The 55,441-nt window shown below is 70.6% G+C and carries 55 protein-coding genes and 1 tRNA gene (1 of these 56 cut by a window edge); 24 read left to right on the top strand and 32 right to left on the bottom strand.

All coding sequences use genetic code 11. The annotated features are described in order from the left end of the window. Positions 1 to 724: the 3' portion of a DUF4097 family beta strand repeat-containing protein gene (locus tag WMR31_RS17575; RefSeq protein ID WP_340540181.1), read on the top strand. 101 nt of this gene lie to the left of the window's left edge; only the last 724 of its 825 coding nucleotides appear in the window; its start codon lies beyond the left edge, outside the window; it ends in the stop codon at positions 722 to 724. A 38-nt stretch (positions 725 to 762) separates the two neighbouring features. Beyond that, complete coding sequence (locus WMR31_RS17570; RefSeq protein ID WP_340540180.1) at positions 763 to 939, top strand: hypothetical protein; 177 nt, start codon at positions 763 to 765, stop codon at positions 937 to 939. 213 nt (positions 940 to 1,152) lie between these two features. Here WMR31_RS17570 and dcd read toward each other — a convergent pair whose 3' ends face one another. From dcd to WMR31_RS17555, 3 genes are read right to left on the bottom strand one after another with little or no spacing between them, the layout of a single operon-like run. Then, positions 1,153 to 1,728, bottom strand: coding sequence for a dCTP deaminase (dcd, locus tag WMR31_RS17565; protein ID WP_340540179.1), 576 nt, complete (start codon positions 1,726 to 1,728; stop codon positions 1,153 to 1,155). Positions 1,729 to 1,737: 9 nt separating this feature from the next. Beyond that, positions 1,738 to 2,193 carry a MarR family winged helix-turn-helix transcriptional regulator gene (locus WMR31_RS17560; protein ID WP_340540178.1) on the bottom strand — a complete coding sequence of 152 codons (456 nt, stop codon included), beginning with the start codon at positions 2,191 to 2,193 and terminating at the stop codon, positions 1,738 to 1,740. Continuing rightward, entirely contained in the window at positions 2,190 to 2,816 is a 627-nt protein-coding gene (locus WMR31_RS17555; protein ID WP_340540177.1) for a DJ-1/PfpI family protein, read from the bottom strand. The genes WMR31_RS17560 and WMR31_RS17555 overlap by 4 nt, the downstream gene beginning before the upstream one ends. Positions 2,817 to 2,867: 51 nt before the next feature. On the opposite strand from WMR31_RS17555, the gene WMR31_RS17550 reads away from it, so the two are divergent. Both WMR31_RS17550 and WMR31_RS17545 read left to right on the top strand, forming a co-directional pair. Further along, a complete protein-coding gene (locus tag WMR31_RS17550) occupies positions 2,868 to 3,647 on the top strand; it encodes an SGNH/GDSL hydrolase family protein (protein WP_340540176.1) in 780 nt (259 codons plus the stop codon). Between the two features lie 13 nt (positions 3,648 to 3,660). Continuing rightward, a tRNA-Gly gene (locus tag WMR31_RS17545) sits at positions 3,661 to 3,736 on the top strand. A 12-nt stretch (positions 3,737 to 3,748) separates the two neighbouring features. On the opposite strand, the gene WMR31_RS17540 is transcribed toward WMR31_RS17545, so the two are convergent. The 6 genes from WMR31_RS17540 to WMR31_RS17515 form a co-directional block, all read right to left on the bottom strand. Further along, the gene (locus WMR31_RS17540; protein WP_340540175.1) at positions 3,749 to 4,777 is read right to left on the bottom strand and encodes a siderophore-interacting protein; all 1,029 of its coding nucleotides are present in this window, start codon (positions 4,775 to 4,777) and stop codon (positions 3,749 to 3,751) included. Next, positions 4,774 to 5,634 carry an ABC transporter ATP-binding protein gene (locus tag WMR31_RS17535; RefSeq protein WP_340540174.1) on the bottom strand — a complete coding sequence of 287 codons (861 nt, stop codon included), beginning with the start codon at positions 5,632 to 5,634 and terminating at the stop codon, positions 4,774 to 4,776. Before WMR31_RS17535 ends, WMR31_RS17540 begins: the two co-directional genes overlap by 4 nt. Next, a complete protein-coding gene (locus tag WMR31_RS17530) occupies positions 5,631 to 6,683 on the bottom strand; it encodes a FecCD family ABC transporter permease (protein WP_340540173.1) in 1,053 nt (350 codons plus the stop codon). Before WMR31_RS17530 ends, WMR31_RS17535 begins: the two co-directional genes overlap by 4 nt. After that, positions 6,680 to 7,657 (bottom strand): FecCD family ABC transporter permease, encoded by a 978-nt coding sequence (locus WMR31_RS17525; RefSeq protein ID WP_340540172.1) that lies wholly within the window; start codon positions 7,655 to 7,657, stop codon positions 6,680 to 6,682. Before WMR31_RS17525 ends, WMR31_RS17530 begins: the two co-directional genes overlap by 4 nt. A 43-nt stretch (positions 7,658 to 7,700) precedes the next feature. Next, positions 7,701 to 8,759, bottom strand: a complete 1,059-nt coding sequence (locus tag WMR31_RS17520; protein ID WP_340540171.1) for an ABC transporter substrate-binding protein — start codon at positions 8,757 to 8,759, stop codon at positions 7,701 to 7,703. A 76-nt stretch (positions 8,760 to 8,835) separates the two neighbouring features. Then, positions 8,836 to 9,210 carry a VOC family protein gene (locus WMR31_RS17515; protein ID WP_340540170.1) on the bottom strand — a complete coding sequence of 125 codons (375 nt, stop codon included), beginning with the start codon at positions 9,208 to 9,210 and terminating at the stop codon, positions 8,836 to 8,838. A 383-nt stretch (positions 9,211 to 9,593) separates the two neighbouring features. Between WMR31_RS17515 and WMR31_RS17510 the strand changes: the two genes are divergently transcribed. The 3 genes from WMR31_RS17510 (at position 9,594) to WMR31_RS17500 (ending at position 11,147) form a co-directional block, all read left to right on the top strand. Next, positions 9,594 to 9,938, top strand: a complete 345-nt coding sequence (locus WMR31_RS17510; protein WP_340540169.1) for a hypothetical protein — start codon at positions 9,594 to 9,596, stop codon at positions 9,936 to 9,938. Next, on the top strand, positions 9,919 to 10,401 hold the full coding sequence (locus WMR31_RS17505) for a GNAT family N-acetyltransferase (RefSeq protein ID WP_340540168.1): 483 nt from the start codon (positions 9,919 to 9,921) through the stop codon (positions 10,399 to 10,401). Before WMR31_RS17510 ends, WMR31_RS17505 begins: the two co-directional genes overlap by 20 nt. 83 nt (positions 10,402 to 10,484) lie before the next feature. Further along, a complete protein-coding gene (locus WMR31_RS17500) occupies positions 10,485 to 11,147 on the top strand; it encodes a DUF2461 domain-containing protein (RefSeq protein WP_340540167.1) in 663 nt (220 codons plus the stop codon). Positions 11,148 to 11,191: 44 nt separating this feature from the next. Here the strand turns inward: WMR31_RS17500 and WMR31_RS17495 are convergent, their stop codons facing one another. Beyond that, positions 11,192 to 12,625 carry a hypothetical protein gene (locus WMR31_RS17495; RefSeq protein ID WP_340540166.1) on the bottom strand — a complete coding sequence of 478 codons (1,434 nt, stop codon included), beginning with the start codon at positions 12,623 to 12,625 and terminating at the stop codon, positions 11,192 to 11,194. A 344-nt stretch (positions 12,626 to 12,969) separates the two neighbouring features. On the opposite strand from WMR31_RS17495, the gene WMR31_RS17490 reads away from it, so the two are divergent. Beyond that, entirely contained in the window at positions 12,970 to 13,386 is a 417-nt protein-coding gene (locus WMR31_RS17490) for a hypothetical protein (protein WP_340540165.1), read from the top strand. 11 nt (positions 13,387 to 13,397) lie between these two features. Here WMR31_RS17490 and WMR31_RS17485 read toward each other — a convergent pair whose 3' ends face one another. The 3 genes from WMR31_RS17485 to WMR31_RS17475 form a co-directional block, all read right to left on the bottom strand. Further along, on the bottom strand, positions 13,398 to 14,201 hold the full coding sequence (locus tag WMR31_RS17485; protein ID WP_340540164.1) for a hypothetical protein: 804 nt from the start codon (positions 14,199 to 14,201) through the stop codon (positions 13,398 to 13,400). Beyond that, the gene (locus WMR31_RS17480; protein WP_340540163.1) at positions 14,198 to 14,740 is read right to left on the bottom strand and encodes a SigE family RNA polymerase sigma factor; all 543 of its coding nucleotides are present in this window, start codon (positions 14,738 to 14,740) and stop codon (positions 14,198 to 14,200) included. The genes WMR31_RS17485 and WMR31_RS17480 overlap by 4 nt, the downstream gene beginning before the upstream one ends. Before the next feature lie 88 nt (positions 14,741 to 14,828). Further along, the gene (locus WMR31_RS17475; protein WP_340540162.1) at positions 14,829 to 15,287 is read right to left on the bottom strand and encodes an RrF2 family transcriptional regulator; all 459 of its coding nucleotides are present in this window, start codon (positions 15,285 to 15,287) and stop codon (positions 14,829 to 14,831) included. 257 nt (positions 15,288 to 15,544) lie between these two features. Here WMR31_RS17475 and WMR31_RS17470 point away from each other — a divergent pair, with 257 nt between their 5' ends. Then, positions 15,545 to 17,419, top strand: coding sequence for an acyl-CoA dehydrogenase (locus WMR31_RS17470; protein WP_340540259.1), 1,875 nt, complete (start codon positions 15,545 to 15,547; stop codon positions 17,417 to 17,419). 82 nt (positions 17,420 to 17,501) lie between these two features. Here the strand turns inward: WMR31_RS17470 and WMR31_RS17465 are convergent, their stop codons facing one another. Together WMR31_RS17465 and WMR31_RS17460 are read right to left on the bottom strand one after the other, a co-directional pair. Then, positions 17,502 to 18,914 carry a hypothetical protein gene (locus WMR31_RS17465; RefSeq protein ID WP_340540161.1) on the bottom strand — a complete coding sequence of 471 codons (1,413 nt, stop codon included), beginning with the start codon at positions 18,912 to 18,914 and terminating at the stop codon, positions 17,502 to 17,504. A gap of 106 nt (positions 18,915 to 19,020) precedes the next feature. Beyond that, a complete protein-coding gene (locus tag WMR31_RS17460; protein ID WP_340540160.1) occupies positions 19,021 to 19,902 on the bottom strand; it encodes a LysR family transcriptional regulator ArgP in 882 nt (293 codons plus the stop codon). A 70-nt stretch (positions 19,903 to 19,972) separates the two neighbouring features. Here WMR31_RS17460 and WMR31_RS17455 point away from each other — a divergent pair, with 70 nt between their 5' ends. The 4 genes from WMR31_RS17455 (at position 19,973) to WMR31_RS17440 (ending at position 25,115) form a co-directional block, all read left to right on the top strand. After that, positions 19,973 to 20,572, top strand: coding sequence for a LysE/ArgO family amino acid transporter (locus WMR31_RS17455; RefSeq protein ID WP_340540159.1), 600 nt, complete (start codon positions 19,973 to 19,975; stop codon positions 20,570 to 20,572). Positions 20,573 to 20,619: 47 nt separating this feature from the next. Beyond that, positions 20,620 to 21,201, top strand: a complete 582-nt coding sequence (locus tag WMR31_RS17450) for a hypothetical protein (RefSeq protein WP_340540158.1) — start codon at positions 20,620 to 20,622, stop codon at positions 21,199 to 21,201. A gap of 166 nt (positions 21,202 to 21,367) precedes the next feature. Beyond that, positions 21,368 to 23,986, top strand: a complete 2,619-nt coding sequence (locus tag WMR31_RS17445; protein WP_340540157.1) for a 5'-nucleotidase C-terminal domain-containing protein — start codon at positions 21,368 to 21,370, stop codon at positions 23,984 to 23,986. A 109-nt stretch (positions 23,987 to 24,095) separates the two neighbouring features. Then, positions 24,096 to 25,115, top strand: a complete 1,020-nt coding sequence (locus tag WMR31_RS17440) for an LLM class flavin-dependent oxidoreductase (protein ID WP_340540156.1) — start codon at positions 24,096 to 24,098, stop codon at positions 25,113 to 25,115. A gap of 128 nt (positions 25,116 to 25,243) precedes the next feature. On the opposite strand, the gene WMR31_RS17435 is transcribed toward WMR31_RS17440, so the two are convergent. Beyond that, complete coding sequence (locus WMR31_RS17435; RefSeq protein ID WP_340540155.1) at positions 25,244 to 25,639, bottom strand: hypothetical protein; 396 nt, start codon at positions 25,637 to 25,639, stop codon at positions 25,244 to 25,246. A 52-nt stretch (positions 25,640 to 25,691) separates the two neighbouring features. On the opposite strand from WMR31_RS17435, the gene pgm reads away from it, so the two are divergent. Next, positions 25,692 to 27,338 (top strand): phosphoglucomutase (alpha-D-glucose-1,6-bisphosphate-dependent), encoded by a 1,647-nt coding sequence (gene pgm / locus WMR31_RS17430; protein ID WP_340540154.1) that lies wholly within the window; start codon positions 25,692 to 25,694, stop codon positions 27,336 to 27,338. Positions 27,339 to 27,481: 143 nt separating this feature from the next. Here the strand turns inward: pgm and WMR31_RS17425 are convergent, their stop codons facing one another. From WMR31_RS17425 to WMR31_RS17400, 6 genes are read right to left on the bottom strand one after another with little or no spacing between them, the layout of a single operon-like run. Then, positions 27,482 to 28,126 (bottom strand): RraA family protein, encoded by a 645-nt coding sequence (locus WMR31_RS17425; RefSeq protein ID WP_340540258.1) that lies wholly within the window; start codon positions 28,124 to 28,126, stop codon positions 27,482 to 27,484. A gap of 38 nt (positions 28,127 to 28,164) precedes the next feature. Beyond that, positions 28,165 to 29,637: a TRAP transporter large permease gene (locus WMR31_RS17420; protein ID WP_340540153.1), complete on the bottom strand. Its 1,473-nt coding sequence runs from the start codon at positions 29,635 to 29,637 to the stop codon at positions 28,165 to 28,167. Then, positions 29,634 to 30,206 (bottom strand): TRAP transporter small permease subunit, encoded by a 573-nt coding sequence (locus WMR31_RS17415; RefSeq protein ID WP_340540152.1) that lies wholly within the window; start codon positions 30,204 to 30,206, stop codon positions 29,634 to 29,636. The genes WMR31_RS17420 and WMR31_RS17415 overlap by 4 nt, the downstream gene beginning before the upstream one ends. Beyond that, positions 30,203 to 31,312 (bottom strand): C4-dicarboxylate TRAP transporter substrate-binding protein, encoded by a 1,110-nt coding sequence (locus WMR31_RS17410; RefSeq protein ID WP_340540151.1) that lies wholly within the window; start codon positions 31,310 to 31,312, stop codon positions 30,203 to 30,205. The genes WMR31_RS17415 and WMR31_RS17410 overlap by 4 nt, the downstream gene beginning before the upstream one ends. Before the next feature lie 2 nt (positions 31,313 to 31,314). After that, on the bottom strand, positions 31,315 to 32,115 hold the full coding sequence (locus WMR31_RS17405) for a carbon-nitrogen hydrolase family protein (RefSeq protein ID WP_340540150.1): 801 nt from the start codon (positions 32,113 to 32,115) through the stop codon (positions 31,315 to 31,317). Further along, complete coding sequence (locus WMR31_RS17400) at positions 32,112 to 32,891, bottom strand: HpcH/HpaI aldolase family protein (protein WP_340540149.1); 780 nt, start codon at positions 32,889 to 32,891, stop codon at positions 32,112 to 32,114. Before WMR31_RS17400 ends, WMR31_RS17405 begins: the two co-directional genes overlap by 4 nt. 95 nt (positions 32,892 to 32,986) lie before the next feature. On the opposite strand from WMR31_RS17400, the gene WMR31_RS17395 reads away from it, so the two are divergent. Both WMR31_RS17395 and WMR31_RS17390 read left to right on the top strand, forming a co-directional pair. After that, positions 32,987 to 33,673, top strand: coding sequence for a GntR family transcriptional regulator (locus WMR31_RS17395; RefSeq protein WP_340540148.1), 687 nt, complete (start codon positions 32,987 to 32,989; stop codon positions 33,671 to 33,673). A 326-nt stretch (positions 33,674 to 33,999) separates the two neighbouring features. After that, on the top strand, positions 34,000 to 34,269 hold the full coding sequence (locus WMR31_RS17390) for a hypothetical protein (RefSeq protein ID WP_340540147.1): 270 nt from the start codon (positions 34,000 to 34,002) through the stop codon (positions 34,267 to 34,269). Between the two features lie 136 nt (positions 34,270 to 34,405). Here WMR31_RS17390 and WMR31_RS17385 read toward each other — a convergent pair whose 3' ends face one another. Together WMR31_RS17385 and WMR31_RS17380 are read right to left on the bottom strand one after the other, a co-directional pair. Next, positions 34,406 to 35,653 (bottom strand): fatty acid desaturase family protein, encoded by a 1,248-nt coding sequence (locus WMR31_RS17385; protein WP_340540146.1) that lies wholly within the window; start codon positions 35,651 to 35,653, stop codon positions 34,406 to 34,408. A 20-nt stretch (positions 35,654 to 35,673) separates the two neighbouring features. Continuing rightward, entirely contained in the window at positions 35,674 to 36,837 is a 1,164-nt protein-coding gene (locus tag WMR31_RS17380; protein ID WP_340540145.1) for a ferredoxin reductase, read from the bottom strand. 86 nt (positions 36,838 to 36,923) lie between these two features. On the opposite strand from WMR31_RS17380, the gene WMR31_RS17375 reads away from it, so the two are divergent. After that, positions 36,924 to 38,111 (top strand): PucR-like N-terminal domain-containing protein, encoded by a 1,188-nt coding sequence (locus tag WMR31_RS17375; protein WP_340540144.1) that lies wholly within the window; start codon positions 36,924 to 36,926, stop codon positions 38,109 to 38,111. 9 nt (positions 38,112 to 38,120) lie between these two features. After that, complete coding sequence (locus WMR31_RS17370; protein WP_340540143.1) at positions 38,121 to 39,011, top strand: SGNH/GDSL hydrolase family protein; 891 nt, start codon at positions 38,121 to 38,123, stop codon at positions 39,009 to 39,011. A gap of 185 nt (positions 39,012 to 39,196) precedes the next feature. On the opposite strand, the gene WMR31_RS17365 is transcribed toward WMR31_RS17370, so the two are convergent. Continuing rightward, complete coding sequence (locus WMR31_RS17365; protein WP_340540142.1) at positions 39,197 to 40,747, bottom strand: amidohydrolase; 1,551 nt, start codon at positions 40,745 to 40,747, stop codon at positions 39,197 to 39,199. A 56-nt stretch (positions 40,748 to 40,803) separates the two neighbouring features. On the opposite strand from WMR31_RS17365, the gene WMR31_RS17360 reads away from it, so the two are divergent. Continuing rightward, a complete protein-coding gene (locus tag WMR31_RS17360; RefSeq protein WP_340540141.1) occupies positions 40,804 to 41,505 on the top strand; it encodes a hypothetical protein in 702 nt (233 codons plus the stop codon). 15 nt (positions 41,506 to 41,520) lie between these two features. On the opposite strand, the gene WMR31_RS17355 is transcribed toward WMR31_RS17360, so the two are convergent. Continuing rightward, the gene (locus tag WMR31_RS17355; protein WP_340540140.1) at positions 41,521 to 43,152 is read right to left on the bottom strand and encodes a serine/threonine-protein kinase; all 1,632 of its coding nucleotides are present in this window, start codon (positions 43,150 to 43,152) and stop codon (positions 41,521 to 41,523) included. Between the two features lie 41 nt (positions 43,153 to 43,193). Here WMR31_RS17355 and WMR31_RS17350 point away from each other — a divergent pair, with 41 nt between their 5' ends. Together WMR31_RS17350 and WMR31_RS17345 are read left to right on the top strand one after the other, a co-directional pair. Then, positions 43,194 to 43,772 (top strand): RNA polymerase sigma factor, encoded by a 579-nt coding sequence (locus tag WMR31_RS17350; protein ID WP_340540139.1) that lies wholly within the window; start codon positions 43,194 to 43,196, stop codon positions 43,770 to 43,772. After that, positions 43,769 to 45,292 carry a M1 family metallopeptidase gene (locus tag WMR31_RS17345; protein ID WP_340540138.1) on the top strand — a complete coding sequence of 508 codons (1,524 nt, stop codon included), beginning with the start codon at positions 43,769 to 43,771 and terminating at the stop codon, positions 45,290 to 45,292. Before WMR31_RS17350 ends, WMR31_RS17345 begins: the two co-directional genes overlap by 4 nt. A gap of 82 nt (positions 45,293 to 45,374) precedes the next feature. Here the strand turns inward: WMR31_RS17345 and WMR31_RS17340 are convergent, their stop codons facing one another. Continuing rightward, positions 45,375 to 45,761, bottom strand: coding sequence for a hypothetical protein (locus WMR31_RS17340; protein WP_340540137.1), 387 nt, complete (start codon positions 45,759 to 45,761; stop codon positions 45,375 to 45,377). A gap of 9 nt (positions 45,762 to 45,770) precedes the next feature. After that, positions 45,771 to 46,760, bottom strand: a complete 990-nt coding sequence (locus WMR31_RS17335) for an NAD-dependent epimerase/dehydratase family protein (protein WP_340540136.1) — start codon at positions 46,758 to 46,760, stop codon at positions 45,771 to 45,773. Positions 46,761 to 46,872: 112 nt separating this feature from the next. On the opposite strand from WMR31_RS17335, the gene WMR31_RS17330 reads away from it, so the two are divergent. Both WMR31_RS17330 and WMR31_RS17325 read left to right on the top strand, forming a co-directional pair. After that, complete coding sequence (locus WMR31_RS17330; RefSeq protein ID WP_340540135.1) at positions 46,873 to 47,172, top strand: ArsR/SmtB family transcription factor; 300 nt, start codon at positions 46,873 to 46,875, stop codon at positions 47,170 to 47,172. 105 nt (positions 47,173 to 47,277) lie between these two features. Further along, positions 47,278 to 47,889: an NAD(P)H oxidoreductase gene (locus WMR31_RS17325; protein ID WP_340540134.1), complete on the top strand. Its 612-nt coding sequence runs from the start codon at positions 47,278 to 47,280 to the stop codon at positions 47,887 to 47,889. A 7-nt stretch (positions 47,890 to 47,896) separates the two neighbouring features. Here the strand turns inward: WMR31_RS17325 and WMR31_RS17320 are convergent, their stop codons facing one another. From WMR31_RS17320 to pdhA, 4 genes are all read right to left on the bottom strand, one after another. After that, complete coding sequence (locus WMR31_RS17320; RefSeq protein WP_340540133.1) at positions 47,897 to 49,444, bottom strand: serine/threonine-protein kinase; 1,548 nt, start codon at positions 49,442 to 49,444, stop codon at positions 47,897 to 47,899. A 130-nt stretch (positions 49,445 to 49,574) separates the two neighbouring features. Further along, complete coding sequence (locus tag WMR31_RS17315) at positions 49,575 to 51,062, bottom strand: dihydrolipoamide acetyltransferase family protein (RefSeq protein WP_340540132.1); 1,488 nt, start codon at positions 51,060 to 51,062, stop codon at positions 49,575 to 49,577. 3 nt (positions 51,063 to 51,065) lie between these two features. Then, the gene (locus WMR31_RS17310; protein ID WP_340540131.1) at positions 51,066 to 52,055 is read right to left on the bottom strand and encodes an alpha-ketoacid dehydrogenase subunit beta; all 990 of its coding nucleotides are present in this window, start codon (positions 52,053 to 52,055) and stop codon (positions 51,066 to 51,068) included. After that, positions 52,055 to 53,230: a pyruvate dehydrogenase (acetyl-transferring) E1 component subunit alpha gene (gene pdhA / locus WMR31_RS17305; protein ID WP_340540130.1), complete on the bottom strand. Its 1,176-nt coding sequence runs from the start codon at positions 53,228 to 53,230 to the stop codon at positions 52,055 to 52,057. The genes WMR31_RS17310 and pdhA overlap by 1 nt, the downstream gene beginning before the upstream one ends. 322 nt (positions 53,231 to 53,552) lie before the next feature. Between pdhA and WMR31_RS17300 the strand changes: the two genes are divergently transcribed. After that, positions 53,553 to 55,202, top strand: a complete 1,650-nt coding sequence (locus WMR31_RS17300) for a vWA domain-containing protein (protein WP_340540129.1) — start codon at positions 53,553 to 53,555, stop codon at positions 55,200 to 55,202. Positions 55,203 to 55,441: the final 239 nt, after the last annotated feature.

The raw sequence follows: 55,441 nt of genomic DNA, 5'->3' as shown, positions 1-55,441 counted from the left end.
GGTCGCGATCGTGGGTCCCGACGCCGACGACGTCCTCGTCGAGCTCGACGGCGACCAGCTCCGGATCATCGCCCCGCGTCAGCGCGGGGGACTCTTCGGCGGCGACCGGCGGCTCGACGTCACCGTCACCCTCCCCAGCCACAGCAACGTCGCCACCAAGCTCGGCAGCGCCGACCTGCGCAGCACCGGCACGATCGGCGCCTGCGACGTCCGCACCGGCTCCGGCGATCTCGTTCTCGATGAGATCGCCGGGGAGTCCCTCATCGAGAGCGGCTCCGGCGACGTCACCATCGACCGCGCCGACGAGCGGCTGCGGATCAAGAGCGGCTCCGGCGACATCCGGCTCGGCCACGCCGCGCAGGACGTCGTGATCTCCACCGGCTCGGGCGACGTCCAGATCCGCGAGGCCGACGGCCCCACCGCGGTGAAGACCGGCTCCGGCGACCTGAGCATCGGTCGTGCACTGACCGACGTCGGCCTCACCACCGGCTCGGGCGACCTGGAGATCAAGGCGATCGCCGCTGGACGGGTGCAGGTCAAGGGCGCCTCGGGCGACGTCCGGGTCGGCGTCCCGGCCGGCATCCCGGTGTGGACCGACGTCTCCACGGTCTCCGGTCGCATCCACTCCACCCTCGAAGGCGCCGGCGAGCCCGAGGAGGGCGCCGACTACGTCGAGCTGCGCGCCAAGACCGTCAGCGGCGACATCCTCCTCACCCAGGTCTGACCCCTCATCGAGTCCCACGTACCTCCAGGAGCCCCACCATGAACGACACCTCCCAGCTGCTCGACTACGAGCTGCGCCGCAACCACCACTCCCAGGCCACCCCGCTCGACGACCAGGACCGCGCCCGCGCCGACCTGCTCACCGCCCGCCGCCAGAGCCGGCGGCACCGCATGGCCGGCCGGATGCGCGCCCTCGCCGACCGCATCGACTCCTGACCGCCACGTCGCCGGAGGTTGAGCAAGCCTCCGCCAGCCAGCCGGAGGTTGAGCCGACGAAACCCCGGCAACCCTCCCTGCCAACTCTCCCGAGGTCGGTTGGGAGGGCTGGTCGCGGCCGGAGGTTGAGCAAGCGAGCGCCAGCGAGCGCCGACGAAACCCCGGCAACCTTCTCGCCTCAGGTTCCCAAGGCGAGTGCAAGGTTCGGTCGGCTCAGATCGGCGTGCGGTGGAAGTTCTGGAAGGAGCGTGACGGCGTCGGCCCGCGCTGGCCCTGGTAGCGCGAGCCGTAGCGCTGCGAGCCGTAGGGGTGCTCGGAGGGCGAGGTGAGCCGGAAGAAGCAGAACTGGCCGATCTTCATCCCGGGGTACAGCTTGATCGGCAGCGTGGCGACGTTGGCCAGCTCGAGCGTGACGTGCCCGGAGAAGCCCGGGTCGACGAAGCCGGCCGTTGCGTGGGTGAGCAGACCGAGCCGCCCCAGGGACGACTTCCCCTCCACCCGCGCGGCGAGGTCGTCGGGCAGCGAGACGACCTCGTAGGTCGAGCCGAGCACGAACTCGCCGGGGTGCAGGATGAACGGCTCGTCGCCGTCGGGCTCGACCATGCGGGTCAGGTCGGACTGGTCGGCAGCCGGGTCGATGTGGGGGTAGCGGTGGTTCTCGAAGACCCGGAAGTAGCGGTCCAGGCGCACGTCGATCGACGAGGGCTGCACCATCCCGGGATCCCAGGGGTCGAGCCCGATCCGCCCGGCATCGATCTCGGCGAGGATGTCGCGGTCTGACAGCAGCACGTCGGCAGCCTATCGAGCGGGTGCGGTGTCTCCGACTCGGTCCATCGCCTCGGCGAGATCGGTGAGCGCCTCGACGATCTCGCTCGCCCGGTCGCGACCCAGGTCCGCGACCAGCCGCTCGGCCGCCACGCGATGGGCCGGATCGATCCGGCGAACAGCATCCAGCCCGGCCGGAGTGACCTGCACCAGCTTCGCGCGAGCGTGGGCCGGGTTGTCGCGATACTCCGCCAGCCCGCGATCGACCAGGACGTCGGCGATGCGCTGCACGCTCTGGCGGGTCAGCCCCATCTCCCGGGCGATCGCCGACACCGAGCGCGACTCGCGCAGCACCGCGCCGAGCACCTGCCACCACGCGGCCGTCAGGCCGACCGGCCGGGCGAGCTCCTCGGCCAGGGCGAGGAACTGGCCGTTGAGCCGGAACGACGTCAGCGCGGCAGTGCTCAGCAGGTCCTGCTCCGGGTTCACGCCGACATCAGCTCGAAGTAGCCGGCCGGGTCGCCGTCGGCGTACAGCTTGGTCCACGAGTCGAGGACGCCGGGGTCGTGCGAGCCGAGGCGCTCGAAGACCGCCCGCGCGAACGCCACGGGCGCGATCCCGCTCGCGGTGACGAGGTCCCCGTCGACGACGGCCGGGACGCCGGCGTACCGGTCCGCGCCGGCATACCCGCTCGAGGCCAGGAACGAGGCGTCGTTGCTCGTGTGCGTGCGCTCGTCGAGAAGTCCCGCGACCGCGAGCGCGTACGTGGCGCCGCAGATCGCCGCCACCGGCGTCCCGGAGTCGAGGAAGCGCCGTGCCGCCTCGACGAATCCGGCGAGGGCGGGCGAGTCCCATGTCTCCCCGCCCGGCAGCACCAACATCGCGCTCTCGGCGGGATCCAGGTCGGCGAGGGTGAGGTCGGGCACGACGCGGAGCCCGCCCATGGTGGTGACCGGTTGATCGGTCGCGCCCACGTAGGCGATCTCCCACGTAGCGGACCGGTTCTGGAAGTGCCCGTTGCGCAGGTGTGCGGCGAGGTAGCCGATCTCCCAGTCGGCGAGGGTGTCGAAGACGGCGACATGAACGGTGCGGGCAGGAGGACTCTGGGTCATGACAGCAGACTGTCATTCTTGACAGCATCCTGTCAAGCGGAGAATGTGGGCATGCCCGACCGGTACCTGCGCTACGTCGCCCTCGGCGACTCCTTCACCGAGGGCGTCGGCGACCCCGACGCCAGTCGGCCCCACGGCGTCCGCGGCTGGGCCGACCGGGTCGCCGACGAGCTGGCGCGGGCGGAGCCCGACCTCGGCTACGCCAACCTCGCGATCCGCGGGCGCAAGCTGCGCCAGATCCTCGCCGAGCAGATCGAGCCGGCGATCGCCCTGGCTCCCGATCTGGTGACCATCTACGCCGGTGCCAACGACATCCTCCGCCCGCAGGTCGACCTCGACGCCCTGGTCGCCGAGTACGACGCCGCGCTCGGCCGGCTCGCCGCCACCGGCGCCCGCCTCCTGGTCTGGACTGCGTTCGACCCCGGCGGCTCGGCGACCTTCCGGCTCCTGCGCGGCCGGTTCGCGCTCTACAACGAGCTGGTCCGGGAGAGCGCCGACCGTCACGGCGCGACCATCGTCGACTTCTGGCGGATGCGCGAGTATCGGGACTGGGGACTGTGGGACGACGACCGGCTGCACATGGGACCCGCCGGTCACCAGCGCATGGCGATCGCCGTGCTCGACACCCTCGGCGTCGACCACGACCTCGAGCCCAGCCCGCCCGTCGTCCGCGCCCTCGCCGGGCGCCGTCAGGCCCTGCGCGAGAACGCCACCTGGGTGCGCACCTCTGCCGCACCGTGGGTCCACCGACGGCTCACCGGCCGCTCCTCCGGCGACGGACTCAGCCCTCGCCGGCCGACCCTGGCAAGGGTGCGATCCACGGTGGGATAAAGTCATCCGCACTGCGGATGTAGCTCAGTTGGTAGAGCGCGACCTTCCCAAGGTCGATGTCGCGAGTTCGAGTCTCGTCATCCGCTCCACTTTCTCCTCGCTCATGAGCGCATGGCCACGCCCTCGCGCCAGTAGCCCATGAACGCGACCTGGCTCCGGTCCAGGCCGAGATCCCTGACCAGGGCACGGCGGAGACCGGTGACGACCTTCGACTCACCGGCGATCCAGGCGTACAGGCCGGCATGGGCGCCGACGCCGACCGGCGCGGCCGCCGCCGAGGCCACCTCCTCGCCCGAGGACGAGTAGACCGGCGTCTCCCACAGGTCGGGATCGATCTCGTCCTCGGCGATCTCCGCGGGCCCGCCCGCGGTCGAGCCCCCACCGGCGAGGTGCGCCAGGACCGCCGCATGCAGATCCACCCCGCGGCCGCGACCATTGCGGGGTAGCCAGGTCACCTCAACACCGGGCGGGGCGGCCACGTCGTCGAGCACATCGGCGGCGTCCGGGACCTCCAGGTACACCGCCCCGATGGCGTCGTCGGGGAGCCCGCGCAGCACGCCCCGTACCGCCGGCACGGCGGTCTCGTCACCGACGAGCAGCAGCCGGCTCGCGGCGCCGGGCGCCCACTCGATGCCGCCGAACTCGTGCCCGCGGCGCGGCGCGATCACGACGAGCCGCTGACCGGGCTCGGCCGCCAGCGCCCACCGGTTGCCCACCCCGGCCATCGCGCCGCCCGCGCCGCCGTCCGCGGCGTCCGTGTCGTCCGTGTCGTCCTCATGCACGACGATGTCGACCACGAGCCGGGTGGACGCGCCGGAGCCGGTGACGTCGCCGATCGTGTAGGTACGCATCGCCCCCCGCTCCTCCTCCGGGATCGCCATCCACGTGCTCCACCAGTCCTCGGTCGCGTTCGCGAACGACGGCAACCGCCCGGCCGCGTTGGGGAAGATGATCTTGAACCGCTGGTCCAGCAACGGCCCGTCGACGCCGAGCTCGGCCAGCGCCTCGCCGGCGAGCTCGACTCGCACGAAGGCCGGGCTCAGCCTCTCCACGTGAGCGACCTCGAGCTCGGTCAGCAGCAGCGGCAGGCTGTCCACGTAGTCGTTGACGGTGTGGCTATCGGTGCTCATCGGGTCTCTTCCAGACTGTCGGTGGGAGTGGTCGAGGTCGTGGAGGCACCACGAGCCGCGCGCCGGCCGATGGGGACGACCAACGGGCTTCCGGTCACCGGATCGGCGATGATCCGGCTGTCCAGGCCGAAGACCGCTTCGACGATCTCGCTGGTCACGACCTCCTCCGGGGTGCCGGTCGCCACGATGCAGCCGTCCTTCATCGCGACCAGATGGTCCGCGTAGCGCGCCGCGAGGTTCAGTTCGTGCAGCACCATCACGATCGTGGTGCCCGAGGCCTCGTTGAGGTCGGCCAGCAGGTCGAGCATCTCGACCTGGTGGGCCAGATCCAGGTACGTCGTCGGCTCGTCGAGCAGCAGCAGATCGGTGCCCTGGGCCAGCGCCATCGCCAGCCAGACCCGCTGGCGCTGCCCGCCGGAGAGGTGGTCGACCGGGCGGTGGGCCAGGTCCAGGGTGTCGGTGACCGCGAGCGCCTCGGCCACGGCCTGCTCGTCGGCGGCGGTGAACCGCCCGAACACGCCCTGGTGCGGCTGGCGGCCGCGACTCACCAGGTCGGCCACGGTGACCCCTTCCGGTGTGACCGGCTGCTGCGGCAGCAGGCCGAGGGTTCGGGCCACCTCCTTGGTCGGTCGTCGATGGATCTCGTCGCCGTCGAGCAGGATCGCGCCGCCCCGGGGACGCAGCAGCCGGGCCATCCCCCGAAGCAGCGTCGACTTGCCACAGGCGTTGGCGCCGACCAGCACGGTGACCCGCCCGTCGGGGACGGCCAGGTCGAGAGACTCGATCACCGTGCGGTCGTCGTAGCCCAGGCTGACCTCGGCAGCGACGAGGCGCGAGGATGGTGAGGTCCGCGTCATGCGGTGCCCTTTCCGACCGCCCCGCGCGAGAGCAGCCACAATAGGAACGGGGCGCCGGTGGCGCCGGTGATGAGCCCGACCGGGACGTTGACGTCTCCGATCAGGTACTGGCCGATGTAGTCGGCGAGCAGCATCAGCACCGCTCCGACCAGTGCGGCGCCGAGGATCGTGTGTCGCCCGGCATTCAGTGCGCGTGCGATCGGCCCGGACATGAACGCCAGGAACGCGATGGGACCGGCGACTCCGACCGCGACCGCGATCAGCACCACGGCGACCGCGAGCAGCAGGTCCGGCACGTGCCGCCCGACGCCGAGGCCGGTGGCCAGCTCGTCCCCCAGCTGGGTGGCTCGCAGCGACGGCAGCAAGGCGACCAGGATCGGGATCGTGATCACCAGGCACGCGGCGAGCAGCCGGACGCGGCCCCAGTCCGCCGCCTGGAGACTGCCCGCCAGCCACTGCAAGGCCACCTGGACGTCGTACAGGGAGGCACGGCTCATCAGGTAGTGGACCACCGAGGCCAGGGCTCCGGTCAGGGTCACACCGACCAGGACGATCCGCTGGCCACCGGCACGCCCGCCGGCCAGTCGGATCACCGCGGCGGTGGCCAGCGCGCCCACGATCGCGAGCCCGGAGACCGAGGACCCCTTGAGGCCGAGGATCAGCACCCCCCACACCGCGGCGACGCTCGCCCCCATGGTGACCCCGAGCAGGTCCGGGCTGGCCAGCGGATTGCGCAAGGTGATCTGGAAGATCGCTCCGCTGGCGCCGAAGCAGAGCCCGACCAGGATCGCGAGCAGCGCCCGCGGGAGTTTGGACTCCATCAGCAGGTACGACGCCACCGGGATGTCGGCTCCGAAGAGGATCCGGAAGAAGTCGACGATCGTGTAGGTGTAGTCGCCCAGCAGCACGTTCGCGGCGAACGCCGCGACCAGGAGCACCGAGAGTGTCGCGAGCACGAGGCGCAGCCGGCGTCGCGGTCCGCGTCGCGCCCGACGGAGGACGACGCGCGGATCCTGGTCGAGCGAGGCCTGCTGGCTCGTGGCGCTCACAGCTTCGCCACCCGCCCGCTACGGACCAGCACGAGGATCGCGACGACGCCGATCACCGACGACGTCAGCCCGACCGGGACCTCGGTCGGCGGCAGCAGCACCCGCCCGAGGGTGTCGGCCACGACGACCAGCACCGCGCCGTAGCCCGCGCTGAACGCGACCACCCGCCGATAGTCCGCCCCGACCATCCGGCGGACGACGTGCGGGACGACCAGGCCGATGAACGCGATCGGGCCGGCCACGGCGGTACCGGTGCCCGCAAGGAGGACGACCGCGACGCCGACCAACACCCGGTCCCGCGCGGTCCGCCGGCCCAGGCCGCGAGCCAGGTCGTCGCCCAGCGCGAACGAGTTGAGGGCGCCCGCCATCACGACGGCGAGCAACGCCCCGACGGCGAAGGCAGGGAGGGCCGCCAGCAGGACGTCGGGGTCGCGGCCGGCCACCGAGCCCACCTGCCACCGCCGGATTTGTTCGACCGCACCTCGGTCGACGAGCAGCAGGCCGGTGGTCCAGCTGGTCAACCCGGCGGCCAGCGCGGCACCGGCGATCGTCAGCTTCACCGGCGTCGCCCCGCCGTACCCGATGGTGGCGACCAGGTGGACGACGACGGCGGCGAGCGCGGCGCCGAGGAACCCGAACCACAGATAGCCGGCCAGGCTGCTCACTCCGAGGAACGAGATCGCGGTCACCATGGCGAACGCGGCGCCCGCATTCACGCCGAGCAGTCCCGGGTCCGCGAGCGGATTGCGGGTCAGCCCCTGCATCAGCGCCCCCGCGATCGCGAACGCCGCGCCGATCACCAGACCCGCCCAGGTGCGGTCCCACCGCTTGGCGAAGACGGCGTGGTCGGGGTCGGCGGCGTCGAGGATCGCCACCGGGGAGACCAGTCGCGAGCCGATCAGCACCGAACAGATCACCGCGAGCAGTAGAGCCACGGCCAGCAGCGCGACCTGCCGGCTCAGTGCACGGCGCACACCGGCGGGGGCCGGCGAGCCGGCAAGCGAGGCGGGCGAGGGGCTAGGCGCCGGCACCGTCGATCGCCGCTGCGACCTTGGGCACGAAGTGCTCCATGGCGTAGGGGATCGACAGCGGCGACGGCGCCGACATCGGCAGCGCGATCGTGTGGTCGACCTCCGCGTAGAGATGACCGCCGGCGATCGCCGGGATCTGGGAGTAGAGCGGATCTGCGGTGATGGTCTCGATCTCCGCCTCGCTCTCCACGTCGGTCAGCAGCGCATCGGCGTCGATGTCGGCGGCTCGCTCGGAGGAGATGGTCTGGTAGAAGACGTCCTCGGGCACGACCTCACTCACGATGGCGGGGGTCTCGATGCCCAGCTCGGCCAGCAGCTTCGGCCGGTTCTCCTCGGCGTTGTAGAAGCCGATCGTGGAGGTGTCGGCCGGGTTGAGGTAGGCGTAGGCGACGCTGGCGCCCTCCAGCTGAGGGTGTTCGGTGCGGGCGTCCTCGATGGCGCCCTCGGTCTCGGCGATGACCTCAGTCGCCCGGGTGCTGCGTCCCAGCGACTGACCGACCAGCTCCACGGTGTCGCGCCACAAGGTGAACCAGGGCGCGCCTGGGTAGCCGACGACCGGGATGCCGGCGTTGGTGAGCTTCTTGAAGTCGGCCGGGGTCAGCGCGCCGCCGGTGCCCACCACCAGGTCGGGCGCCATGGTGATGATCTCGTCGACGGGGACGCCGTCGGTCATGTCGAGGGTCGCGGGCGCCTCGGCGCCGTCGATCTCGGCGAGCGCCTCGTCGAACCAGACGGTCGAGCCGGCCTCGGTGCCTCCCCAGACCACCTTCTGCATCGCGATCGGCACCACTCCGAGGGAGAGCACGGCGTCGGCGTCGACGTAGTCGATCGTGACGACGCGCTCGGGCTCCTCGGCGATCTCTGCGACGCCGAGGCTGGACTCGACGGTCACCGGGAAGGCGTCGGCGTCGACCTCGGTGGTCGGCTTGGCGGCGTCCTGCTTCTCGGAGGTGGAGCCCGTGCTGCACGCAGCCAGGGCGGGTAGTGCGACGGCGGCGGCAGCAGCCACCACGGCGAGCCGGCGCAGGAGCGGGCGGTGTGTCACGGGCGATCCTTACGAGAGACAGCGGGGCGCGAACAACCTAAGGGTAGCCTTACCTCATTCGCGCACCGGGTGCTGCTCACACATACGGCCGGGTGAGCAGCTCGACCAGGTGCCCGCCCGGATCGAGGACGTAGATCGCCCGTCCGCCGTCCTCGTGCCGGACCTCGTTGAGCTGCGTGCGCTGCGGATCTCCCCAGTAGTCGCTGCCGGTCTCGTCCAGCCAGGCGAGCGACCGGTCGAGGTGGTCGTCGTCGACGAGGAAGGCGAAGTGCAGCGCGTCGAAGACGGTTGGCGGCTTGGCGAACTGCAGGAGCACGCCGTCACTCATGATCAGATTGGCGAACGGCCCCCACGACGCAGCGTCGTCGATCTCCAGGAGGTTCCGGTAGTACGCCGCCGAGGCGGCGGCGTCGTGAGCAGGGATGATGATGTGGTTGAAGGTGGCGGTCATCGGCTTCCATTCGTCGGGCTTCGTCCGGCGTCGGCGGGCTTCGTCGGCTTGGCAGGGCTGCGGGCTGCTCATGCCGACGGCGGAGCGCGCGGGCTCGCCGGGTCAGCCGGCGTGGCGCCGCGCGGAGCGCCCAAGAGCTTTCGCCACGCGTCACCAGACATGCGGGATCGATGGGTGCGGCGAGGTCATCGTCGTCTCCCGGGGCCCGACGCCTCCATGCCTGACAGGGACTGCCACCGGCACGCGACGTTGCCGTCACGCTACCGCAGTTGTCCGCCCCCGGCCTGCCCCAACGGATCCGCGGACCCGCAGGGATCGGCCCGACTACGTCGGTAGCCGCCGCTAGAGTCGCCGCAGAACATGCCTGAGGGGAGGGAGCCCAGATGGTGACACGAGTCGCCGCGTCTCCCGACCTCCTGACGTGGGCCGCGGGAAGCGCCGGGTGGGACGATGAGACCGCCCACCGCCGCGCACCAAACTTGGCCGCCTGGCTGAGTGGCAGCAAGCCCACCGTCAAGCAACTGGAGAAGTTCGCTCACGACACTCACGCGCCGTTCGGGCTCCTCTTCCTCGATCAGCCGCCCGAGGAGCGCAGCCCGATCCCCGACATGCGCATGCTTCGCAACGAGAGCATCCGTCAACCGTCTACGGACCTCCTCGGCACGATCTATCTGTGCTATCTGTGCGTTCCGCTGCGAAACTGCCGACGTGGATCTTCACTTGCGTGAGGCGACCCCCGCGGACGCCGAAGGGGTCGCCCGGGTGTACGTCGAGTCGTGGAACGACGGCTTCACGGACCTGATGCCGCCGCGCGTGCTTGACGCTGCGCAGATTGCTCGCTGGTCGCGAGACCTAGACGCCGAGCTCGTGCGTTGGCAGCTGGTCGAAAGTGGCGGGTCCGTCGTCGGCTTTGTGGGTACGGGACCGAGTCGCTATCCGATTGACCCTGACCTCGGAGAGCTCGACACCATCGCTGTCGCGCCCTCCGCCTGGCGTCGCGGGGTGGGGCGTCGGCTCATGGATGCCGCCCTCGATGACCTGCGTGGCGGAGGCTACGGCCAAGCCATCCTCTGGACGCTCGCCGACTACGAACGAGGGCGCACTTTCTACGAGGCCACTGGTTGGCACTCCTCCGGTGAGGTTCGCGACTCTGGGCGGGAGGTCGCCTTCCGTCATGTTCTCCTCGGTTGACCGCTCACCGGCACGCCTGTAGACGCTGCAGCGTGAGCGGGCGCCAATGGGACCACACCCAGTTAGACCCATACGCTCCTCGCATGTCCTCGTTTACCGGGTTCCCCGTAGCGGCCCTCGACTTCTACGACGACCTCGAGATGGACAACACCAAGTCGTTCTGGGAGGCGCACAAGGCGGTGTACGACGAGTCGGTGCGGCAGCCGTTCATCGCACTCACCGCGGCCCTCGAACCCGAGTTCGGCAAGGCCAAGATCTTCCGGCCCTACCGCGACGTCCGGTTCGCCAAGGACAAGACGCCCTACAAGACCCACCAGGGCGCCTTCGTGGCCGCCGGTCCGGCGATGGGGTGGTACGTCGAGCTGTCCCCGCGCGGCGTCCGGGTCGGCGGCGGCTTCTACGAAGCGAGCGGTGCTCGCTTGGCGGCCATCCGGGACGCGATCGCCGACGACCGGACCGGTCGCACACTACGCCGAACCCTCACCACCTTGGAGAAGGCCGGCTACGAGCTCGGCGGCGACCGGCTCAAGACGACGCCGCGCGGCTACGACGCGGACCACCCGCGCATCGAGCTGCTGCGCCACAAGCAGGTGATCCTCGGCCGCTCCTACGGCTTCGAGAAGGTCATCCACACCCCGGCGATGCTCACGATCATCCGCGACGACTGGCGCGCCCTGCGGCCGCTGGTCACCTGGCTTCAACGCGCCGTCGCCGGCGTGCCCGAGGATGCGCGCGATCGCAGATGACCCAGGGCGCTAGTGTCATGTCAGGTTGTTGCACTGACAGGACACTAGCTGGACGCGGACCACTCGTACTTGCCTCGATCCAGCTCGTCCTTGTGATCGGAGATGGCCGAGTGCGACGAGATGTCGGAGTCCTCGACCCAGCCGGCGGCGATGGCCAGTCGGCGCCCAGCCTCCACCAGTTCTCGAGCCGACCCTGTGGCCATCGCGTCGAGGTCGGACATCCGGGCGTTCCAGGGTGTGTGGGGTCCAATCGACCCGTAGCCGATGTTCTGCTCCCGGCTCCAGATCCCGCTGCCCGTCTGGCCGGAGGCGAGGTCGGCGGCGTCGAGGAATGCGCCGGCGATGGTGGGGACGTCGCGCGTGCCGATGGTGCGGACCATGTCGACGTTGATCCGGATCTCCGCAGCCTTGGCGAAGGTCTCGTCGACGCCGGCGCCGGGGTGGATGTGGAAGTCCTCGGCATTGCGGCTGCCGATGATCTCCCCCAGCTTCCGCATCTTCTTCGCGATCTCCTGCTCCTCGTTGAAGATGGCCGACTCCAGGTCACTGACCGCCTTCTCGATGTTGGCGAGCACCTCCATCGCGCTGCCACCGGAGATCGTGGACTCCTTCTTCTCGGTGGTCTGCTCCGGGATCACCTCCTGGAGGAAGCCGATTCCGGCGGAGAGGCCGTCCATCAAGATGCCCAGACTGGCCGGCGTGAAGACTTTCACCAGGTCGACGAACGCCTTGACGACCCCGAGGTCGATGGTGCCGCCTCCGCCACCGTCCCAGCGCAATGCCTCGGCACCGTCGACAGCGATGGCCATCAGGTCGGCCCGCGCCTTGGTCCATACCTGCTCCTCGCCCGCTACCGCGAGGCCGAGCCCGGCGGCTACCTGGGCCTGGTTGGTCATCACGCCGGTGATCCGGCCGACCCCGTAGGCGGAGTCGAAGGCGAATAGGAGGTCGGACGATGCCTGCTGACCCTGCGGGCTCACCCACTTGTTCATCAGCTCGATCGCGCTCTGCACCTTCACGTCGACGAACGAGTAGCTCCCGTCCTGCTGCTCATCCGGAGTCAGTTCGTCGACGACGTCGGCGAGCACACCCTTCACCGCCGCGAAGTCTGCCGGGTCCGGCAGGGTCCGCCAGCCGAGGAATGCCTTGTTGACGCGGTCGATGATCGGCTCGTAGATGTCGACGTACGGGTCGAGCTCGTAGACCTGGTACAAGAGGTAGCCCTCCTGCTCGTCCTTGACGTACCGCGCGCCGGGCGGGATCCGAGCGGTCCGCGTCTGGGACATCATGTTGAACCGCAGTTGGATGGTGCCCGCATGCGCCGCACTCACCCGCGGTAGGCGCGTGTCCCAACCGCTGCCTTCGAATCCGTCCGTGGGCGTGCCGATCCACTCGTGCTCGAAGAGATAGGTCTGGATCGCGTTGTCCAGCATCTTCTTCATCTGCTCACCGACCGCATCGAAGCTGTAATCGGTCACTGAGTTCTCCTCCTGCGATGGATGGCATACATCAAGCGGCTATCTACCCGCGTCTCAGAGCGACAAACCCCTGCCCCCCTGCCGGACACCCAGAGAACGGCACCTGGGCACGCCCTGTTCACCCCGTGCTCACCCGACGCCCACACGGTGGCGTCATGGTGCGTAGGCGTTCGGCAGTCCTCCACATCGGCCTGAACGACGGATCGGGCGACGTCATCGCCGCAGCGCTCGAGCAGCATGGCCATGCCCTGCAGGAACTGGGGGTGCGCAAGGCCACCTGGCCGTGTTCCGCAGGGCTCTCGGCGTCAGTCGATCGCACACACCCCGGACGAGACACCCTCGTGATGAGCCGACCGCTCCTCGCCACGTCGGGTCGCGACTACGCGCGCAGGTTGGTGTCCGCGTGGGACGGACTCGACGTCCACATCGTGCTCACCTGCGCCCGCGCGTCGGGCTCGGAGCCGGTCGACCGCCTGGCCGCGGCGCTCGAGATCTGGTCGCCCCTGGCGAGCGGGCCCGACCGGGTGCACCTGATCCTCGCCGACGACGACGCGGCCACCTGGCGCTCGTTCGGGCGGATCGCCGGATTCGGCACCGCCTCCCTCGAGGTGCCGCCGCCATCGCGACTCCAGGTCGCGACCACAGCCGACCGTCGCCCCGAGATCGAACGGCTGCGCCGCGCGTCGGCGGCAGCGGAGCGACGTGCGGTACCCCACCCGCGGCGGGGGAGGCGGCCTCGCCGGCTCTCCCCCACCGGGTGATCATCGGTTGATCAGTCGAACCAGACGTCGCTGCGCACGATCCGCTCGGCGTCCGGCAGCGAGATCGCGGGCGCGGCGAGGGTCGGCGCGACGTCCTTGCCGTCGGGGGCGTTGTAGGAAAGCACGGTGACCACGTAGCCGCGGGTCCAGAAGGTTGCTCCTTGTGCGATCACCCCATCTGCATGGTCGGGACCGCTGCGCAACAGCACACCTGCGTCGACCTGCACGCACTCGCCCCGCGCGGGCGCGGCTGCGCCGGGCGGCCGGTACGAGGGGTCGAGCGCCTTCTCGCACGAATCGAGCGGGTCGGCGTCGCCGGCAGAGCGCTCGATGCCGAAGGTGGTGAGGGTGCCGTCCCACAGGAAGTGGACGATCTTCCGCTCGGGCTCGTCGACGAACTGGAACGTGCCGCCCGTCTGGACGGCGCCGAGGTCACCCTCGCCGATCAGCTCGGCGATCCGGGCCGGGGCGTCTCCCGCGCTCACGGCGAGGTCGTAGGACGACTGGGTCGGCGCGGGTGCCCCGGCGGACTCCAATCCGTCTGCCGGCGCGGAGCCGCGGTCGGCGACGGCGACCGGGGTCGGCGCGTCATCGTCCAGGATGCCCGGCCCAACGCTCGCCACGGCGCCGATGACGCCGACCGCGGCGACCGTGGCGAGCGAGGTTCCGATGCGGCGCCGCCGGCGAAGGGTCCGGCCTCGTGCGGCGCCGCCGCGCACCAGGCGCTCGACGTCGGGCATGAGGTCGTCGGTCGCCGCGCGCACACCGTGTCGTACGGCGGGGTCGAGGGTCGTGTCGAGATCGTGGTCGGTCATGGCTTGCTTACCTTCTCGGGATCGGATGGCGTGATGGCGAGTGAGCGCTCCACGACCGGGCGCAGGCGCGCGGCGGCTCGGCTGCTGCGAGTCCGTACGGCTCCCGCGCTGGTGCCCATCTGCTCCGCGGTCTCGGCGACGCTGAGATCCTCGAGGTAGCGCAGCACCAGCACCGTGCGATCGGCCGGCTCGAGGTCGGCGAGGGCAGCGAGCAGGACCGCCCGGTCCTCGCGATCGAATCCGTCCGCGACCGGCGGCTCGGGGAGGACGTCGGTCGGTCGTTCGGTGCTGCTGCGCCGACGTCGCGCGCTCAAGAACGTGCGGGTCAGCGTGGTCTGGGCATAGGCCGCCGGATTGTCGAGCCGGCGGCCCCAACGCGATCCCCACCGCGCGTAGACCTTGGCCAGAGTCTCCTGGACGAGGTCCTCGGCGAGGTGGTGATCGCCGCACAAGAGCCAGGCAGAGCGGTAGAGCCCGGGCGTTCGCGCTCGGGCGAACTCCTCGAACTCCGCGTCGCGCTCACTGGCCCGGTCGGTCATGCTCACTCCTGGTGAATCGGCGTCACCCTCTCGACGCCGTGAGCACCCGATCCGTTACACCGCCTGCCAGAACGGTTGGGCCGATGAGTCAGTGCGGCTGCCAGGCGTCGTCGTCGGCGGTGCGGGAGGTGACCGCCTTCGGGAGCTTGCCGTCGGCGAGCTGCTGGATCGAGACCTGCTCGAAGACGTCCCGGAGCGAGCGCCGGGCCGCGATCCACACGTGCTGGAGGACGTCGGCGGAGTCGTTGTAGGTCACCGACTCCGGCCGCAGACCGTAGACCGACACCAGCGGGCCGTCGACGGCGCGGATCACGTCGGCGACCGAGACGTCGTCGGCCGAGCGGCCCATCCGCCACCCGCCGGACTGGCCACGCTGGGACATCACGATGCCCGCACGGCGCAGGTCGGCGAGGATCGCCTGGAGGAATCCGTGCGGGATCTCCTGGAGTCGGCCGAGCTCCTCGGCACTGACCGCCTTGCCGTCGGCGCGACCCGCCATCTCGATGAGGGCGCGCAACGCGTAGTCGGACTTGGCGGAAACTCGCATGAGGCCAGTGTGTCAGATATGTCGGGTCGAACACTCGACATGGTGGGCATCGTGGCACGTCGGCGGCACGTCATGGACTCCGATCCACAGGGCCGAGATCCAGGTCACCAATCCCGGGGTCTTCTTGCCTGGCTCCGACAGGCCTTCTATCATCAAGTTACTGATCGGTATCCTTACCAGTAACCCAAGCGGTTGAGGCACATCCGGACGCACCGGCCGTCGACGCGGCGGCCATGAGCAGCAAGGGACGGTGGGCAGTGAGCCACTACAAGAGCAACCTTCGCGACATCGAGTTCAACCTCTTCGAGGTGCTCGGACGCGACGAGATCCTGGGCACCGGACCATTCGCGGAGATCGACAGCGACACCGCTCGCTCCATCCTCGGCGAGATCGAGCGCCTCTCCCGCGAGGACCTCGCGGCGTCCTACGAGGACAGCGACCGCAACCCCCCCGTCTTCGATCCCGCCACCCACACCGCGCCCGTCCCGGAGTCGTTCAAGAAGAGCTACGACGCCTGGATGGACTCCGAGTACTGGCGCCTGCAGATCTCCGAGGAGCTCGGCGGCACGCCGGCGCCGTCCTCGCTCGTGTGGGGCTTCGGCGAGATGGTGCTCGGAGCGAACGCGCCCGTGTGGATGTATGCCGCAGGCCCGGCGTTCGCGGGTGTCGTGCACCGCAACGGCAACGAGCGCGACAAGCAGATCGCCCAGATCATGGTCGACCGGCAGTGGGGCACCACCATGGTGCTCACCGAGCCCGACGCGGGCTCCGACGTCGGCGCCGGGCGCACCAAGGCCACGCTCAACGACGACGGCTCGTGGAACATCGAGGGCGTCAAGCGATTCATCACCTCCGCCGAGCACGACATGAGCGAGAACATCATGCATCTCGTGCTCGCTCGTCCGGTCGGCGTCGAGGGTGCGGGCGGCCCCGGGACCAAGGGGCTGAGCCTGTTCCTCGTGCCGAAGTACCACTTCGACCACGAGACCGGCGAGCTCACCGGCGAGCGCAACGGCGCCTACGTCACCAATGTCGAGCACAAGATGGGGATCAAGGTCTCCAACACCTGCGAGGTCACCTTCGGTGACGCCTCGATCGGCGGCGGCGAGCCGGCCCGCGGCTGGCTCCTGGGCGAGGTGCACAACGGCATCGCGCAGATGTTCCAGGTCATCGAGAACGCCCGGATGATGGTCGGCACGAAGGCCATCGCCACCCTCTCCACCGGCTACCTCAACGCGCTCGAGTTCGCCAAGGAGCGCCAGCAGGGCGCGGACCTCACCCAGTCCGGCGACAAGACCGCGCCGCGGGTCACGATCACCCACCACCCCGACGTCCGGCGCTCGCTGATGGTGCAGAAGTCGTTCGCCGAGGCGATGCGCGCCCTCGTGCTCTACACGGCGTCCTGGCAGGACCGGATCCAGATCGCCGAGCACGCCGGCGACGCCGACTCCGACGACGTCCGCCTGGCGCACGCGGTCAACGACCTGCTGCTCCCGATCGTCAAGGGCTACGGCTCGGAGCGCTCGTGGGTGCTGCTCGGCACCGAGTCGCTCCAGACGTTCGGCGGCTCGGGCTTCCTGCAGGAGTACCCGATCGAGCAGTACGTGCGCGACGCGAAGATCGACACGCTCTACGAGGGCACCACCGCGATCCAGGGCCAGGACTTCTTCTTCCGCAAGATCGTCAAGGACCAGGGCCGTGCGCTCGGAGCGGTCGCTGCCGAGATCCAGGCCTTCCTCGCCGCCGAGGGCGGCAACGGCCGCCTCAAGAACGAGCGAGCACTGCTCGCCACCGCGCTCGAGGACGCCAACGCGATGGTCTCCCACCTCATCAACGAGCTCATGTCGTCGCAGGACGACGTCCGCAACATCTACAAGGTCGGCCTCAACACCAGCCGAATCCTGATGGTGCTCGGCGACGTCGTGTGCGCCTGGCTCATGCTGCGCGGCGCCGACGTCGCACTCGGCAAGCTCGCCGGCGAGGTCTCGGAGAAGGACAAGGCGTTCTACGAGGGCAAGGTCGCCGCGGCCCAGTTCTTCGCGCAGTACAACCTGCCGAAGATCTCCGCCGAGCGCGCCATCGCCGAGGCCACCGACCTCTCGCTGATGGACCTCGACGAGGCGGCTTTCTGAGCACGGCGGATCGGTCGCCGGCCCGGCCCGTCGTGACCGACGGGCCGGGTCAACGTCTCATGACGAGCTCGGATAGCTCTGATCAAGGACGTCCGTAGGGCGGGACGGGGTCGACCGGCGCACCGGGAGGGGGCACGTAGTCAAGCTCGGCTCGAACCTCGTCGCGCACCTTGCGCGCGGCAGCCTCAGACTCTTCGTCGGCTGCTTCGACCTCGCCGATAGCGGCCTGTAAAGCCGTAGCGCTCTGCAAGAGCTCGTAAGCGGTGTCCGAGCACAGGTACTCGGCATTGGCGACCAGCTCGGCCCAGCTCGGGTAGAAGCCCTGATGCGTGAGACCGATAAGGCCCTCGCGCTGCCATGCGTGCGGAGTCTTGGCCGGATCGAGCGCGGCCGCGGCGGTCAGGTTGCCGGCGATCCGGGGGAGGGTCTTCTTGGCGATGTGCTTGACGTCATCGGGTTCGACGTCAATGAGGTCCGTCCTCAGTTCGCCCGACGGGACGGTCGGCAAGTCGGGGGCCTTCAGGTCGAACGCGTGTGGGAAGTCTGCGTAGTACTTCAATGCCTCATTGATCGCCTCGTAAAGCTTGGCCTCCTGGTCGATGATCGCCAGGTTCAACTGGCGCAGCCCCTCGACCACCTGTTCCCAACAGGCTGCGGGATCTTGGGCTCCGAACTTGATCGGCTCCGGCTTCGGCGGCTCCGTCGTCCCGATCAGGGTTGCGAGTCCACTTAGGATCGTCCCCGCCCCGGCGAGAATAGGCTTTGCAGGCGTCGGGAACACCGCAGCGATGCCAGCGATCGTTCCCAGCGTCTTGAGCAGCGAGGACCAACTCCCACCGCCGCCGGCGTACCGCGCATTGATCATCGCCTTAAGTGCATTGTCGGCGAGCTCACAGACATCGCTACGAGCGTTCACCCACGCCAGGCGCTCACCAACAACCGAGATACTTGCCAAGGCCAGCATCTCGTACTGGCCGTGGACAACCGAAGGAAGCGGGAACGCGTACTTCTCCATGAAGTCGTTCCAGAACTCGCTCGACATCGTCGAGCCCTTCTCCCTCAGGTAACTCAAGCTCTCCATGGCGGGATTGCCGATCTTGGTGACGGCGTTGTCCCCATCGGTCGTCACCGAGATCTCCCAGGCATTGTCGGCCAAGGTTCGGGTGGCGGCGTCGAAGGCTTCTGGATCTGGCAACGACAGCCATGGCTCGAATACCGTCCGGATCGTCGTCTCCCAGTGACCGTAGATGTCGCGTCCGACATTGGTTCCGTCGTTGAACTCGACCGGCTTCCCATCACCGTCGGTGACCTGTCCCCCCGCAGAGCGCGGGTTTCCCGGAGGGGCAATATGCCAATAGCCGTCGCCGGTTCCGCCGCGCCAGTTCTTGAACCCCTGCGTGACGTCGCCCTCCCACTGAGCATTCGACATGTGCGATTCGATCGCCGCATCGATGATCTTCTCGACCGTTCCTGGGAGAGTGTCGTAGGTGGTCATGTCTACTCCTGAGCCCCGAGATGGAAATGATGGAAGGCTCATTGCCATGGACCGCGGCGCGTAAACCGGATGACCAGGGTCCGATCGGGAGACGCGCTGTCGAACCTCAGGCCGAGGGCGACCGCAGAGTTCCGGCGGCTGCCGCCCGCACCGCCTCGCCGAGTCGGCGGAGCATCGGCGAGTCCAGGCGCCACCGCTGCCAGTACAAGGCAACGTCGACGTGGTCGCGGGCGGAGAGGGACACGAGGTCGCCGGCAGCGAGGTCGGGTGCGAGCTGCGGCGTGGGGAGCAGGCCCCAGCCGAGGCCGAGGCGGATCGCCTCGTGGAAGTCAGCCGACGTAGGCACGCGGTGCACCACCGGCGGCACCGCCACGCCACGCGCGGCCAGGAGCTCGTGCTGGAGAGCGTCCTTCTCGTTGAACACCACCACCGGCATGGCCGCCCAGTCGTACCCACGTCCGTGCCGCCAGCGCTCGGCGAACTCCGGCGACGCGGCCGGGCGGTAGCGGAGCGCACCGAGAGTCTCGACGACACACCCCTGGACCGCCACCGGGTCGGACGTCACCGCGCCGAGGACGTCGCCACGGCGCAGCAGGTCGGCGGAGTAGGCCTGATCCTCGACATGGATCCGCAGGGCGACGTCGTCCCAGGAAGCGACCTCGCGCAGCGCGACACGGAACCAGGTGGCGAGCGAGTCGGCGTTCACCGCGATCGGCAGATCGACCCTAGACCTGCTTCCCGCGGTCAGCTCGGCGCGTGCCTCGGCGTTCAGGAGTGCCGTCTGGCGGGCGAGCCGGACCAGCACCTCACCCGCCGGAGTCGGCACGCACGGCGTCGCCCGGCGTACGACGACCTGCCCCACGGCCGCCTCCAGCCCACGGATGCGCTGACTGACGGCGCTGGTCGTGACGTGGAGACTGCGTGCCGCGGCCTCGAAGGTGCCCTGGTCGACGATCGCGGCGAGGGCTGCGAGCTGGTCTGGCGCCATGTAGTAACTCTAAAGAGTCTTCAGATTCTTTCGCTTCTCTGAACACGCTCCCGTCCCTACGGTTGGCCGCGTGCTCGCCTCTGCTTTTGCCGGTCTCGCCACCGGACTCAGCCTGATCATCGCGATCGGTGCGCAGAACGCCTTCGTCCTGCGCCAGGGGCTCGCCCGCCGGCATGTCGGCCCGGTCGTCGCCGTGTGCGCACTCTCCGACCTGGTGCTGATCGTGGCGGGCGTGGCCGGGATCGGGACGATCATCGAACAGGCCGGGTGGGTCATCGACGTCGTCCGTTGGGCCGGAGTCGCGTTCTTGACCTGGTACGGCATCGGGGCACTGCGCCGCGCCCGGCGCAAGGAGTCACTGAACGCCGCGACCGGCCAGGGCGCGACTCTCGGCAAGGCCTTGCGCACGGCGTTCGCGCTCACGTGGCTCAACCCGCACGTCTACCTCGACACCGTCCTACTGCTCGGGTCGATCGCGAACACCCATCAGGCGCGATGGTGGTTCGCCGGCGGCGCCTGCGTGGGCAGCCTGGTGTGGTTCGCCGCACTGGGCTACGGCGCGCGCATGGCCCACCGCGCGCTGGCGACCCCGCGGGCGTGGCAGATCCTCGACGTCCTCATCGGTCTGACCATGCTCGGCATCGCCCTGATGCTCGCGTTGGGCGGCTGAGGTGGGTCGGCAGGATTGGTCGCCCGCGGACGGGACACAATGCCCTCATGTCGCAGACGCCGCCCGGCCCCTACGGACAGCAGCCGTACCCGTACCAGCCAGGGGCCTACCCCAACCCGTATCAGCAGGGCCCGCAGCGGCCCAACAACACCACGCGCAACGTGCTGATCTGGGTGAGCGTCGGCGTCGTCCTGTTCTGCGGGGGCGCGTTCGCCCTCGGCTGGCTGGCTGTGACCGGTGTCTTCAAGGCGGCCGAGACCTCGGTCCAGGGCGAGAACTACCCCGGCTCGCGCCGCGATCCGATGACGATCACCGAGGGGCAGGCCTTCGAGATCCGCGACTACCACTACGCCGAGGGCTGGTCCTTCGTCAACGACCCGGCCGCCGACAGCGGCATCGCCGATCTGGTCGTGACCAACAAGCGCTCCTCTGATCAGAGCAGCACCTACGACCCGAGCCTGGTCTTCAAGTTCTACAAGGACGACCTCACCCTGCTCGAGATCGACTGCCGCGCCACCGCCGCACCCGACACCGGTAAGAAGGCCGTGATGGACTGTGACAGCTTCACCGACGGCGTCCCAGCCGACTACGACTCGGTAGAGGTGTTCGACCGCGCCTACCGGGAGTGAGGGCATTCCCCATCGAACGGCAGCGCTGAACCGGGGACACGTAGGCGAACTAAACCGGAGGATCGTCCAGATTTCGGAATCAAATTCGACATAGTGAACTGAACGGGTCTACGGTCGACGCTGGTCCCTGTGGCGCGGGTCACAGGCATGTCAGCGAGGAGCATCCGTGTCCCGTCTGTCCCCCCTCCGCCGCCGCACCCGCAGCTGGCTGCTCGGCCTCACCTGCGCCGCACTCGGAGTAGTCGGTGCCGCGGCCGTCCCTGCCCAAGCCGCCTCCGACGAGCCCGGCGCCGTCGGCGACACGATGATCGGCTGGGCCGAGATCGAGGACGGCGTCATCGCCGGCAACCCGGGCTGGAACCAGGGTGACCACGGCAACTTCTCCGGACGGGGGTCCTACACCTTCCGGGAGACCGGCATGAGCTCGACCATGTCGATCAACGCCCCCGAGGCCGGCACGTATCCGCTCTACATCCGCTACGCCGCCGGTGACCTCAGCGCCGCGGAGAACGTCCCGCGGTCCATGGGCCTGACCGTCAACGGCGCTCGCCAGCAGATCACCTACCCCTTGACCGGTGACGAGTACGGCCACTGGGAGACCTGGGGGGTCTACGAGACGACGGTGCCTCTCAACCAGGGCGCCAACTCGATCTCGATCAACTGCGACCGCAGCGTCGACTTCTGCCGTCTCAACTTCGATGCGATCCAGGTCGGCGGCACCGAGTTCGATCCGTGCGCCCCGACCTCGCCCAAGCCCGGCTACACCGCGCTGTTCGACGGAACGTTCGCCTCCTTCGACGGATGGCGCAAGCACGGCTCCGGTGGCTTCGGCCGCCAGACCGACTGCACGATCCGCGGCTTCCGCGGACTCGGCGGACTGTGGACCAGGACTCAGCAGAACGGTCCACACACCCTCGAGGTGCAGTGGCGCCGCGGCTCGGACAGTGACAACTCCGCCGTCTTCCTGGCCGCCAGCCGCGGTCCGTTGCCGCTGGGCGGGATCAACCCCGCCACCGACGCGATCCGGATCCCGATCGGCACCGACGCCAACGGGGCTACCACCGGGGCGATCGTGGTCGGCGGGGTCGCCACGGCACCCGACGCCGACGCCGTCGCCGCGGCGGTGAAGCCGGCCGGGGAGTGGAACACCTACCGGATCTCGGTCGCGCCGAGCCAGGTGCAGGTCTTCCTCAACGACACCCTGGTCGCGACCCGCCCCGGCGACACGCGCTACACCGGCTACATCGGACTCGAGAACCGCGCGAGCGGCGACGACGTCAAGTTCCGCGGCATCCAAGTCCTCGACGACTACTCCCTCGCATCGCTGGGCGCACCCGCGACGCGGGCGACCCTCCTCGACGGCTCCGAGAACCTGGGCGGCGAGTCGACCCTCGCCAATCTCGCGGCCGAGGCCCAGCGCGCCACGACTACCGCAAACGTCGGCACCGCACCCGCCCAACTGTCGTTCGTCGACCCCGGAGTGCTCAAGGGCGATCTGGCTGCCGGGGCCCTCACGTTCAAGCAGGTCGCCGGCGTCCAGCCCTCCGCGACCACCAGCATGCGCAAGGTGCTGATGACCGGCGCCCAGATCGAGAACGTGCTGGAGCAGCAGTGGCGCTCCGAGGGCCTGCTGCGGCTCGGCACGTCGAAGGGCTTCCGGTACACCTACGATCCGGCGCAGGCCGACGGCTCGCGGATCACCGGAATGTGGCTCGACGGCACCGCCCTCGTGCCCACGAAGTCGTACTCGGTCACGGTCAGCTCGGCGCTCAAGAGTGCCGCGTCCGGCTTCACATTCCCCTCGACCGGTGACAAGTCCGCCAACAAGACCGAGCAGGCCGCGCTGGTGGAATACCTGAGCGACGACGTCACGCCGGACACCACGCAGCACGCGGTCGGCGTCTCGTTCCCCGCGGGCTCCTCGGTTCTGGCCGGGGAGACGCTCGACCTCGACCTGAGCTCGCTGGCCTTCTCCGGAGCGGCCGACCCTAAGGACGCCGAGGTCGAGGTCTCACTCGGCGGCGCCTCGCTCGGCACGTTCCCCGTCGACAACACCCTCGGCGACGTCGCCTCCGACGAGTACGGCACCGCCCACGTGAGCGTCGACGTCCCGGCCGGCACGCCCGTCGGCCCAGCGTCGCTCACGGTCACCGGCGCGGCCACCGGCACCGAGGTGTCGATCCCGTTCACCGTCGCCGCCCCGCCGGCCGTGGCCTCGACCACGGTCGTGACCGTCTCGCCCGGCTCGGTGCCGGTCAAGCAGGGCAAGGCAACGGTGACGGTGACGGTCGCCTCCAGCGCCGGTGCTCCCACCGGACAGGCCGAGCTCTACGTCGACGGCGTCCGAACCGCGACCCTCCCGGTGACCGGCGGCAAGGCGTCCGGCTCGGTCGGGCCGTTCGCCACGGTGGGCAATCACTCGGTCTCTGCCCGCTTCCTCGGCAGCGACGCCGTCGAGCCGAGCGCGAGCGCCGCCGTCACCGTGGTGGCCACCAAGGCGGCCGCGACCGTACGCACCACGGTGCAGCCCAAGCGGGTGATCGCGAAGAAGACCAGGGCGAAGGTGAAGGTGCAGGTCAGCACTGCAGGCTTCACTCCCACCGGCGTCGTGGCGATCAAGATCGGCAAGCGGACCTACACCGCGAAGGTCGTGAGCGGCGTGGCGACGGTCAAGCTGGCCAAGTTCGCCAAGGCCGGCAAGTACCAGGCGAAGGTGACCTACCGCGGCGACGCGCTCACCTCGGCCCGGACGTCCACGGTCAGGATCAAGGTCGTTCGGCGCTAGGCCGTTCCACCTCCTCCCCCTCCCCCAAGAGCAGGCCCGACGGACGGCGTCCGCCGGGCCTGCTCGTGTCCGTGGGAAGATTGACGATTCAACTTTTGTTGAGCCGGTCATGAAGAAGATCGGATTCCTCAACTTCGGGCACTGGACTCCCTCGCCCCAGTCGGCGGTCAAGACCGGGGCGGACGCGCTGCTCCAGTCGATCGACCTTGCGGTCGCGGCGGAAGAGGTCGGCGTCGACGGCGCCTACTTCCGGGTGCACCACTTCGCCCGGCAGCTCGCCTCGCCGTTCCCGCTGCTGGCCGCGATCGGCGCGCGCACCAGCCGGATCGAGATCGGCACCGGCGTCATCGACATGCGCTACGAGAACCCGCTCTACATGGCCGAGGACGCCGGTGCGGCGGACCTGATCTCCGGCGGCCGGCTCCAGCTCGGCATCAGCCGGGGCTCACCGGAGCAGGTCATCGACGGCTACCGCTACTTCGGCTACGACCCCGGGCCGGAGAACGACCACGCGGCGATGGCCCGCGAGCACACCCGACGCTTCCTCGAGGTGATCGAGGGCGAGGGCTTCGCCGAACCGAACCCGCGGCCGATGTTCCCCAACCCGCCCGGGCTGCTGCGCGTCGAGCCGTACTCGGCCGGGCTGCGCGAGCGGATCTGGTGGGGCGCCGGCAGCCGTGCGACCGCCGAGTGGGCGGCCGAGCAGGGCATGAACCTGATGAGCTCGACCCTGCTCACCGAGGACACCGGCGTGCCCTTCCACCAGCTCCAGGCCGAGCAGATCCAGCGCTTCCGCGACGCCTGGAAGAGCGCCGGCCACGACTGGGAGCCCCGGGTCTCGGTGAGCCGCAGCATCTTCCCGATCGTCAGCGACCTCGACCGCGCCTACTTCGGCAGCGAGTCCCGCAGCCAGGACCAGGTCGGTTTCCTCGACGGCGGCGCCGCCCGCTTCGGCAAGACCTACGCCGACGTCCCGGAGCGGCTCATCAAGGCGCTCGCCGAGGACGAGGCCATCGCCGCCGCCGACACCCTCCTGCTCACGATTCCCAACCAGCTCGGCGTCGCCTACAACACCCACGTGCTGGAGACCGTCGTCAAGGACATCGCTCCGGCCCTCGGCTGGCGCTGACCCTCCAAGACCGCCGAGTCGGCACTTACGTCAAGCACAACTGCCGACTCGGCGTTTCTTTTTCGCCGAGTCGGCGTTTGTGTTCAACACAAGTGCCGACTCGGCGTCTGAGGGTGTCACCACAGGGCTCAGAGGTGGTCGGGGACGATGAGCGCATCGGGGTCCTGGCGCGGGGGCAGGCTGGCCAGGGCGGTGCGCACCAGCGCGACGCGGGCCTCAAGCAGCGCGCGCCGGCGCAGTCCGCTGCCTGCCTCCATCCGCTCCTCGACGGCGGCGCGCACCTGCTGGTCGGTGAAGGTGGGCCGCTCCCCGGCCGCGACGTCGACGTCGGGCAGCGCGATCAGCGCGGGGAGCACCTGTCCGCCCAAGCCGTCGAGCAGCTTGAACCGCTGGTAGCGGTCGAGCTCGTCCCAGGCCTGGTCGATCGTGCGGCGTCCCTTGCGGACGCTGCGGTCCTGCGCGGCCAGGACGCTCTTGGCGGCGCCGTGCAGGGCGGCGGTCAACTCGTGCTCGGTGAAGCGCATGGGGCCAGTGTCTCGCGTGCGACCTGAGGCCGCGTCCGGCAGGATGACCGGCATGGCAGATCCTCGCGCTGGCACGCTCGCTTCGCCGTCCGACCTGGTCGACCTCCCGCACCTGGTGACCGCCTATTACACCGGCGTGCCCGATCCCGACGACGTCGACCAGCAGGTCGCCTTCGGCACCAGCGGGCACCGCGGCAGCTCGCTGAAGACGTCGTTCAACCAGACCCACATCTGGGCGACGACGCAGGCCATCTGCGACTACCGGCGCGCCCAGGGCATCGACGGCCCGCTGTTCCTCGGGCGCGACACCCACGGGCTGTCGGAGCCGGCGTGGGCGAGCGCGCTGGAGGTGCTGGCCGCCAACGACGTGACCGTGCTGGTCGACTCCCGCGACGGCTACACGCCCACCCCCGCTGTCTCGCACGCGATCATCGCGGCCAACCGGGGCAAGGGCGCCGACGCCTCCGGACTGGCCGACGGCATCGTCGTGACGCCGTCGCACAACCCGCCCTCCGACGGGGGCTTCAAGTACAACCCGCCGCACGGCGGCCCGGCCGACACCGATGCGACGTCGGCGATCGCCGACCGCGCCAACGCGCTGATCCGCGGCGACCTCGCCGAGGTGAAGCGGGTGCCGTTCGAGACCGCGCGCCGCGCCGCAGGCTCCTACGACTTCCTGGGCCACTACGTCGACGACCTGCCGTCGGTGGTGGACCTCGAAGCGATCAAGCGGGCCGGCGTCCGGATCGGCGCCGACCCGCTCGGCGGCGCTTCGGTGCACTTCTGGGGCGAGATCGCCGACCGCTTCGGGCTCGACCTCACCGTCGTGAACCCGCTGGTCGACGCCACGTGGCGGTTCATGACGCTGGACTGGGACGGCAAGATCCGGATGGACTGCTCCTCCCCCGACGCCATGGCCTCGCTGGTCGCGCGACGCTCGGAGTTCGACCTCGCCACCGGCAACGACGCCGACGCCGACCGGCACGGCATCGTCACCCCCGACGCCGGGCTGATGAACCCCAACCACTTCCTGTCGGTGGCCATCCAGTACCTCTTCGGCGGCGCGCGCCCCGGTTGGCCGGAGTCCGCGCGGATCGGCAAGACGCTGGTCTCCTCCTCCATGATCGACCGCGTCGCCGCCGACCTCGGCAAGCCGCTCGTCGAGGTGCCGGTCGGGTTCAAGTGGTTCGTGCCGGGGCTGATCGACGGGTCGTTCGGGTTCGGCGGCGAGGAATCTGCAGGCGCCTCGTTCCTGCGGATGGACGGCACCACTTGGACCACCGACAAGGACGGCCTGCTGCTGTGCCTGCTGGCCTCGGAGATCCTCGCCACCACCGGCCGGAGCCCGAGCGAGCACTACGCCGACCTGGTCGCCCGCCACGGCGCACCGGCCTACGCGCGCATCGACGCCCCGGCGACCCGCGAGCAAAAGGCCGCCCTGGCCGCCCTCTCCCCCGACGACGTCGCCGCCACCACCCTGGCCGGCGAGCCGATCACCGCCAAGCTGACCCGCGCCCCCGGCAACGACGCGAAGATCGGCGGCCTCAAGGTCACCACCGAGTCGTCCTGGTTCGCCGCCCGCCCGTCCGGCACCGAGGACGTCTACAAGATCTACGCCGAGTCCTTCCGCGGCCCCGACCACCTCGCCGAGGTCCAGGCCGCCGCCCAGGACGTCGTCACCGCCGCTCTCGGCGGCTGACCTGGGGGCGGCTCGGTCTCGCTTGTTACTGACCGTTGTGACCTCTGACCTGCGCTTGTAAGAGCAGGTCAGAGGTCACAACGGTCAGTAACATGCCGCGCGGCCCACCGCGGCCAAGCCAGGCGGACAGCACGGCTCCCGAGTCACCTACGCGGATGCCACGCGACCGCACCGGAGAACTCCGCCAGCGAGCCACCGGCGGCGATCTTGTCTCGCGCCGGCGCCTCAGCCTGTTCCTTGCCGCGTAGCAGCTCGCCGAGGCCGACGGCTTCCTCGGGCTGGAGGAAGGCGACGCCGTCGGAGTCGCCGAAGACGACGTCGCCCGGACGGACTACGGCGCCGCCGATGGTCACCGGGACGTTGATCGCGCCCTCGATCCCACCGATGCGGGTGGTCAGCGGGCTGTAGCCACGGGAGAAGACTGGGAAGTCGTAGGCCTCGGTCTCGTCGTGGTCGTTGATCGAGCCGTCGATCACCGCGCCCGCGGCACCTCGGGCCTTGGCCGCAAAGGAGACCAGGCCGCCGAAGCACGAGCGGCCGTGGTCGCCGGACTGGTCGACGACGAGGACGTCGCCCGGCCGCAGGTGGTCCACCGCTAGGTGGACGGCGGTGGAGTCCAGGTGGGGGATCCGCACGGTCACCGCGGTGCCGACCACGCGGATCGGCCGGCGGTTCGGCACCAGCCCGATCGCGAAGCCGTGGTCGCGCAGGTGCCCGAGCGTCGAGACGCATACGTCGTCGAGCTCCTCGAGGAGAGCGGGGTCGACCTGAGCGGGCATGTCGTTCATCTGGAACACGGAGAGGTCCTTTCTCGGAAGACGAAGAGTCACTGGGTGCTGGAGACAGCAGGCAGCCAGGTGGTGATGTCGGGGAAGGCGATCAGCAGGGCGACCACCACGACGTCGGCGAGGATGAACGGCACGATCCCGCGGAAGACCCGCCCCAGCCCGGCCTCGCGCACGGCACCGGAGTAGACGAAGGCGTTCATGCCGACCGGCGGAGTGACCAGGGCCATCTCGGCGACCTTCACGATCAGGACGCCGAGCCAGATCCCGTCGAAGCCGTAGCCGACCAGGATGGGGTGCAGCAGCGGGGCGGCGATCAGGATCATCGAGATGCCGTCGAGGAACATGCCCAGCGGGAGCAGCAGGAGCAGGCACAGCACCAGCGCGAGGTACGGCGGCAGATCGGCGCCGAGTACCCAGCCGACCAGCTCGGTGCTGGCACCGGTCAGCGCAAGGAAGTAGGTGAACACCCCCGCGCCGGTCATCAGCAGGAACGTCATGGCGGTCAGTCCGACGGCCTCGCTCAAGGACTCCCCCACCGCACGCATCCAGGCCGGCGGCCGGGTGCGCAGCAGCAGGATGACCATCGCCGCGAGAGCACCGAAGGACGCGGCTTCCGTGGGAGTCGCGACGCCGAGGTAGATCGTGCCGATCGAGACGGCGAAGATCACCACCAGGTACAGGAAGCCGACCAGGTCGAGTCGCGTCGCCGGGGCTGCCGCCGCCGTCCCCTGGCCCTCCGATGAGGGAGACAGGACGGCGGTTCCCGAGCCGGAGCCCGCACCGCCGATCGCACGGTTCTCCTCGCGGCGGCTCTGCGACCCGGGCTGCGGCGACGTCCGGGGGCCCCCGTCCACGGGTGGCGTCGATCCGTCACCGTGCCGCCGTGCCTGCCGCCGGCGCTGCCGGGAGACGAGCGCCACGATGGTCGCGGCGTAGACGGCGATCGTCAGCAGGCCCGGCCCGACGCCCGCGAGAAGCAGCTGTCCGATGCTCTCCTCGGTCACCACTCCGTAGAGCACCAGCACGATCGAGGGCGGGATCAGGACGCCGAGGGTGCCACCGGCGCAGACGACGCCAGCGGCGAGCTTGATGCCGTAGCCGGCCTTGACGATCGCGTCGGTCGAGACCCGCGCCATCGTCGCGACCGTGGCGACGCTGGAGCCGGTGACCGCGGCGAACATGCCGGACCCGGCGAGCGAGGCGAGCGCCGGGCCGCCCGGGAGGCGCTTGAGCGCAGCGGAGGCGAGGTCGAAGCCGGCCTGCGCCAGTCCGGCTCGGACTGCGAAGACCCCCATGAGGATGAACAGCGGGATGATCGTCAGCGAGTAGCTGGCCGAGGTGGAGAACGGCATGCTGGCCACCGTGCTCGTGGCCGCGCCGGTGCCGCGCAGCAGGAGGACGCCCACGAAGGCGGCGCTCATCAGCGACAGGCCGACGTGCAGGCGGATGGCCAGCAGGCCGAAGAAGAGGAGCAGGACGAGGACCAGGACGGCTGCGGTGGTGGCGGTCATCGGTGGTCTCCGCTCTGTTCGTCGGCAAGGTCGGCCGTCAGCTCGGAATGTGCCCGGAGCTCCTTCCACACGGCCACCACGAAGTAGGCCAGGAAGGAGACGACGAGGACGGCCTTGGCCGGCCAGGTGGGGAGCCGCAGGACGTCGTTGGTCGTCTCCCCGCGCTCGAGCGCGCTGAGCAGCACCTCGCTCAGCCCCCACGTGAGAAGGACGCCGAGCGCGAGCAGGATGACGGCGCGTAGCAGGGACAGCGCCCACCGCGCCCTCGGCGCGAACCGCGCCTCGAAGAGATCGACGGTCACGTGCTTGCCGTCCAGCTCGGCGCTGGCCAGGCCGAGGAAGGCCGCCGCGACCAACAGCATCGTGGACATGTCCACGGCGCCGACGATCGAGTGATCACGCAGGTTGCGGCTGACGACATCGGCGACCGTGAGCATGATCAGCGCGATCAGCAGGACACCCGCGGCGACGCTCATCGCACGCGCCACCAGGGCGACCGGGCGCGGCAGCGCCACCTCACTGTGATCGACCGATGCGGTGCCGGTCGGCATGGTCGGCGAGACGCTCATCGGGCATCTCCTTCGGTGCAGTTGATCAGGGGATCGGCGTAGTCGGACTGAGGCGTCTCCTCCTCGATGATCCGGCGGTAGTCGGCCAGCACCGACTCGGCGTCGTAGCCGCGATCGGCGTACCGGTCGACCCAGCCGTCGGCGATGGCGGCCTCGTCCTTCCACTCGGCGACCTCGGCGTCAGAGAGGGTCGAGAACTCCGCACCCGAGCCCACCAGGTCGGAGCAGGCCTGCTCGCCCAGTGCGTCCATCTCCTCCAGGCCGTTCGCGATCGCATTGCCCGAGGCCTCCTCGATGGCCTGCTGGTACTCCTCGGGCATCGAGTCCAGGAGGTCTTCGTTGATCACCACGATCGAGGACGAGTACGAACCGATTCCCGGGTCGAGCACGTAGGGCGTGGTGTCGGAGAGACCGAACGTCGGCAGGTTGGCCACCGCGAGCGAGGTGTACCCGTCGATCACGCCGCGCTCCATCGACTCGTAGATGTCGGTGGCGGTCATCGCCACCGGGTTGGCGTCGACGGCGAGCAGCGCCTCGGAGGTGAGGCCACCGGAGCGGATGCTGCGCCCGTCGAGGTCCGCGAGATCGTCGACCGGCTCCTCCAGGCCGACGATGTCGATCCCCAACGGCAGGGGGAAGAGCAGGTGCACGCCCTGGCGGTCGAAGTCCTCCCGGTAGGTCTCGTTCTCCTCGTAGAGACGCTCGATCGCCGTCATCTGCACCTCGGGGTTCTTGGTCTCGAAGGGCAGCTCGATCACGGTGAACATCGACAGGTCGGAGCCGGCGTAGATGGATCCGACCTGGGCCAGGTCCGCACGACCATCAAGGGTCGCCTGGACCGACTCGTCGGCGCCCACGAGGCTCTCGGAGTAGTGGAACTGGACCTGGACGCCGCCGTCGGTGAGCTCCTCGACCTCCTCCGCCCAGCGCTGCATGGTGCGCGACTGGTCGGAGGTGGGGTTGGAGTAGGTCGTGTAGTGCAGCACGTAGTCGGCGTCCTGGACGCCGCAGGCGCTGAGCCCGCTCGCGGCCAATACCGCGACGGCGGCCCCCACCCCGAGCCGCGCGACGCGGCTGCGGGCGGTACGACGGAACGCTCGAGACATGGTCACTCCTTCGGCACGACGCGGAATCGGCGAAGCTCCAAGGCGGGGTTGACGGTGCGGACGTGGTCGAGCCGGCTGCGCTCGAGCACGGCGACGCCGATACCGGCGTTCTCGCCGATCGCGGCGATGCCGATGCCCATCGGGTCCACGATCGCGCTGTTGCCGCTCCCCGCCGGGGCGGTCTGGTCGGCTGCCAGCACGTAGACGGTGTTCTCGATCGCGCGCGCCCGGACCAGGGTGTTCCAGTGGTACTCCTTGAGCGGTCCCGGCACCCACTCGGCCGGGAGCGCGATCACGTCGGCACCGGCGTCGACCAGGACGCGCGAGGTCTCCGGGAAGCGCAGGTCGTAGCAGGTCTGCATGCCGACCTTGAAGCCGTCGACGTCGAGCAGTTCCGGGACCGCCGGGTCGGCGGCGAGGACGCGGTCGGACTCGCGATAGCCGAAGGCGTCGTAGAGGTGGACCTTCCGGTAGATCGCCGCGACCTTGCCGTCTTGGAGGCCCACGAGGGTGTTGTGGATCCGCCCGTCCTCGGCCTGCTCGTTGATGCCGGCGACCACGGTGAGGCCGAGCTCGTCGGCGAGGGTCGCGAGGCCGGTGACGGTCGGGCCGTCGAGCGACTCCGCGGTCTCCACGAATCGGTCGTCCATCGTGGGGACGGTGAAGGCGGCGTACTCCGGGAGGACGACCAGTCGTGCGCCCCGCGCCGCGGCGTCGCGGAGCAGTCCGGACATCACGTCCAGGTTGGCGGTCTTGTCGTCACCGGGGGCGAACTGGCCGATCGCTGCGGTCAGGTTGGTCATCGGGTGCTCCTCACGTCGTGCTGGATCTGCTTCAGGTTCTCGAGGGTGTTGGTGAAACCGGCGAGCATCGCGCCGTACTGCATGGACGCGACGATCGTGGCGGCGCCCTCCTCGACCGCGAGTCGCTGCTCGGGCTGACTCCAAGCGGGGAGCAGCCACGGCTTGGCCGCCGCGGTCGCGGCCCGGGCGAGCTGGCGGATGTCCGCCAGGTCGTCGTCGGTGACCGAGTAGGCGCCGCGGTCGCGCCGCAACGACAGGTCGGAGGGTCCGATGAAGATCCCGTCGACGACGGGGAGGTCCAAGATGGCCTTGACCTCGTCGAAGGCCGAGGCGTCCTCGATCATCGGGTAGCAGTGGGTGTCGCGGTCCTGTGCGCTCACCCAGTCGTCGGTGAACCCACGATAGTTCGAGGTGCGGCCGCCGGCGAACGAGCGGTCGCCCAGCGGCGGGAACTTGGCGAAGGCACAGACCTGCGCGGCGTGCTCGGCCGACTCCACGTGGGGGATCGCGACCGCGTCGGCCCCGAAGTCGAGCGCCTGCTGGATCGGCCCGCGCTCGGGCCCGAGCACCTTGGCGATCGCGCGCATGCCGGTGGAGCGGATGAACGGGATGATCCGGTCGAGGTCGTGGAGGTCGAACAGGCCGTGCTCGATGTCGAGCACGACGGTGTCGTAGCCGGCGAGGCGGCCCATCTCGACGGCGGCGATCGATGGCTCGGTGAGCCAGATCGCGACGCTCGGCGCGGGCGCCGGACCGGGGCTGGGACGTTCGCTCATGGCGGCTGTACTCCTTCAAGGTGACTCGGGACACAATGTGTAGACCTCATGTATACACACTGAATGCAGGCCGTGTAAATGGTTGAATGTCCCTCATGTCACGTGTCGAGGGCCGTAGCGGCGCCGGGCGCCCGGCCCCCAGCGCCGGCCAGCGCGCCTATCTCTGGATCAGGGACGCGATCTTGGACGGCGTCTTCGCCGAGGGTGAGTTCATCGACGAGGTCGCGCTCTCCGAGCAGGTCAAGACCTCGCGCACCCCGGTCCGCGAGGCGCTTCAGCGGCTACAGGTCGAGCGGTACGTCGACCTCGTACCCCGGCGCGGCGCCCAGGTCCGGGTCGTCACCGCGACCGAGATGCGCGAGCTCTACCAGGCCCGGTTCGTGCTCGAGTCCGACGCCGTCCGACGCATCTGTGCCCGGCGCGCGGGCGCTCCCGCGGCGGCCGGTGCTCTGGTCGAGGAGATGGAGCAGGTAGGCCTGGACGGCAACTGGAACCGCTTCGCGCAGCTCGACCAGCTCTTCCACTCCACGATCGTGCGCCACCAGGGCAATGCCGTGATCTCGGACATGTACGACGCCCTGCAGCCACGCCAGGTCCGGCTGGGCACGCGCACGCTCACCGAGGGGCCGTCGCGTCTGGAGACGATCGAGGTCGAGCACCGCGAGCTGCTCGCCGCACTGGAGAACCATGACGGCGACGCGTGCGTCGACGTGCTCGGCAGGCACCTGCGCGAGATCCCCGAGCTGGTGGATGCATTCTCCGGCGCCCGGGGCTCGCGGTAGCCGGCGCGCGAACGACCGGAGGGAAGCGGTCGCCTCACGCTTGCGCACTCAGGCCTCGGCATCCTCGCGGTGCGCCGCCTGCGCGTGATCGCTTGGGCACATGGAGTCGGCAAGTTACCTTGGTTTGGTGAGGGGGGATCCGATCATCGCTCCGTCCGCGTTGAAGCACGGACTCAGCGACGAAGAGATTCTTCACGCTTATCGACATCCAGTGCGGGCCCGAACCGGGCCGCGATCTTCCTGGAAGTCGGATACGTCGATGGCGACGAGGCCGACGTCATCGTCCATGCAATGAAGGCCCGCGAGAAGTTCCTGAGGTGAGGACCATGCCACGCACCGTTGAAGAGATCCTGCAGCACGCCGACGAGCTCGCGGCGCGGTTCGAGTCCTACGAACCCGACCCGTCCGACGAGCTTGATGCCGCCGCCGTGACCATGCTCCGCGCCGCTGTTGCCGAGCGATCGGAGGCCGAGCGTCATCTCCTCGACGCCGTCCGCGCGGCACGCGACTCGGGAATGCCCTGGTCCGCGATCGGCACCCTCGTCGGTACCAGCGGCGAGGCGGCACGACAGCGGTACGGCAACCGGGTCGCCTGATCAGGCGCCTGGCTCCGGCACAGAGGCGCCGCGCGAACTCACCCCGAGCCTCGCCGACGAGACCTCGAACCGATCTCGGACACGCCGGCAAGAATGGTTGCCGAACGTCGCGGGCCGACCTGATGGTGGGTCCCCGTCAGGCGGCCGCTGCGGCGGCGCGGGCCTGGCGCTTCTCCTGCTGGGTCAGGCGTGCCTGGGCAGCGCGGCGGACCTTGGGGCCCTTGGTGGTCATGCCCCACAGGAGCTTGAGCTGCTCAGGGAGGTTCTTGGCGTTGGTCGTCGCGAGCCAGCCGTTCGGCAACGAGAGGCGGACGACGCGGTGCCAGGCGCTGGCGACCTGCTGGGGCAGCGGGGCCGAGTGGTAGTTGAGGTCGTACTTCTCGAAGAGCGCCTGGACCTGCGGGGCGATCTCGGCGTAGCGGCTGCTGGGCAGGTCGGGGAAGAGGTGGTGCTCGATCTGGTGGCTGAGGTTGCCGGTCATGATGTGCATCAGCTTGGAGCCGGAGATGTTGGCAGAGCCGAGCATCTGGCGCAGGTACCACTGGCCGCGGGACTCGTCGTCGGGGATCGACTTGCGCTCGAAGGTCTCCACGCCCTCGGGGAAGTGGCCGCACATGATGACCGAGTGCGACCACAGGTTGCGCACGACGTTGGCGGTGAAGTTCGCCGCGAGCACCTGGAGCGCGCCGCCGAAGGGCAGCGCCAGGGCGGGGTGGACGACGTAGTCCTTGGTGGCCTGCTTGCGGATCTTGTGCAGGGTCTTGCGGGCGTTGGCCTTGAACTGCGCCGAGCGGCGCTCCTTGGGCATCCGCAGGTTCTTGCCGAGCTCGAGGTCGTAGGCGGCGATGCCGTACTCGAAGAAGCAGGCGTTGATGAAGTTCCACAGCGGCTGGCCCAGGTGCATCGGGTGCCAGCGCTGGTCCTCGTCGACGCGCATGATGCCGTAGCCGAGGTCGTTGTCCTTGCCGACGATGTTGGTGTAGGTGTGGTGGATCTCGTTGTGGGCGTGCTTCCAGCCGTCGGCGGTCGAGGCGTTGTCCCACTCCCAGGTCGTGGAGTGGATCTTCGGGTCGCGCATCCAGTCCCACTGGCCGTGCATGACGTTGTGCCCGATCTCCATGTTCTCCAGGATCTTGGCGACGGAGAGGCCGATCGTGCCGGCGATCCATGCCGGCGGGAACACGCTGGCCAGCAGGACCGCACGGGAGCCGAGCTCGAGCTTGCGCTGGACGTCGACGACGCGGCGGATGTAGCGGGCGTCCTTCTCACCGCGGGCGTCGAGCACCGACTGGCGGATCGCGTCGAGCTCGACTCCGAGCTGCTCGATGTCCTCGGGGGTGAGGTGCGCGGTCGGGTTGACGGGGAGCTTGGTGATGACGGTCATCAGGGTGATTCCTTCGCGGTTCAGCTGTCGATGGAGCAGGGGCCGGCGGCGGCGTTGATGCAGGTCTGGATGGGCACGCCCTCGGGCCCGGTCTCGCCGGGGACGGCGACGGTCAGCGCGCCATTGCGCAGGTCGCGGACGGCGCCGGAGCGCAGCGGGACGACGCAGCCGAAGCACACGCCCATCCGGCAGCCGCTCGGTAGCAGGACGCCGGCGCTCTCACCGGCGTCGAGGATCGGGGTGGTGCCGTCGGCGTCGACCACGGCGCCGCTGCTGAAGGTGACCTCGCCGCCCTCGCCGGCGTCGCCGAGGAGCACCGGGCGGAAGCGCTCGGTGGTCAGCGGCAGGCCGCGGTCGGCGTGGTGCTGCTCGAGGGCGTCGAGCAGGCCGGCGGGGCCGCAGGCGTAGGCGAGCCGCTCGTCGAGGTCGGGCACCAGGTCGCCGAGGTCGGCGACGTCGAGGACGCCGTCGCGCACGTCGTAGCGCTCGACCAGCCGCAGGTGCCCGGCGTCGGCGTGGGCGCGCAGCTCGTCGCGGAACATCGCGGTGTCGGTGGAGACGTTGACGTGCACGAGCACGATGTCGAGAGCGGGCGGGACGGCGCGGGAGAAGAGGTTGCGAAGCATCCCGATGACCGGGGTGATGCCGGAGCCGCCGGTGACCAGCAGCAGCTTGGCCGGCAGTGGGTCGGGCAGCACGAACTCGCCCTCGGCCGGCGCCATCTGGATCATCTGGCCGACCTGCGCGCGGTGCACGAGGTGACCGGAGACGACGCCGTCGGGGATGGCCTTGACGGTGATCGAGATGCAGCCGTCGGGCCGGGGGCCGTGGGTGAGGGAGTAGGTGCGCCACAGCCGGACGCCGTCGACGTCGACACCGACGCGGACGTACTGGCCGGGCACGTGGCCGCCCCAGTCCTTGCCGGGCTTGAGCACGATGGTCGCGGAGTCCGCGGTCTCGGGCTGGATCGCCACGATCCGGCCGCGCAGGTCGGCGCCGGCGCGCAACGGGTGAAAGACGTCGAGGACGTCGGCCAGCTCCAGCGGCGTGATCGCGGCGTCGACCACCTTGCGAAGGCGGCTGCGCAGCGAGGGCCGGGCCGCGGGTGCCGGTACGGGCTGATCGGCAGGGAGGTCGGGGGCGGTGGGGGCGGTCGCGCGAGGGGGCAGCACCGTCGACGTCATAGCTCAGAGTTTGCCCGCTGCGCGGGGTAAACTCCTGATCAAGCCACGTGAATCTCGAACACCCTTTTGTTCGCAGGAGACAAACAATGCCGCCTCGCCCACGGCGAACCACCGATCACGACCTCTTGCTGCCGCCCGCTGTCGTCACCGCGATCCGGGCCGAGCTGCCTCGGGTCGCCGAGGCCGCGGTCGCGGTGATCATCGAGGAGGTCCCGACCTACGCCGACGCCTTCAGCGGCCCGATGGGCGAGCGCATTCGCAGCGCGGTGCAGATCACCCTGGGTGGATTCCTCTCCCTGGCCAGCGGACGCCGCGGATCCGACGCCGTCACGGTGCCCGCGGTCGAGGGCGCCTACCAGCTCGGGCGCGGCGAGGCTCGCAGCGGCCGCGGCACCGACGCGCTGCTGGCGGCCTACCGGATCGGCGCCCGGGTGTCGTGGCAGCGGATGGCCGGCGACGCCGTCCGCGCGGGCCTGGACGCCGACACCCTGGCCTCCTTCGCGGCGCTGGTCTTCGCCTACATCGACGAGCTCTCCGCGGCCAGCGTCGCCGGGCACACCGACGAGCTGGCCAGCGCCGGCCGGGTGCGCGAGCGGCAGCTGGAGCGGCTGGCGCAGGCCCTGGTCGGTGGCGCCGCGGCCGAGGAGATCCATGAGGCCGCCGAACGCGCCGAGTGGACGCCCAGCACCACGCTCACCGCGGTGATCCTCCCCGAGTCGCAGGTGCGACCCGTGCGCGCCTCGCTCCCCGCCGGCACCCTGGTCGCCGTCGAGGTCGCCGGGCTCGACGGCGCCGCCCTGTTGCTGGTCCCCGACGCACACGACGGCGCCCGCAAGGCGCTGCTGCGCGGACTGACCGGGCGCGGCGCGATCGCCGGCCCGGCGCGGCCCTGGCTGGCGGTCCGGACGTCGTACGAGCGCGCGCTGCGCGCCCGGGCACTCGGCCTCGGCGAGGACACCGAGGCCCACCTCCCCACCCTGGTGCTCACCGCAGACCCCGAGGCGCTCGCCGACCTGCGGGCCCGCGCGCTGGAGCCGCTGGCCGACCTCCGCCCGGCGACCGCGGACAAGCTGGCCGACACCTTGCGCGCCTGGCTCCTCCATCAGGGACGCCGCGACGAGACGGCCGCGGCGCTGTACGTCCATCCCCAGACCGTTCGCTATCGCATGAGCCAACTACGCGAGGTCTACGGCGACACGCTCGAGGACCCAGACACCATCCTCGCGCTGACGCTCGCGCTAGGGGTGCCGTCCTCCGTTGGCGACCACCCGTAGCCTGACCCGGTGCCGCGCCCGCCCCGCCTCCTGCTCGCACTCGCCTCGGCAGCCGTGCTCGTCGCGGCATGCGCGGGGTGCTCGGAGCAGGGCGGTCGCGACGACGACGAGATCTCCCCTGCCCCCGAGAGTGCCTCGGCGCCGGCGTCCGAGACAGCAGCTGACGAGGCGATCTCCTACGTCGCGCTCGGTGACTCCTACGCCGCCGCCCCCGGCGTCCCGAACACGTCGGGCGAGGACGGCTGCTTCCGGTCCGACCAGAACTACGCCCACCAGATCGCCGCGGCCGACGACACGATCGAGCTCACCGACGTCACGTGCAGCGGCGCGACCACCGACGACGTGCTCACCAAGCAGGTGCCCGCACTCGACGCCGACACCGACCTGGTCACCCTCGGCATCGGTGGCAACGACTTCCAGCTCTTCCTCACCCTGATCGGCGAGTGCACCGCGCCGGGACCCGACGCAGCCGGAACCCCCTGCACCGATGCGGTGTCGAAACGGGCCGAGACGTGGCTCCCCCGCATCGAGGCCAACATCGGCAAGACCCTCGACGCCGTCGTCGAGGCCGCGCCCGACGCGCAGGTCGTCGTCGTGGGCTACCCCACGCTGCTGCCTCGGACCGGCTCCTGTCCGGATCTGATCCCGCTGCCGACCGGCGACTTCCCCTTCGTCAACGACGTCACCAACGGCCTCTCCGACGCCCTGCGCACCCAGGCCGAGAAGCGCGACCTCGACTTCGTCGACGTCGCCAGGGCCAGCCGCGGCCACGACATCTGCGCCAAGAAGCCGTGGGTCAACGGCGTGGACACCGCCCCCGACGGCACCATCGCCTTCCACCCGTTCCTGGCCGAGCAGCGCGCGGTGGCGAAGCTGGTCGAGCAGGCCGTCGGAGGTTGAGCAGCCGACGAGTGAGGAACGAGCTCGTCGGCGCCGACGAAACCTCGCAACCGACCTCGGAAACGTTGGCAGCGACGGTTGCCGGGGTTTCGTCAGCGCTCGCTTGCGCTCGCTTGCTCAACCTCCGGCGGCGTCGCCTGATTCGGTACCCGGGGTTTCGTCAGCGCTCGCTGGCGCTCGCTTGCTCAACCTCCGGCGGCGGGATGGGCGGCGCGGTGGACGATGCGGCCGGCGACGACGGTGAGGGCGACCGGCATCGAGCGGAGGGCGGCCGCGGACTCACCGGACGTCCCGGCCGGAGCGAGGGGGTCGCGGTCGAGGAGGACGACGTCGCCGGGTGAGCCGACGCGGACGGTGGGCTGCTCGTCGACCGAGGCGGCCAGCGCCTCGCGCGGGGTGAGCGCATGCTCGGGGTGCCAGGGGTCGCGGTCGTCGGCGCTGCGGTGGACGGCGGCGGCCATGGCCAGCCATGGGTCGAGCGGCGAGACGGGGGCGTCGGAGCCGAAGACCAGCCGGACGCCGGCGTCGCGCATCCACACGAACGGGAAGCACCGCTCACCGCGGCCGGGCCAGATCTGCTCGCTGAGGTCGCGGTCGTCGAGCAGGTGGGCCGGCTGGGCGCTGGCCCGGACGCCGAGCGCCGCCATCCGCTCGACGTCGGCGTGCGAGATGAGCTGCGCGTGCTCGATCGAGCCGAGCGCGCCGGTGGCGGCGTAGGCGTCGAGAGCGGCGCTCACCGCGGCATCGCCGATGGCGTGGGTGGCGACGTGGAGCCCGGACATGTGGGCGCGCGCGAGCAGCGCCTGGAGCTCGTGCGGGGCGAGGTTGGCGGCTCCGGCCGGTTGCGGGTGCGAGGGGTCGGCGTCGGCGTACGGCTCGCAGCACCATGCGGTGCGGGTGTTGAGGGAGCCGTCGCTGATGATCTTGAGCGGCCCCATCACCAGCCGCGGATCGGGATCGGCGGGGTCGAGCGGGGTGCCGGTGCGCAGCCCGGAGGCGATCACCGACTCCAGCCCCTCGGCGTAGGTCGCCATCCGGATTCGCAGCAGGTCGCAGCCGGCGTGCCAGCGCTCCAGCCACTCCGCGGCGCCGCCGGTGAACTCGAAGTCGACCAGCCCGACGACGCCGCGCGCGGCCGCCTCGGCGAGCGACTCGCGGTAGGCGCGGGGGCCCGCGCCGTCCTCCGGGCCGTCGTCGGTGAGTGCGGCGAGCCGCTCGTAGGCGGCGAACCACTCGTTCTCCCGCACGACCTCCTCGCGGGCACCGAGCCCGAGAGCGGCCAGTGCGGCGCTGTTGAGCCAGGCGTGGTGGCCGTCACCGGCGATGAGCACCACCGGCGTCACGCCCGAGACGGCGTCGAGCGCGGCCACCGAGCCCTCGCTCGCCCAGTTGCCGGGCCGATGCCCCCAGCCGATCACGGGTCGCCCCGGCTCCTGCTCGACCAGGCGGGCGACGAGCGCCACGGCGTCCTCGGGGGATCGGAGGCCGAGCGTGTCGACGCGGCCTCGGCTCAGGGTCCACTGGCCCAGGTGCACGTGCTGGTCCCACAGTCCGGGGATCAGCCAGCGCCCTTCGGCGAGCACCTCCTCGACGCCGTCGGGCCGGTCGAGCCCGGCGCCGATCTCGACGACGCGGCCCGAGGAGATCAGGACGTCGACCGGCTCACCACCCGCGGGCGCCACGTCGCCGACCCCGAGCGGCACGATCCGGCAGCCGCGCACCAGCAGATCCGACACCCGGGAGACGCTACCGCCGATCCGGCGCCGCAACCGCCCCGGATAGGGTCGCGGGCGTGAGGTGGCGGACTCTCGGCGTGGCGCTGGTGGCCCTCGCCGTCGGCGCCGGCGGCGGGTGGGCGCTCGCGGCGCGCGATGTGCCGGAGAAGGACGGGCCGGAGCGGACCGGCTTCGCCACTCCCGCCCCGATCAGGGCGGCCCACCCGGAGTTCCCGGTGCGGATCTACCAGGACGACCCGGACGATCCCGCGCTCGAGCCGGGCATCCCGCTCGACGCAGGCGTGCGGCTCACCGCCCAGGACGCCCAGGGCCGGCCGTCTCGCTACTCACTGAGCCTTGATGTGCCGAAGGGATGGACGCAGAGCTCGAGCGCTCCGGCCGAGTGGCGGTTCACCAGACCCGGGAACGACATCAACGCCTTCGGAATGAGGGTGAAGATCGTGGTCACCGACGAGGACTCGGTGGCGCGGGCGATCGCCAACCGGGAGGCCGCATGGCGCTCGGCCGACGTCCAGCCCGAGAACACCGTCGACAGCGTGAACTTCACGCAGGAGGACTCTTTCGGGTTCCGCGTCGACTACGTCGAGGACGGCTACAAGCGGGTCGCCTTCGAACGTTGGATCCCAGCGAACGACGGCACCACGGCCTTCGCCACCGTCGCGGTCTTCGGCCGCGAGCGCGACGTCGCCGGCATGGAGGACCTGATCAACCTCGTCTACGCGAGCATGACGCCGATCGAGCGGCCCGCCGGCAACTGAGCCCCGGATGACGGCTCAGACGTCGATCCGGATCGCGTCGAGCACCGCCTTGGCCGCGGCCCGATCGGCCGTGTGCAGCTGGACCCACAGCAGCTGGCCGTCGGAGACCTGCACCACCTGCTCGACGATGACCGACCTGCCCGGCCCGCACTTGGTGTAGAACGCCGTGACGCGCGGGTCGTCGGCGTTCGCGTCGGTGGAGGGATCGTCGGCGGTGCACTCGGAGTGACCGGGGAGCTCCTCCGGGAGCTCGGTGCCCGGCAGCAGCCCGAGGAAGAGGCCCTCGCCGTCCTGGTTCCACGTCGGGGAGGTGCCCACCGAGAGTGCTGCGTACTCCTTGCCCATTCCGTTGGGTGGCTGCCACGGGCCCACCGAGTAGGCGGTCCACTCCGCGGGCACGGTGGCCGCCAGCCGCTCGGTCTCGTCCTCGACGGTCGACGTCGTCGGCGCGGCGTCGTCGGTGGTCGTCTGCTGCGCGAAGTAGCCGCCCGCACCGCCGAGCGCCAGGCCGACCACGGCGACCAGTGCGGCGGCCAGGACGCCGCGACCGCGTCGTCGAGGAGGAGCGCCGGATTGCCCGCCGGACATCGGTGCCGTGGGCGGATCGGCCGGAGGGGCGCCCGCCGACGAGGGGGCCGGCTCGTGCAGCCAGTCGTAGGAGCCGCTCGACGGCCCGGTCGACGGCCCGCTCGACGGCACGGGCGTCGGCGTCCGGGCGCCGGACGCCGGCGGCTGGGTGGGTCGCTGGCCGGGGATCGTCAGCTGCGGGTCGACCGGCAGGACCCGGGTCTGGGACTGGTCGGCGTCGCCGACCCAGCCGCGCAGCGCCTCACCGAGTGCCTCGACGTAGGCGGCCACCGAGGGCCAGCGGTCCTCGCGGTCGCGGGCGATCGCCCGGCCCACCACCTGCTCCACCGCCGGCGGGAAGACCAGCTGGCCGGTGGACAGCGGCTTCGGCGCCTTGGGGGCGGCGGCGGCGGGAAGGGTGGCGTGGTCCCAGGGGAGCCGCCCGCTGAGCAGCAGGAAGGTGAGCACGCCGAGGGAGAACTGGTCGGCTCGCGGGTCGGGCGCCTCGCCCTGTGCCTGCTCGGGCGCGACGAACGCCGGCGTCCCGGCGATGACGGTGAGGCGCGAGGAGACGTCGAGCGCCTTGCCGAGGCCGAGGTCGCCGAGCATGGCGCGCATCTGGGTGCCGTCACCGGTGGCCTCCGCGCTGCGGAAGAGCACGTTCGCGGGCTTCACGTCGCGGTGCAGGACGCCGCGGTCGTGGAGCGCCTGGAGACCGGCGCCGACCTGGGTGATGACCTCGTAGGCCTGGGGGATGGTGAGTCCGCTGGCGGCGAGCCGGTCGGCGAGGGTTCCCTGGTCGGCGTAGGCCATCACCAGATAGGGACGGCCGTCGTCGAGCGCACCGGCGTCGTAGACGGGGACGACGTGCGGCGACTCCACTCGACGCAGGAATCGCCCCTCCTCGATGAAGCGGGTGCGCACCTCGTGCTGCTCCGACCAGTTGTCGGCGAGCACCTTGATCGCGACCGGCGCGTCGAGCTGCTCGTCGTAGGCGAGCCAGACGGTCGCGAAGCCGCCGCTGCCGATCCGGCGTCGGACGGCGTAGCGGCCGAGGTGGCTCGGACCCGTGGTGGACACCACTGCATTATCTTCGAGGCGATGAGGGAAGGAACATCGGCATGACCGCCACCGACGGAGAAGCCGCTACGCCGGACGAGATCGACGACCTCGCGCACCGCGCCCAGGACGGTGATCGCGACGCGCTCGAACAAGTGCTCGCCGCGATCCGGCCGCGCACGCTCAACGTGTGCCGCGGCGTGCTGCCGCACCTGGCCGACGCCGAGGACGCCTGCCAGGAGGCGCTGCTCAACATCGCCACCAAGATCGGCTCCTGGAACGGCCGGGGCCGGTTCACCACCTGGACGCACGTGGTCGCGGTGAACTCCGCGCGCTCGACCTACCGGCGGATGAAGAACCAGGCGATCGCGGCCGACCCGCAGGAGCACAACGCCGTCGGCGAGCGGCCCGACCCGCGCACCACCAGCGTGATCGCCGGCACCCGGCTCGACCTGCTCGAGGCGATGGAGACGATCGAGCGCGACCATCCGCAGTACGTCGAGCCGCTGCTGCTGCGCGACGTCTACGGCATGGCCTACGACGAGATCGCCACCCTGCTCGACGTCCCGCTGGGCACCGTGAAGGCGCAGATCCACCACGGCCGCAAGCTCGCCCGGCCGCTGCTGCGGGGCGAGGAGTGAGGAAGCGCCGTCCCGGTCGCGCCCGCGCGGCCGCGGTGCCGCTCGCGCTCCTCCTGGCGCTGGTCGCCGCGGGCTGCGGCGGCTACGACCTGCCCGACGACATGGCGACGCCGCAGGGCGGATCGACCGGCGGGCCATCCAGCACGGCGTCCGACCCCACCGAGACGGCGCCCGCCCAGAGCGCCGATCCGCCCCCGGCCGACCTCGACCTCGCGCTCAGCGAGCCGGCCGAGGACAGCTACTACCCCGAGGTCGGCGACCCGTCGGTCGATGCCCTGCACTACGACCTCGACCTCACCTGGGACCCCGCCACCGACACCCTCACCGGCGCCGAGACGCTGACCTTCCGCTCCACCGGCACCGCCGACCGCTTCCAGCTCGACTTCGGCGAGCCGCTGGAGATCAGCTCGCTCACCCTCGACGGCGCCGAGGTGTCCTACGAGCACACCGGCAAGGACCTGGTGGTCACCGCGCCGGTCAAGCAGGACCAGCGCTACGAGCTCGTCGTCGACTACTCCGGCACCCCGGAGCCGGTGCGGGCGCCGACCGAGCGCTCGGACCTGCTCTACACCGGGTTCACGATCGACGACGAGCACCAGACCTGGACGATGCAGGAGCCGATCGGCGCCTACTCCTGGTACGCCGTCAATGACCAGCCCTCCGACAAGGCGCTGTACGACTTCACCCTCCAGGTGCCCTCGCCGTGGACCGGCGTCGCGAACGGCCTGCAGACCGCCGACGAGCTGACCGGCGACGACGACGCCACCCACAAGACGCAGTTCCACCTCGCCGAGCCGGCGGCGTCGTACCTCATCACGCTCGCCTTCGGCGACTACGACAAGACCGAGGACATCGGCCCGAACGACCTTCCCATCACCTACTGGACCCCACGGGGCGACGAGCCGGGCGACGGGCTGCGCTACTCCCCCGAGGCGATCGCGTGGCTGGAGGAGTACCTCGGGCCCTACCCCTTCGACACCGCCGGGATCCTGCTGGTCGACTCCGAGAGCGGGATGGAGACCCAGACCCTCATCACCCTCGGTGACACGCCGTACTCGACCTCGGCCGACACCGTCGTCCACGAGTTCGCCCACCAGTGGTACGGCGACCAGGTCAGCCCCGACGACTGGCGCGACGTGTGGATGAACGAGGGCATGGCGATGTACCTCCAGCTGATGTGGCAGGCCGAGCAGGAGGGGACGCCGTTCGAGCAGTACCTCGACGGGCTCGCCGACGATGAGCGTCACTACCGCGAGGAGAGCGGCCCGCCGGGCGCCTACGACCCCTCGGAGTTCGGCAACTCCAACGTCTACTTCGGCGGCGCGTTCTTCTGGCAGGCACTGCGGGAGAAGGTGGGCGACGAGAAGTTCTTCGAGGTCGTCCGCGGCTGGCCCCAGGCCCAGGACAACAAGAGCACCGACCGCGAGACCCTCCTGGCCTACCTCGAGGAGCAGACCGGCGAGGACCTCGACGACCTGTGGAACGGCTGGGTGCTCGGGGAGTCCTCCCCGACGTCGTAGGCCGGTCTCCGGGATCAGTCCTGCGATAGTCCCGGGCGTTCGGGTTGCTCGCGAGGCTGAAGAACAACCGGATCGCCCGGGACTATCCCACTTGGGGACCCTCGCGCGGAGTGGTGAGCGGGGGGACGCCGCCGAGGCCGAGTCGGTAGCGGACGTGGGCGGCGTGGGCGGCCAGGGTGTTCCAGAGGGTCTTGTGCGCAGCCCATGGGAGCGGGTCGTCGCCGTGGTACCAGGTCTCGCCGAACGAGATCCACACCGGCGTCCAGGTGCGGGCGTCGTCCCAGGCGCCGCGCTTGGACTCGATGAGCCGGCGGCGGATCTGGAAGGCCCGGCGCGGGCCGTCGGCGCACACCGGAGCGGTGGCGACCGGCCACACCCACAGGTCCAGCGGCATCAGGTCCAGCTCGAGCTCACGCAGCCGCGCGGGATCGACCAGCACGGTCGCCACGTTCTGGTGCGGTCGCCTCACGCGAGGAGGCTACGTGGGCGGCAGGGAGTTGAGAACCTCCTGCTCCCGGGCGCGGGACAGCCCCGTGGACGGCGGATCGGGCTCGGCGCGCAGCCACGCCAGGGTGTCGCGCGCCGTCTCGGCCACCGGTCGGGTGCTCAATCCCGCGGCGAACGAGGGGCCAGGATCGTGCGACATCAACCCGTCGTAGTCGGGGCGCGGCAGCCACAACGGCAGCGCCCCCGGCCCCATCCACGGCTCGACGCCGGCCTCGGTCAGCGCACTCCCCGGCACCCAGGCCAGCTCCGGGGTCGCGCCCACGCCGGCGGCCACCGCCTCCAGCAGCTCCGACGTCGTCGACACCGGACCGACGCCGTCGTAGACGCCGGTGGTGCGCTGCTCGGCGGCAGTGACGATCCAGGACGCCAGGTCGCGCACGTCGATGATCTGGACGACGTCGTCCGGCTCGCCCCCGGCCAGCACCCGCCCACCGGCGCGGGCCTCCGCCAGCCGGGCCGGCCAGTACGAGAACCGTCCGGTCGGATCGCCCGGCCCGCAGATGAGCCCGGGCCGGATCACCATCGCGGACGCCGCGCTGGCGAGCACCGCCTCCTCACAGCCGCGCTTGAGCGGGCCGTAGGCCTCCGGGTGCTCGGCCAGGTCGGCGTCGGCGTGGCGGGCCGGGTGGAGGGGCAGCGTGTCCGGCGTGCCGCCGGTGAGGGAGTCGTCGGAGTAGACGTTGACGGTCGAGACGAAGATCCAGTGCGCGTCGGTCCAGGCCGAGAGGGCCGCACGCACCCACGAGGGCTGACGGGCGACGTCGACGACGACGTCGACGCCGCCGACCTCCTCGCCCGGCGCCGGCTCGGCGCTGCGGTCCCAGCGGACCCACTGCGCGCCGTCCGGCACCGTCCCCGAGTCCGCACGGCAGGCGCAGACGACGTCGTGGCCGCGTCGCAGCGCCTCGGCCGCGACTGCCTCGGACAGGAACACCGTGCCGCCCAGCACCAGGATCCGCATGCCGACAGCCAACGCGTCGTTCCGCGACGCGGCAAGCGATTCCGCGGTCGGCAGAATCGGCGGGCTCGCCGCGAGTGGACAACAATTCGTCAATCACCTAATCTTTTGATTGATGAACGCCACCCTGCTCGACCAGACCCGCGCCCTTGCGAACGAGAAGCGCCTGGAGATCCTCGCGCTTCTCAAGGACCCGGCGCAGCACTTCACCGTGGAGGAGTACGACGCCGCCGAGGGCCTGTGCGGACTCACGATCGCCGAGCGACTGGGGATCGCTCCGGCGACCGCCTCGGCGCACCTCAAGGTGCTGCTCCAAGCCGGACTCGTGACCTCGGTGCGGATCGGGAAGTTCACCTACTTCGCTCGTCGGCCGGACGCACTCGGGGAGCTTGCCGAGCAGATCCGAACCTTCTGAGCCACGCACCGAGCAGGACCGGCCACCGACCCGCGAGTCCTATCAATTCGTCAATCACCTGATCGTCGCATCCGATGCGGCCGTCGCGAGCATAAGGAGCACACCGTGACCTCTGTCCATCTCGTCTGGGCGCACCCGCGCACCGATTCACTCACCGCCCGCACCGTGGCCGCGATCCGCCACGAGCTTCGCCGCTCCGGTGTGCCGTTCACCGAGATCGACCTCTACCGCAGTGGCTTCGACCCACGGCTCCACGAGGCCGACGAGCCCGACTGGGGCCGCGCCAAGCGGTACTCCGAGGAGGTCATGCACCTGGCGGCCCAGGCGCAGGAGGCCGACGTGCTGATCTTCGTCTTCCCGACCTGGTGGGCCTCGGTGCCCGCCATCATGAAGGGCTACATCGACCGGGTCTTCAACTACGGCATCGCCTACGGTCGCCGGTCCGAGCTCGGCCCCAAGGTATGGCGTTGGATCACCCCGGTCGGCGAGACGTACGAGGAGTTCGCCGCCGAGCGGCACGCCGACACCAGCATGGCGCACGTCCTGAACGAGGGCATCGCGCGCTACAGCGGGGCCACCGACAGCGAGGTGGTGTTCTTGTACAACGCCTTGGGCGAAGGGCTCCGGGACCTCCCCGGCCACCACGTCCAGCTCGTCGAGCAGGCCGTCGAGACGGTGCGGGAGGTCCTGGAACCGGAGTGCGTCGCGGTCGGCTGACCCCGCCTCAGGAGCTGGGGGTGAAGGAGCTCAACAGGTCTCCCAGGCACCCGAACGAGGCGCTCAGCACCGGCCCGGCCGCGGCCGGGTTGTCGGTGTTGAGGAAGTTCAGCTCGGAGTCGAGCACCTCGAGCTCCTGCAACTTCGCGATGCCCTGTTGCTCGACCAGGTTGCGGGCGATGCAGGTGCTGGCCTCGACGTCGTCGGCGCTGCCGTCGTCGAGGATGCCCTGGGTGATGTTCTCGATCGCCTTCTGCTGGTCGGCGTCGGTTCCCTCGCCTCCGCCGGTGGTCTCGGTGCCGGGCTCCCCGGTGCTGCTGGTGGTCTCATCGCCTTCACCCGCGGTATTGGAGCCGCCGGAGTCGGCGATCACCTTGGCCAGCACGACCGCGCCGACCACGAGGACGACGGTGACCACCGCCACCGCGACCCACATCCGGTTGCGGTTGCCACCGCTCGGGCCGCTCGGCCCAGTCGGGGCACCCGGGCCGACCGGCGTTCCCGGTCCGGCCGAGGAGGCGAAGGTGGGCGGCGTCGGCGTCCGGAACGTCACGGGAGCCGGTACCGGTGATGGCGAGGAACCGGCGGTAGGACCGGTCCCGGGCGTCGGCGTCTGACGCGGACCGCCACTCCACGGCTTGGGGTCGGAGACCCGCGTACCCGGGGTGACCTGCTCGTCGTCGTGCAGCGGCCGGACGCGAGTCGGATCGTCGGGCAGGCGCAGGACCTGCTTGAGGTCGTCGCGCAGGGCCGCCGCGCTGCCGTAGCGGTTCTCGGGCTGCTTGGCCAGCGCGCGCCGCAGCACCCGGTTGATCTCCGAGGCCAGCGGACCGGTGGGCGCCAGCTGTGGGATCGGTCCCTCGAGGTGGGCCATCACGATCTGGTAGTCCGTGCTCCCGCTGTAGGGCGCCTGGCCGCTCAGAGCCGCCCACAGCAGGCAGCCCATCGAGTAGATGTCGGACGCCGGCCCCGACTCGGCGCCCATGTGGAGCTCGGGCGCCATGTAGGTGGGCGTCCCGATCGCGTGACCGGCCTGAGTGAGCTGGTTCTGGGCATCCATCTGGCGCGCGATCCCGAAGTCGCCGAGGTAGGCCTGGAGCACGTTGTCGCGGTTGCGCAGGAGCACGTTGGCCGGCTTGATGTCGCGGTGGATCAGCCCGGCGGCGTGCGCGTCGGACAGCCCGTCGGCCACCTGGGCGATCAGGTTGAGCGCGATCCGCGCCGGCGGCCGGCCGTGGCGGGTGAGCATCTGGCCCAGGTCGCCGTCGGGGATGAGCTGGGAGGCGATGTAGAGGCGGCCGTCGGCCTCACCGAAGGAGTACACCTGGACGACGTGGGGCGAGTCGAGCGAGGCCTGCGCCTGCGCCTCGCGGGTGAACCGAGCGCGGAACTCCTCGTCGTCGCCGATGTGGGGCGTGATGACCTTCAGCGCGACCTGGCGGTTGAGCTGGGTGTCGAGCGCCTGGAAGACGATCCCCATGCCGCCCACGCCCAGGCGTCGCCCCAGCCGGAACGCGCCGAGCTGCGCGCCCGGCTCGGGAGTTCCGGTCGTCATGGTCACGCCAGCCTATCTACCCAGCCAGACGCCTCCGCACGCACCTGTCCGGCTGGGATAGTCCCGGGACTTCGGGTTGCCTGAAGCGCGAAAGAACAACCCAAAGTCCCGGGACTATCGCCCTCGGGCCTCAGAACAGCAGGGCGGAGCCGGGGTCCTCGAGGATGCCGGCGACGTCGGCGAGGAAGCGGGAGCCCTTCTCGCCGTCGATGTGGCGGTGGTCGAAGCTCAGGGCGAGCGTGGTGACGTGGCGCACCGCGATCTTGTCGGAGCCGTCGTCGCCGGCGACCACCCAGGGCTGCTTCTTGATGGCGCCGAAGCACAGGATCGCCGACTCGCCCGGGTTGATGATCGGGGTGCCGGCGTCGACGCCGAAGACGCCGACGTTGGTGATCGTGAACGTGCCGCCGGCCATCTCGGCGGGCTGGGTCTTGCCGTCGCGGGCGGTGGCGGTGAGCTCGCCGAGGGCGGTGGCGAGCTCGACGAGACTGAGCCGTTCGGCGTCCTTGATGTTGGGCACCACCAGGCCGCGCGGCGTGGCGGCCGCGATGCCGAGGTTGACGTAGTGCTTGTAGACGACCTCCTGGGACTGCTCGTCCCAGAACGAGTTGATCTCCGGGGTCCGGCGCATCGCGAGCAGCACGGCCTTGGCGAGCACCAGCAGCGGGCTCACCTTGAGGTCGCGCAGCTCGCGGCGCTTCTTCAGCCGGGCGACCAGGTCGACGGTCGCCGTGGCGTCGATGGTGACCCACTCGGTGACGTGCGGCGCGCTGAAGGCCGAGCCGACCATCGCCGAGGCCATCATCTTGCGCACGCCCTTGACCGGCTCGCGGGTCTCGCGTTCGCCCGGCGCCGCGGAGAAGGCAGCCACCGGGGCCGCGGCGGTGGTCGAGCCGGTCGGGGCGGCCGCGCCCGAGGCGGCCTGCTCGACGTCGGCGCGGGTGATCGTGCCGTGCGGGCCGGACGCCGCACAGGTGGCGAGGTCGACGCCGAGGTCCTTGGCCAGCTTGCGCACCGGCGGCTTCGCCAGCACCCGGACGTCGCCGGCCGACCGCGCCTGGGCTGGCTGCTCAGGCTGCTCGGCGCCCGCGGCCCGGGCGTCCTGGGCCGGCACGGCCGGCTCGTCGGACTCGATGACCGGCTGGCTCTGTGCCCCACCGGGGGCGAAGGCACCCTGGACCTGCATCTGGGTGGCTGCGGCCGACTCGGTCGACGGCGACGCAGAGCCCTTGCGGGGACGGCGCACCGGCCCACGCTCGGCCTTCGTGCGGCCCACCAGGCTCTCGCCCTCGCCGCCGCCGCTGGCGGCGGGGTTGGACAGGTCGATGACCATGTCGGCGACCGGGGCCGCCGGAGCGGCCGGCTCCTCGGCAGCAGCCGCGCCCGGCTCGCCGATCCGGATGATCGGGGTGCCGACCTCGACGGTCTCGCCCTCGGCCACCAGCAGCGCGCTGACCTCACCGGCGTACGGCGAGGGGAGCTCGACCAGCGACTTGGCGGTCTCGATCTCCACGACGATGTCGTTGATCTCGATGACGTCGCCGACCTTGACCTTCCAGCTGACGATCTCGGCCTCGGTGAGGCCCTCCCCGACGTCGGGGAGCAGGTACTCGGGCATCGCTCAGAACTCCAGACTGCGGTCGACGGCGTCGAGGACCCGGTCGAGGTCGGGGAGGAACTCCTCCTCGATCCGCGAGGCCGGGTAGGGCGTGTCGAACCCGCCCACCCGCAGCACCGGCGCCTCCAGGGAGTAGAAGCACTCCTCGGAGATCCGGGCGGCGAGCTCGGATCCGAGGCCGAGGTTCGTGTGCGCCTCGTGGACGACGACGGCCCGGCCGGTGCGGCGCACCGACTCGTGCACCGGCGCCATGTCGAGCGGAGAGAGGGTGCGCAGGTCGATGACCTCCAGCGAGCGACCCTCGGTCGCAGCGGCCTCGGCGGCCTTGAGCGCGGTCTTCACCGTCGGGCCGTAGGCGAGCACCGTGGCGTCGGTGCCGGCGCGGACCACGCGCGAGGTGAACAGCGGGGCGACGTCGTCGATCGTCTGGGTGTCGTCGAACTCGGCCTTGTCGGCGTGGTACTGCCGCTTGGGCTCCAAGAAGATGACCGGGTCGTCGCAGGCGATGGCCTGCTGGATCATCCAGTAGCCGTCGATCGGGTTCGAGCAGGCGACGACCTTCAGGCCGGGGGTGTGCGCGAACTGCGCCTCCGGGGACTCACTGTGATGCTCGACCGCGCCGATGCCGCCGCCGAACGGGATCCGGATGACCATGGGCATCTTGGTGCGGCCCTTGCTCCGGTAGTGGATCTTGGCGACCTGGCACACGATCTGGTCGTAGGCGGGGTAGACGAAGCCGTCGAACTGGATCTCCACGACCGGGCGGTAGCCACGCATCGCCATGCCGACCGCGGTGCCGACGATGCCGGACTCGGCCAGCGGGGAGTCGATGACGCGGTCCTCGCCGAAGTCCTTCTGCAGACCGTCGGTGATCCGGAAGACGCCGCCGAGCTTGCCGACGTCCTCGCCCATGAGCAGGACCTTCGAGTCGTCCTCCATCGCCTTGCGCAGCCCCATGTTGAGGCCCTTGGCGAGGGTGATCTTCTGGCTCATCAGTGCGCCCCCTCGAACGAAGCGTGGTACTCGGCGAAGGCCTCGCGCTGCACGCGCAGCTCCTCGGGCTCCTGGTCGTAGACGTACTCGAAGATGGCCTCCGGCTTCGGGTCGGGCATCGCCTTGCAGCCCTCGCGCAGGGTGTGGCCGAGCTCGTCGGCCTCCGCGGCGAGCGCGTTCATGAACTCCTCGTCGACCAGCCCGTTGCGCCGCAGGTAGACCTCCACCCGCGCGATCGGGTCCTTGAGCTTCCAGCTCTCGACGTCGTCGGAGAGCCGGTAGCGCGTCGGGTCGTCGGTGGTGGTGTGGGCACCCATCCGGTAGGTGTAGGCCTCCACGAGCGTGGGGCCCTGTCCGTCGCGGGCACGCTGGAGCGCGGCCTGGGTGACGGCGTAGGTGGCCAGGACGTCGTTCCCGTCGACCCGGACGCCGGGGAAGCCGAAGCCGAGGGCGCGCTGGTAGAGCGGGATCCGGGTCTGGCGCTCGATCGGCTCGGAGATGGCCCACTGGTTGTTCTGGCAGAAGAACACCACCGGGGCGTTGTAGGAGGCGGCGAAGATGAACGCCTCGTTGACGTCGCCCTGGCTGCTGGCGCCGTCGCCGAAGTGGGCGATCACCGCGGCGTCACGCTCGGGGTCGCCGGTGCCGACCACGCCGTCGCGCTGCATGCCCATGGCGTAGCCGGTGGCGTGCAGGGTCTGCGCGCCGATCACGATCGTGTACTGGCCGAAGTTGACCTCGGCCGGGTCCCACCCGCCGTGGTCGACGCCGCGGAACAGGCCGAGCAGCTTGAGCGGGTCGAGGCCGCGGCACCAGGCGACGCCGTGCTCGCGATAGGTCGGGAAGACGTAGTCCTGGGGGCGCAGGGCCCGACCGGCGCCGATCTGGGCGGCCTCCTGGCCGAGGAGCTGGGCCCAGATGCCGAGCTCGCCGTGGCGCTGGAGCGCCGTGGACTCGGTGTCGATGCGCCGGGTGAGCACCATGTCGCGGTAGAAGCCGCGCAGCTGCTCGGCGGAGAAGTCGAGGTCGAACTCCGGGTGGTGCACCCGCTCGCCCTCGGGAGTGAGCAGCTGGACCAACTCGGGGCCGCCGTCACTCTGACTGGGACCGAACACCTCGACCAGGTCGGGACCGAAGCCCGACGTGGTAGTGCCCGGTTCGGGGGGTGCATTCATCGAACGGCTCCTTCTCGTGGCCCGGCGGTGGGGTCACCACTTCCAGGTGCTCGGGGCGGGTCGGCCGCAGGGGTGGCGCGGCTGTGACCCGGGACACAGACCGAAATCGGTGCCAACCTACCGCCGCGCCGGTCACGGCCGCCAATCCACCGAGCCGCCCCCGCGCGCGACGGCGTCGAACTTCCGCTCGGCCTCCGGTTGCGCCGGCACCGCCCGGTGTAGGTTGCCCCCGACCGCTGCCAGGGACCACGGCGGTCGCCACCGTGACGAACCCCCTGCGTCACCCCCCACGACGGTGTCGGGATCCGCAGGAGAGGCAGACATGAGTCGGTACGAGGGGCGCCACGGAACGGGCGCGCGACAGTCCGGGGCACGGCTGTTCGGATTCGTCGCCGCCGTATTGCTGCTCATCACGACCGCCGGAGCGGCCTGGGTGATCCGTACTGCCAACGACGAGCCCGCCGAGGCCGGCGGCCCTCCCGAGCCGCCGCGGACCAATTCCTCCGGGGAGCCGTGCCCGGCCTCGGTGCGCGTGGCCGTCGAGCCTGCCTACCTCGCGTCGTGGACCACGGTCGCCGGGGCGTACCGCGTCGACGGCTGCGCCCCGGTGCAGATCGAGGCGAGCTCGTCGGACGTGCCGACGACCGGCGACGACGGCCCGGCGGGCTGGCTGGCCGGGAGCCGCCAGCAGGTCGAGGCTGCCGAGGGCGAACTCAGTCCGGTCGGCGAGCCGACGACGGTGGCCGGTGTGCCCCTTGTACTCGCCCTGGACCCCGAGACGGTCGACGGCCTCGGTGGCCCCGACACGCTGGCCCGACCCGCCGCGCTGGGACCCCTGGTGCGCGGAGTGCGGTCGCTCCCCGACGGCGCCGAACTGGCCATCGCGCTGCCCGACCCGGGCACGAGCGTCACCGGGCGGCTCGGCTTCCTCGGCCTGGTGACCACCGCGACCGGCGAGGCCTTCGCGGTCCCGTCGTTCATCACCCCCACCCGGAAGGACCTCACCACGATCCGCATCGAGCATCGTGTGGTCGCGCTCACGCCCGACGAGCTGGCCGTCCTCGACGTCGACGCCGACCCCGCCGCGAACGCCTTCCTCACCTCCGCGCCGGTGCTCGCGGCGTCCGGCTCCGACCTGGCGCCGGTGCCGCTGCGTGGACCGCGGCCGGCGGTGCCACTGGTCACGCTCGACGCCGATGCGACCGAGCCGCTGGCCGCGTTCGCCACCTTCCTCACCTCCCCCGAGGGCGCTGCCGCCCTCGCCGGCGCGGGATTCGTGCCGGCCGACGAGCTCGGACCGCTCGACGAGATCTCGGCGAAGGACGCCGGGCAGGTCGGCACCGCCTTCGGCTTCATGCACCAGCGGATCTCCACGATGGTCGCGATCGACGCGTCCGGCTCGATGGAGGAGACCTTCCCCGGCACCGACACGAGCAGGATCGAGCTCGTGCGGCGTGCGGCCCGCGATGGCATGCGGGTGGCCAGTCCGGCGTCGCGATCGGGGCTCATCGTCTTCCGCAGTGACGACGATGACGACGTACCGGTGATCACCCGGCCGGTGGACCTGGAGCCGAACGGACCGCAGAGCGGGCCCTCCCACCGCCAGGCGATGCTCGATGCCCTCGACGAGCTCGAGGTCTCCGGCGGCACTCCCCTCTACAACGCCGTACGGGAGGCCTACGACTACACCCTCGAGCAGTACGAGCCCGGCATGGTCAACCAGCTCCTGGTCCTCTCCGACGGACAGAACCGTGACGCCGCGGGCTCGATCTCCCTCGAGGACCTCCTCGCCGACCTGGCCGATGCCTCCGACCCCGACCGGCCGGTCCGGATCATCGCGATCGGCATCGGCGCCTCGGCCGACATGGAGGCTCTGACCGACATCGCCGAGGCCACCGGCGGCCGGGCGACCTGGCTGCAGAGCTACGAGGGCTACGCCGACGCGGTCAGCGAAGCGCTGTTCACCGGCTGACCGGAGACCCCAACCGGCTCACGCACGCGCAGGCCGAGCAAGCGCTCGGAGGTTGAGCAAGCCGACGAGTGAGGGACGAACTCGTCGGCGCCGACGAAACCCCGAAGGCGACCTCGGGAGCCCTGGCAGCGCCGGTTGCCGGGGTTTCGTCGGCGCTCGCTGGCTGTTCTATACCGCGAGGTTGGTGACACCGGGGGTGCGGGTGACTGGGGGTCTTCCGGCTAGTGCGGTGTGGGGTC

Origin of the sequence: Nocardioides epinepheli (assembly GCF_037936805.1) — a bacterium.
Lineage (GTDB): Bacteria > Actinomycetota > Actinomycetes > Propionibacteriales > Nocardioidaceae > Nocardioides.
This window is presented reverse-complemented; position numbering and strand designations above follow the sequence as displayed.

What these genes read in the sequence shown, in the direction of transcription:
- WMR31_RS17570 (WP_340540180.1), top strand. Translation starts at nt 763, where the DNA reads ATGAACGACACCTCCCAGCTGCTCGACTACGAGCTGCGCCGCAACCAC.
- WMR31_RS17555 (WP_340540177.1), bottom strand. Translation starts at nt 2,816, where the DNA reads ATGACCCAGAGTCCTCCTGCCCGCACCGTTCATGTCGCCGTCTTCGAC.
- WMR31_RS17550 (WP_340540176.1), top strand. Translation starts at nt 2,868, where the DNA reads ATGCCCGACCGGTACCTGCGCTACGTCGCCCTCGGCGACTCCTTCACC.
- WMR31_RS17540 (WP_340540175.1), bottom strand. Translation starts at nt 4,777, where the DNA reads ATGAGCACCGATAGCCACACCGTCAACGACTACGTGGACAGCCTGCCG.
- WMR31_RS17535 (WP_340540174.1), bottom strand. Translation starts at nt 5,634, where the DNA reads ATGACGCGGACCTCACCATCCTCGCGCCTCGTCGCTGCCGAGGTCAGC.
- WMR31_RS17515 (WP_340540170.1), bottom strand. Translation starts at nt 9,210, where the DNA reads ATGACCGCCACCTTCAACCACATCATCATCCCTGCTCACGACGCCGCC.
- WMR31_RS17510 (WP_340540169.1), top strand. Translation starts at nt 9,594, where the DNA reads ATGGTGACACGAGTCGCCGCGTCTCCCGACCTCCTGACGTGGGCCGCG.
- WMR31_RS17500 (WP_340540167.1), top strand. Translation starts at nt 10,485, where the DNA reads ATGTCCTCGTTTACCGGGTTCCCCGTAGCGGCCCTCGACTTCTACGAC.
- WMR31_RS17490 (WP_340540165.1), top strand. Translation starts at nt 12,970, where the DNA reads ATGAGCCGACCGCTCCTCGCCACGTCGGGTCGCGACTACGCGCGCAGG.
- WMR31_RS17485 (WP_340540164.1), bottom strand. Translation starts at nt 14,201, where the DNA reads ATGACCGACCACGATCTCGACACGACCCTCGACCCCGCCGTACGACAC.
- WMR31_RS17480 (WP_340540163.1), bottom strand. Translation starts at nt 14,740, where the DNA reads ATGACCGACCGGGCCAGTGAGCGCGACGCGGAGTTCGAGGAGTTCGCC.
- WMR31_RS17475 (WP_340540162.1), bottom strand. Translation starts at nt 15,287, where the DNA reads ATGCGAGTTTCCGCCAAGTCCGACTACGCGTTGCGCGCCCTCATCGAG.
- WMR31_RS17465 (WP_340540161.1), bottom strand. Translation starts at nt 18,914, where the DNA reads ATGACCACCTACGACACTCTCCCAGGAACGGTCGAGAAGATCATCGAT.
- WMR31_RS17460 (WP_340540160.1), bottom strand. Translation starts at nt 19,902, where the DNA reads ATGGCGCCAGACCAGCTCGCAGCCCTCGCCGCGATCGTCGACCAGGGC.
- WMR31_RS17450 (WP_340540158.1), top strand. Translation starts at nt 20,620, where the DNA reads ATGTCGCAGACGCCGCCCGGCCCCTACGGACAGCAGCCGTACCCGTAC.
- WMR31_RS17440 (WP_340540156.1), top strand. Translation starts at nt 24,096, where the DNA reads ATGAAGAAGATCGGATTCCTCAACTTCGGGCACTGGACTCCCTCGCCC.
- WMR31_RS17435 (WP_340540155.1), bottom strand. Translation starts at nt 25,639, where the DNA reads ATGCGCTTCACCGAGCACGAGTTGACCGCCGCCCTGCACGGCGCCGCC.
- pgm (WP_340540154.1), top strand. Translation starts at nt 25,692, where the DNA reads ATGGCAGATCCTCGCGCTGGCACGCTCGCTTCGCCGTCCGACCTGGTC.
- WMR31_RS17425 (WP_340540258.1), bottom strand. Translation starts at nt 28,126, where the DNA reads ATGAACGACATGCCCGCTCAGGTCGACCCCGCTCTCCTCGAGGAGCTC.
- WMR31_RS17420 (WP_340540153.1), bottom strand. Translation starts at nt 29,637, where the DNA reads ATGACCGCCACCACCGCAGCCGTCCTGGTCCTCGTCCTGCTCCTCTTC.
- WMR31_RS17415 (WP_340540152.1), bottom strand. Translation starts at nt 30,206, where the DNA reads ATGAGCGTCTCGCCGACCATGCCGACCGGCACCGCATCGGTCGATCAC.
- WMR31_RS17410 (WP_340540151.1), bottom strand. Translation starts at nt 31,312, where the DNA reads ATGTCTCGAGCGTTCCGTCGTACCGCCCGCAGCCGCGTCGCGCGGCTC.
- WMR31_RS17405 (WP_340540150.1), bottom strand. Translation starts at nt 32,115, where the DNA reads ATGACCAACCTGACCGCAGCGATCGGCCAGTTCGCCCCCGGTGACGAC.
- WMR31_RS17400 (WP_340540149.1), bottom strand. Translation starts at nt 32,891, where the DNA reads ATGAGCGAACGTCCCAGCCCCGGTCCGGCGCCCGCGCCGAGCGTCGCG.
- WMR31_RS17395 (WP_340540148.1), top strand. Translation starts at nt 32,987, where the DNA reads ATGTCACGTGTCGAGGGCCGTAGCGGCGCCGGGCGCCCGGCCCCCAGC.
- WMR31_RS17390 (WP_340540147.1), top strand. Translation starts at nt 34,000, where the DNA reads ATGCCACGCACCGTTGAAGAGATCCTGCAGCACGCCGACGAGCTCGCG.
- WMR31_RS17385 (WP_340540146.1), bottom strand. Translation starts at nt 35,653, where the DNA reads ATGACCGTCATCACCAAGCTCCCCGTCAACCCGACCGCGCACCTCACC.
- WMR31_RS17380 (WP_340540145.1), bottom strand. Translation starts at nt 36,837, where the DNA reads ATGACGTCGACGGTGCTGCCCCCTCGCGCGACCGCCCCCACCGCCCCC.
- WMR31_RS17375 (WP_340540144.1), top strand. Translation starts at nt 36,924, where the DNA reads ATGCCGCCTCGCCCACGGCGAACCACCGATCACGACCTCTTGCTGCCG.
- WMR31_RS17350 (WP_340540139.1), top strand. Translation starts at nt 43,194, where the DNA reads ATGACCGCCACCGACGGAGAAGCCGCTACGCCGGACGAGATCGACGAC.
- WMR31_RS17335 (WP_340540136.1), bottom strand. Translation starts at nt 46,760, where the DNA reads ATGCGGATCCTGGTGCTGGGCGGCACGGTGTTCCTGTCCGAGGCAGTC.
- WMR31_RS17330 (WP_340540135.1), top strand. Translation starts at nt 46,873, where the DNA reads ATGAACGCCACCCTGCTCGACCAGACCCGCGCCCTTGCGAACGAGAAG.
- WMR31_RS17320 (WP_340540133.1), bottom strand. Translation starts at nt 49,444, where the DNA reads ATGACGACCGGAACTCCCGAGCCGGGCGCGCAGCTCGGCGCGTTCCGG.
- WMR31_RS17315 (WP_340540132.1), bottom strand. Translation starts at nt 51,062, where the DNA reads ATGCCCGAGTACCTGCTCCCCGACGTCGGGGAGGGCCTCACCGAGGCC.
- WMR31_RS17310 (WP_340540131.1), bottom strand. Translation starts at nt 52,055, where the DNA reads ATGAGCCAGAAGATCACCCTCGCCAAGGGCCTCAACATGGGGCTGCGC.
- pdhA (WP_340540130.1), bottom strand. Translation starts at nt 53,230, where the DNA reads ATGAATGCACCCCCCGAACCGGGCACTACCACGTCGGGCTTCGGTCCC.
- WMR31_RS17300 (WP_340540129.1), top strand. Translation starts at nt 53,553, where the DNA reads ATGAGTCGGTACGAGGGGCGCCACGGAACGGGCGCGCGACAGTCCGGG.